Origin of the sequence: Sutcliffiella rhizosphaerae, assembly GCF_917563925.1 — a bacterium.
Taxonomy (GTDB): domain Bacteria; phylum Bacillota; class Bacilli; order Bacillales; family Bacillaceae_I; genus Sutcliffiella_A; species Sutcliffiella_A rhizosphaerae.
Map to the genome: position 1 here is coordinate 1 of NZ_CAKJTJ010000011.1, position 57,278 is coordinate 57,278.

Sequence of the window (57,278 nt, forward strand, 5' to 3'; positions counted from 1 at the left end):
TTGTAGTTTTCCGGGCATATAAAACCCAATTAAGTGCCCGGATATGTCAATTTGCAGTTTTCCGGGCATATAAAACCCAATTAAGTGCCCGGATATGTCAATTTGCAGTTTTCCGGGCATAAAAAACCCGATTAAGTGCCCGGATATGTCAATTTGCAGTTTTCCGGGCATATAAAAGCCAATTAAGTGCCCGGATATGTTAATTTGCAGTTTTCCGGGCATAAAAACCCCAATTAAGTGCCCGGATTTATCAATTTACAGGTTTCCGGGCATTTACGAGTATCAATTGAGGTTTATCAAAATTTCACACACATTCATAAATAATAGGAAGACAAAAGTTCAACTGCTAGAAAAAATGTCTTTATTACCTATTAAGTAGGGGAGTAATAGGTATCACCAAAGCTACAACGCTTTATCTCCCCTTTCAATGATTATCTATCTAATTCTGGCACTTCTTTGACAGGATTTCGTTATGATTTAACAGGAATATAAATATCGATTTCTGTTTCTGCATCATCAAGCGATGAAATATCGTGCCAATATTCTATATCAAATGGTCTCAAGGAATATTCATTGATCGATTCATATGTGTCGCCAATTTTAGATTCTGGTCCCTTATGAATAAAATGTGTATAAAATCCAGCTGGTATCGTGTATTGCACCATATCATTTGGAATGTCAGATAATGAATCAACTTCAAATGCAACGATGTTTTCAAAAGGGGTATCATGAGTCCATTCACCATCATCAGAGTACAACTGAACTAAATATATGCCATTAGTTTTTCTCCCATTTATTTCAGATTTTCTTTTGAATAATGATTCTCTTAAATTTTTCACGATATCGTGATTTAATATGTTGTTTAAACTTTCAGTGACAGAAAAACCTACAATCTTAATTTCTTCTCTTTCAAGTTTTTCAATTACCGGATTGATGGTCATTACTCCCAGCTCCTTCATTTTTATTTTTACCACTAAATATAGATGCCTAAAGGGTTAATAACCTTACATTTTCACCTTGAAAAATTCTAATCATTTCTAACGATAAAATAATTTTCCTCTAAGACCTCGCTTTTTTCTTCTACTAAAAGCTTAGTAAAGGTTTTGTATAATTCGTTAATCTCTTGGTTTTCATTAATTAATACAATCTTTTTGTTATATTCCTCCTCACTTGCATACTTTGTCATTTCCATCCACTTTGTTGGTTCCTCTTTGCATTGTAAATAGGTAGTTTCCGAATCAATGTACTTCCTATAAATGGCAGCTGCTTCTTTTTGTAGAGTTAAGTAAGCTTCGGTATTATCTGATTTGATGTGGTAACAATAAATTTTCACAAACATTCTCATACCTCCATATGAAAGTTTTCTATATGTAATTAATAGCATAAATTACCATTTTTTACATCTTATTATTTATTTCAGGTATGTTTTTCCACTTCATAGAGATATATAATAAATGGGAAACTTAAGAAATTCTTAAGAAAAATAATCAATGAACTTTAAGATTTACTATATATGATGAATACCATAGAGAGCATGGTAAGTGGGAGAAGGGTGAGAAATGGAGAAATACACCATACTAGTCGTAGATGATGAGAAGGAAATACGGGATGCGATTGAAATCTATTTAAAAAATGAAGGTGTTAGAGTTTTAAAGGCGCAAGATGGAATTGAGGCACTAGAATTATTGCATGAGAATGACATACATCTAATTTTGCTAGATGTTATGATGCCTCGTTTAGATGGAATATCTGCAACCTATAGAATTAGGGAAGAAAAAAACATCCCAATTATCATTTTAAGTGCTAAGAGCGAAGACACTGACAAAATTTTAGGCTTACAAGTTGGAGCGGATGATTATGTGACTAAGCCTTTCAATCCTATGGAATTGGTGGCTAGGGTAAAATCACAGCTGCGCAGATATGTAAGACTAGGAACATATGAAGGAGTTAGTAAAGTAATTAATTTGAATGGACTCACATTGAACAAAGAGTCAAAAGAAGTAGCTGTGCAAGGTGAGTTAGTAAAATTAACTCCTTTAGAGTATAAGATAGTCGATCTTTTAATGAGTCATGCAGGTAGAGTTTTTTCAATCAATGACATTTATGAACGAGTATGGAAAGAACCAAGCTACAATGCGGAAAACACAGTGGCTGTACATATTAGAAAAATAAGGGAAAAAATAGAGATTGATCCGAAAAATCCAAGATATCTTAAGGTGGTATGGGGAATTGGGTACAAAATGGAGAAATAGATTAGTCGCATTCATAATGGCGATAATCTTTACCTTTTCAATAAGTGGAATAATAAATTTTACTATTTCAGATAACAGATTTTTAACAGAAAGTTATTTTGATTCGAATGATTTTCAAGAAGAACTATACAGATTTTCCAATTATTTAGCCATAACGGAGCTGAATCCATTAACAAAGGAAAAAGTGATAGCAGAAATTGAAGTTACCAACGATGAAATTAGGGAGCATCGCTATCGATATGGTTATTTAGATGAACAGCTTGATAATATTATGGCTCAATATGAAGAAAGAATTATGTTGGCCGAAGGGGATGAAGCGACAGAAAATGGTGATGCCTTGATTAAAGAACGGGATGACAAGCTGAATGATATTAGAAAAAACTTTGAGAGTGATGACCACATTGCAAATAAAATTAAGAAAGAAAAAGAAAGAGAAGTAGAACAATATTTTTCAACGAATGAAAATTTTAAGCCTTACCTCTCCCGATTTAACGATGAGTTTATTTATTACTTTTCTGATGACCAAAAATTTTATAGCAATGTTGAAATACGCAACACCCAATTTGGTAAAGAATACTTTTCTGATGATGGTATTGTGCTTTATGCTGATAACGTTCAAATAGATGGCAGAGATTTTTTTAACGAACATAATCCGCCCTATGAAGACTGGTTATATCGAGCAATAGTAAAAGCTAAAGGTGAATTTAGTGGACAAATCGGAGTCCCAACAGATCTTGCATATAATAGTGAGATTTTAAAAGCAAAAAGACAATATGATGAGGATCGTCAGTGGTTTTGGGGTCTAGGAATTAGTTCTAGTGTTTTGCTCATTCTATGGTCATTTTCAATGATTAAAATGGTTAGCCTTCCAAATTCGGAAGGAAGATTTCAAGCGTTTTCTAGGAAAACGACAATAGACATAAGATTAGCTGTTTTTCTTCTATTATTCTTTTTTACAATACTAGGATACTCGATAATCCATGATAGTATCTATCTAGCATTTAGAGAACAAAACCATATGTTTATGACAGATTTAATCCTGTCCATTATTATAACTAGCATTCTAACTCTATTCTTGTATGAATTAGTACGCCATCATATATTGGAGCTGCAGCAAGAAGAAGAAAATCCTTGGAAAAAAAGTCTGTTATGGAAGTTTGGTTCTGCTATCCCTAAAAATATTCAAATGTTTTCTCATAGTTTAAAGGCTGCATTCTTAAACAAGTCTGTTGGGTTTCAGACAATTACTTTACTGTCAGTTGTATTTGCATTAGGCGTAGCAGGCATTATCATGTTTATTAATCCATTTTTCTTTATTGTATATATGTTTTTGTTACTTTTCATAGGATTACCTTTCTTTCGTATTCTATTAAAACAAATTGGCAATTTAAATAAAATTTCAATAAAAATAGAAGAAATGGCTGCAGGCAAGCTAGGGGGCAATCTTGAGATTAAAGGAATATCTGTGCTTGCTAAAATGGCAGCAAACGTAAATCAATTAAAGCAAGAGGTAAGGGTTTCTCAAAGTGAGCAGGCGAAAAGTGAACGTTTAAAAACCGAACTAATTACAAACGTTAGCCATGATCTTCGGACTCCACTTACTTCTATTATTACTTATACAGAGCTGTTGAAAAAGAACAACTTATCCCATGAGGATCAGACTGCATACTTGGAGATTATTGATAGAAAATCACAGCGTCTCAAAAGTTTGATTGATGATCTCTTTGAAGTATCTAAAATGGCAAGTGGGAATATTGAAATAATGAAGGAAAGAGTGGATATTAATCAGCTTCTGCAACAGGCATTAGCGGAATATGGAGATACTTTGCAAAATTCGAACTTACACTTCCGTGTTAGCACACCGGATACAGCAACTTATGCGATGGTAGATGGGCAAAAAATCTGGCGAGTATTTGATAACCTCATTGGAAACATTTTGAAATACTCTTTAGAGAATTCTCGTGTCTATATAATTGTAAAACAACATGAAGATAACGTATTAATTTCCTTTAAAAACGTTTCAAAGTATGAACTCAATGATCAGAGTGAAGAGCTTTATGAACGATTTAAACGTGGTGACACCTCTCGTCACACAGATGGCTCAGGTTTAGGCTTAGCAATCGCAAAATCTATCATTGATTTACATGAAGGCTCACTTGATATTGAAACAGACGGGGACTTATTCAAAGTGACTATAAAGTTAAGTGTGGTGATGTAGGGGTGGATTTCACAATCATTTATCAACGATATTATGAACGTGTATATACTGTAAGTTATTCAATAATTCGTGATCGTCAGCTAGCAGAGGATAATGTGCAAGAAACTTTTATAAAAGCATATAAAAAAATAAGTGCATTAGAATCTATTGAGAAGATAGGGGCATGGCTGTCTGTGATTGCAACCAGAACGGCAATTGACTTCTTTCGTAAAGAAAAAAAGACGAAGAGTTATCCAATGGAGATATTTATGCTAGATCAATTAGGATCAAGCTCTGACTGGTATGTGGATGAGGAAATAGAGGCTGGGCTTATGAAAGAACTCATTCAAGAATCTATGGAAATCTTTCAACCTGAAGAAAAAAAGCTGTTACTATTAAAATGGGATAAGGGTTGGAAGGAAAAAGAGATTGCTGAGGCAATGGATATGAATCCATCTACAGTCAAAACAAAAATACACCGGGCAAAGAGAAAGTTAAAAGAAAGACTTATGCAAGATTATAAGGTTGCATAATATTAAGGGGGAAAATGAGTGAAAGGAAACTTTTATATAGTTTCCTTTCACTTTTTTTAATGGGCAAAGGGGGTCATATAGTACTTTTGATCCTTCATTCAAATAATATACATATTTCAGAATAGTAAAAATAGATAAATTTTTGTTATCTTTATAAATAATGTTGCATATTTATTAACCTGTGATAAAATACATTTATGTGAATGAATATACATCTTAATTGTACTTGATTTCAAAGAAAGTTTGTCTCATAATTAGATAATATTCTAATCTTTCAGAAAATTCTTTAGGGGGAAATTATTGTGAAAAAGTGGTTTATTGTTTCATTAATTAGTATTTTAGTAGTAGGTGTCCTATCTGCATGTGGAACATCTGGTAATGACGGAGGCTCAACAGGAGGTTCTGGAGATGGAGACAAGAAAGTGCTTGTAATGGGTACTTCAGCAGATTATCCACCATTTGAGTATATTGATACGGAGGTTGGAGAAGAGATTATTGGCTTTGATGTAGACCTTGCTAAAGCAATTACATCTGAGCTTGGGTATGAATTAGAAGTTCGTGACATGGACTTTGGAAGCTTAATCACTGCTTTGAAGTCAGGAAACATTGATTTAATTTTAGCAGGTATGTCACCGACAGAAGAGCGTGCTAAACAGGTTGACTTTACGGACATTTACTATACAGCGCATCATATGATTGTTTCTTTAAAAGATAGCAATATTACAAGTGTTGATGATTTAGAAGGAAAGACAGTTGGAGCGCAAATGGGATCTATCCAATATGAAATGGCGGAAGAAATCGCTGAAGAAGTGAATATCACTATTGAAAACCGTGACCGTATTCCACAAATTATCCAAGATTTAAAAACTGGTCGTTTTGATGCAGCAATTATTGAGGATACGGTAATGAAAGGGTATATGGAGCAAGATGAAAACTTGACTGGCTTCACTTTAGACGTTGATGGAAACGGAAATTCCATTGCCCTTCCTAAAGATAGTGAATTAACAGAAGAATTTAATCGTGTCTTGAAGGAAATGGAAGAAAACGGCGAAATGGAAAAACTCATCATTAAATGGTTCGGTGGAGAAGAATAAAACACGCTTATGAGAATCAAAAGGGTGAAAATATGCCCTTTTGATTTTCTTGTTAATTTGGTAGAAAGGACTGATAGCGCTTGACGATCGATTTTCTTGATTTCAGTGCCATCTCAGGTTCCATAGATTATATCCTGGCTGGGGTTAAAGTGACATTGCAAGTCGTCTCTTTAGCCGGGATTATGGGGTTTATTATTGGAACACTGCTGGCATTATGCAAAATAGGAAGAATTAAAGTACTCGCTATTATTGCGGATATTTATACATCCATTTTTCGTGGAACACCATTAGTACTTCAATTAATGTTAATTTTCTTCGGGTTGCCACAAGCGACAGGGATTACCCTTGAACCTGTCACTGCAGCTATTCTCGCCTTTGGATTGAATTCTGGTGCATACATATCAGAGGTTATTCGCGCTGGTATTATGGCAGTGGACAAAGGGCAACGTGAAGCAGCAATGGCACTTGGAGTCCCATATCGTCAAATGATGAAAGACATCATTTTGCCACAAGCTTTAAAAAATATTTTGCCTGCACTTATGAATGAATATATTACCCTTACGAAAGAATCTGCCATTGTTACGGTAATCGGAGTAATGGATGTCATGAGACGTTCCTTCATGACAGCATCCAATACGTATGCATATTTGGAAGCATTCATTTTTGCTGGACTAGTTTATTACGTACTTGTTATGATCTTGACTTTCATTGGCAAGCTCATTGAAAGGAGAATGAGACGCAGTGATTAAAATAGAAGATTTGCATAAATCCTTTGGTAAGAATGAAGTTTTAAAAGGAATATCTACCCAAATTAAAGACGGAGAAGTGGTTGCTATTATCGGTCCTTCCGGATCAGGGAAATCCACGCTTCTTCGCTGCATGAACTTATTGGAGGAACCAACTTCTGGTCACATTTGGATCAAGGATCAAGATGTTACAAGTAAAAAGACAAACATAAATAAAGTGCGCCAAAACTTGGGAATGGTGTTCCAACACTTTCATTTATTTCCTCATAAAACCGTTTTAGAGAACTTAACGTATGCACCAGTGTCAGTAAAAGGAGTACCTAGAAAAGAGGCAGAGGAAAATGCTCATGAGCTACTGGCAAAGGTAGGGCTTGCTGAAAAAGCAAAGGAATATCCAAACCGTCTTTCTGGTGGGCAAAAGCAGCGTGTAGCTATTGCCCGAGCTCTTGCGATGGATCCGGAAGTTATGCTGTTTGATGAGCCGACTTCTGCCCTAGATCCTGAAATGGTAAAAGAAGTGCTGGAAGTAATGAAAGCCTTGGCGCAAACTGGTATGACAATGGCGATTGTGACTCATGAAATGGGCTTTGCCCGTGAAGTTGCTGACAGAGTGTTGTTTTTAGATAATGGCATGCTGGTGGAAGATGCAGCTCCAGTCGAATTCTTCACCGCTCCTAAAACAGAACGTGCAAAGGTATTTTTAGAAAAGATGCTTTAATGATTAGCGAGAATCCGTCCTTAATTGTTGGACGGATTTTTTACTTCTACCTGTTAATTGCAATGCATAACTCCCCATAGCGATACAACTTCTCCTCACATCCATGTAAACCCTGTATAGAAAAAGCTGGAAAACAAACACTAACCCTTAGTAGAAATCTAAGGGAGGTATAAATGAATGAGAGTAATGAGACGAATCGTCATAACGGTATTTAGTGTCGTGCTATGTTTGAATGCGATGACGGTCCAATCAGAAAGTCACACCTTCAAATCCAGAGCAGACATACCAGATGAATATAAATGGAACCTACAAAATCTCTATAATAATGAAAAGGAATGGAGGCAGGATGTCCAACAAGTAAAAAAAATGGCAGAGAAATTTTCGAAAAAGGAAGAAAAGCTAACGAATGATAAACAAATCCTCAAACTTCTAAAAGAATATTTCACACTGTCTCAGAAAATAGAAAAGATTTTTGTCTTTTCCCGGATTAATCTAGATGTAGACATTGGCAATACAAAAGCTCAGGCTCTTTCTGAGGAAGGCCAAAATATGATGATGTATGTCGTTGAAAGGACTGCTTGGTTTTCTAATGAAATACAGTCGATGGAAGACAACCATTGGGCAGAAGTAATGCAGAGCCAAATATTAAAGCCATACCAAAGTTTTTTAAAAGAAACATATGATGAAAAAATACATTCCTTATCTCCAGAAATGGAGAAAATGCTTATTAAAACGATGCCAATGGTCAATGCACCGAGTGAACTTTTCACGATGATGTCAAAAGACCTCGTATTGCCTAGTTTTACAATTGAAGAAAAAGAATATGAACTGACTGCTCCACTTTACACGAAGTACATGACCGGAAAAAATCGTAAAGTAAGAGAGGCAGCCTTCAAAACCTATTATGGTACTTTAGAGAAATATCAGGATTCATTTGCATCTATGCTTTCTAATGTAGTAAAAGGAAATAACTTCTTTGCAACTGCAAGACAGTATTCCTCTTCATTAGAAGCTCATTTGGAACGGAATCAGGTCGATCCAAAAGTATATGATCAATTGATTGAGACAGTAGAAGATGGTCTTCCATTACTTCACCGCTATTTAAAACTTAAAGAAAAATATATAGGTATCGATAGTATGCAAATGTACGATCTTTCCGCACCTTCTCCATATACAAAAACGGAGAGAATACCCTATGAAGAAGCAAAGGAGATAGTAGTAAAAGGACTAGCCCCAATCGGCACAAACTATGTCAAAGAACTTTCAAAAGGACTTGATTCCAAATGGGTGGATGTATACCATACTCCTGGAAAGGCAACTGGAGCATATCAGATTGGATCATTTGATTCTCACCCATATGTTTTAATGAACTATCAAGGATTACAAAATGATGTCCTGACGCTTGCCCATGAAATGGGACATGCAATGCATTCCTATTTTTCAAATAAAAACCAACCTTATCACGATGCTCGCTATGTTACTTTTACGGCTGAGGTCGCCTCTACCCTTCAGGAACATCTTCTACACAAGCAGCTTCTAAAAGAGGCAACAACAAAAGAGGAGAAGCTGCATGCCTTGTATCAATATTTGGAAGATTTCAGAGTAACACTTTTCCGCCAAACTCAATTTGCAGAATTTGAAAAAATCATTCATGAGATGGGTCAGAATGAGGAGCCTTTGCATGCGGAGGCACTTAAGAAAGTCTATTTGGACTTAAATAAAAAATATTATGGCAAGGGAATGGAAGTTAATAACGAAATTGCTATGGAATGGGCCAGAGTACCACACTTTTTTCATTCCAGTTTCTATACGTATCAGTACGCGACTAGCTTCGCCGCATCAGCAGCATTGGCAGAACAGTTAGAAGAAGACGGAATAAAAGCACAAAAAAGGATTCAATATGAGTTGTTCTCTTCTGGAGGCAGTCTTCCTCCTTTGGAAATCTTGCAACGTACTGGAGTGGACATGAGCAAAAAGCAACCGATAGTAGAATCCCTGAATCGTTATGAAGAGCTCTTAAATGAATTTGAAAAGCTCCTTAAATCGTAATGTTTAAGGGCGAAGATGCTAGGTTTTCACCGATTTCTTTTCTTTCCCATGCGTTTTTCCTGTATAGTAGTGTTATGTGATAAGTTGAACAAATGAACGTCGGGAGAGTTTGAATCATGAGGAAATTTAAGATCGGTTACCGGACGGCAAAAACCGCACTTGGTACTGGGCTCGCCATAAGTATAGCGCAAATGTTTCAATTGGATTTTTACGCTTCAGCAGGAATTATTGCGATTCTTTGTATCCAAAACACAAAAAAGAAATCATGGAAGGTTGCTACCGCCAGGTTTATTGCCTGCTCCTTGAGTCTTGTATTTGGCTATGTGTTTTTTGAACTATTAGGGTATAATCCAATCTCTATTGCCCTATTACTACTTTTTTTCATTCCTGTTACTGTAATGCTAAGAATTACAGAAGGAATTGCCTCAAGCTCGGTCATATTACTGCATGTTTATTCTGTGGAAGCTTTTTCGATTGGCCTAGTTTTAAATGAAATAAGTCTTATCTCCATAGGAATTGGAGTTGCCCTAATTTTAAACATCTATATGCCGAGTGTCGATAAAGAGTTGAAGAATTACCAGCTGAAAATAGAGGAGAACTTCCATAAGGTATTTTCAGAAATAGCTCATTTTCTTCGTCACGGTGATAATGGCTGGGACGGACGTGAGATCTCGGAAACCTATAAAATATTAATGGAAGCGAAAAGTCTCGCCTTCCGTGACGTAGAAAACCACTTTAAACGCGAAGAAAACCATTATTATTACTATTTTAAAATGCGTGAAAAACAGCTGGATGTAATGGAACGGATGTTGCCAATTGTGGCTACAATTGAAAAGGATGTAGAGCAAGCTCAAATGGTCTCTGAATTCATAGAGGATTTAGAGAATGCCATTCACCCAGGAAACACTGCATACCGATTCCTAAACAGACTCAAAGAGATGCGTGACACATTTCAAGAAATGCCACTACCTGATTCAAGAGAGGAATTTGAAACAAGAGCATCTCTTCGACACCTCTTAAAAGAATTCGAGCAATATTTAATCTTAAAAAGCGAATTTATCGGATTAAAAACTTCAAAGTAGAAGAATGGAAAAGACACCTTTTATCCAAACTAAGAAAAAAAGGCTGGTGGATGAAAGGTGTTTATATTTTCATTAATAATCGCACTTGTAACCTCCCCGTTATGGCCGCTCGGACCAAACCCGCTGCCTGGAGACCCTTATATCATCGTAAACAAAGAAACAAATCAGCTTGCTTATTTCCAGGGAGAGGAACTAAAAGAAGTACATACCGTCTCAACTGGAAAGTCCGTTGAATTAACCCCTGAAGGAGAATTCAACATCATAGTCAAAGCCATTAATCCATATTACAGAAAAAAAAACATTGCCGGTGGTGATCCCAACAATCCACTTGGCTCTCGATGGATGGGATTTGACGCTCAAGATACAGAAGGTCGAACATATGGAGTTCATGGAACAAATAGGCCTGAAACGATTGGGGGCTATGTAACATTAGGCTGTATTCGGCTGGAAAATAAAGTGGTAGAAGAGCTTTTCAATAAGGTGCCAATCGGAACAAAGATTTGGATCATAAGGTCTGGAAAATCCTTTGAGGAGTTAGGAAGAGAAAAAGGTGTTTTACAATAGGAATGGAGTTTTTTCGAGCTACTATTAATGGTAGCTCTTTTTTTGATGGGAAAATTTAGTGGAAGAAATTTAAATTACCTACCATCCTTGACTTACGATATACTTAATAAAAAGGAAAAAATGGATATTGCTAGAAAAAAGGGGTTATTAGCTTGAGTGAAAAAATAACATTGATTAAACCAACTACTGAAAGGCAACAAGATTATATGGCATTCTACGAAGAATGGATAGAAAGCGGAGAAACGATGGTTCCGTGGGTTATTACAAAAGCCCCTACTGATTTCCAAGCGATGGTAAGGGAACTACTTGATGCTGAAAGAGGCATTGGTATTCGTGAAGGCTGGGTACCGGACTCTACCTATTGGTTATTACGGGAGAATGACCAAACGATTCTTGGTGCAGTGAACATTCGCCACTCACTTACTGATTTTCTACGTAATGCCGGTGGTCATATTGGTTATGGAATTCGACCATCTGAAAGAAGAAAGGGATATGCAACAAAAATCTTGGAACTGGCCCTTCAAAAAGCAAAGGTGCTTGGTATTAAAGAAGCACTTGTAGTTTGCGATGAAGAAAACATAGCTTCTTGGAAAACAATCATAAAAAATGGAGGTAACCAAGTAGAAAATTTTGTTGAAGAAAGTGGAAACGTCGTAAAAAGGTTTTGGATTACATGCTAAAGAAAATAATGATAATAGGATTGTTTCTCGCTGCATGTAGTTGGACTGGCAATATTCTGTATTATAATAGCCAAAAGCTCGATAAACCAATAATGCTGGAGCATTATTATGAATTTGCAAAAGAGTATGACACGAACTTTAGGCTTCATTATATCACTGATTTACGTGAAACAAATGATATTGTCATGGTTGATTTTCCAGAGCTTGAGCAAAGAGGCATTTTCATCCACTTTGATCAATTTTTTGAGCAAGGAAATAAATATCGGCATCATCAAATCAAAACATTAAACTTAAATACCTGGGATAACCCATTTAAAGGGATAGATGGAGATATTGTAATAAACGAAATGAGGGCTCATTTAAGAAACGGTGAAACTATTATTTATCCGATTGGTGAAATCGTTTGGCGGGATTCTAGTGAAGTCCCATTTGAATCAACTTCAGGTGAAAGCTCTTCAGATGGTACAGGTTATGCTAGTTTTTCTGTGAAAGAAGGTAGTTTCGAAATTACTGATGTGAATATTAGGGGGGGGGATCGTCTTGGGAATTTTTTAATAAAAATAAATAACCAGCCGTATGAGGTGCGAGGTCGTTCCAATTTACAAGAACAAAAAGGAAATACAAAGCATTTTACTTCTAACCATTTGTATGTCGATTATTCTCTTACTTTTGAAGAAAGTGACCCTAACAGATGGAACTTCTACAATTTAATGCCCACAATTGTAGGAACTAAAGAAAATGGCAACGCCTTCGAACTAGATATATATGTTAGTCAATATGCTTATTTTTCAGAAGATGATTTAAAGAATTACTTGTCAGCCAAAAAGAAGGGAAAAAGATAAATGTACGATACATATAAAGGACTGACAAAAATCCTTTGGGGCTTCCTCTTTGTACTCGTTGATATAAGAATTGAATTTGTGGATATCTTTCCGGATTTTATTGGCTATGGCATGGTTGCTTACGGCTTGATGCAACTTGAATTGGATCGAGAAAGAAATTGGGCAACACTTCTAGCATTAATTTCTTTTCCTTCATTTTTTATTACTGCACCAAACTATTTAAACCTTTTATATGAAGATTACTACATTTCAACTACAATTTATTATACTGTAATCGGCGTTATTCATCTCGTACTTATCGTGTCCATTATTAATAAACTAAGTATTATTGCAGAGAAAAAAGGATTGTTTGAAATTGCAAAGCGAGCTCATACTAGAATAACAATTTATACAGTTCTTCATGTAGTTTCATTAATTGGAACTCCATTTTTAATAAATATTGGAGAAGCAATGGCTTTTACATTTACCCTTCTTTTCATCCTGCTTTTTATTTTTGAGATACTTATACTGGTGCTAATTACAAAGTTTAGAAGGTTATTGTGAGGTGTGTAATGGATGTATTTTATCTTGGCAGTTTTGTTTTTAATAGGATTTTGTATGTTGCTAGATTATCTCTTAAGAAAAATTTTCAAAATTAAACGGGTAAAAATGACAAACCCAATAGGAAAAAAGGTGGACCTTTGGGGGAGGATAATAATTGTTTTAATTTTTTTTGCTTTAACTCCTGTTATATCCATTATGTATGAGGATTACATGCATTATTTTATTATGGGTGCATTCTTAGTCATTATGTTTTTTGAAACTTTTGTGGAATGGAAATACAATAAAGAATCTAAAGGATATATTACTCATCTATTGTTTATTGGACTTTTCATACCCATCTTTTTGAATATTGACCTAATAATTGAATTATTAAATTTATAACGAAAAACGAGCTAGAATCATTTCCCGATTTTAGCTCGTTTTTTACTAATCTATTAAAAGAACATCGAAGCTCCTGCTAATAAGGTGGTAATAAGCATAACACCAATCATTAAATAGACTATTACTTTTTGAAATTTGCGGTTCATGAGTTCGTTTCACTCCCTATTTAATCTTCTTTTCTTATTGTACATGGATTTTTTTGCTTTCTCAAGCGAGGATTCCGAACGAAAAAGGAAGGAATTTTGCACAAATAGTCGAAATATTATAAAGTCATACTATGGGACAAACAACAGGGGGGATGAACGTGATTAAAAATGTGAACCACATTGGGATTGCTGTAAACTCTATTGAGACAGCGCTTCCATTTTATACAGAAACACTAGGTTTAACCTTTGAAGCAGTAGAACATGTAGCTTCACAACGGGTGAGGGTGGCATTTATTAGTGCTGGTAATTGTAAGCTGGAACTATTAGAACCAACATCACCTGACAGCCCCGTAGCCAAATTTATTGAAAAACGCGGAGAAGGGATACATCATATAGCCCTCGGTGTTGATAATATTGAAGAAAGAATTCAACAAATGATAGAAAAAGGCATTCCGATGATCGACAACCAATCAAGAGCTGGCGCTGGTGGTGCCAACATTGCTTTTGTGCACCCGAAAGCAAGCAAAGGTGTTCTGGTTGAATTCTGTGAAAAGGCGGCGACACAACATGACAGTTGATATTTATGAAAAAATAAATGAACTCTATGACAAACGTCGCGAGGTGGAGCTTGGCGGTGGTGATGAGCGTATCGACAAGCAGCATGAAAAAGGAAAATTGACAGCTAGAGAGCGAATTGAATTATTAGTAGACGAAGGAACTTTTGTAGAACTAAATCCATTTATCGAGCACCGCTGCAATGATTTCGGTCTGCAAGGGAAAAAGGGTCCTGGAGACGGGGTAGTGACCGGATACGGTAAGGTAAACGGCAAGCCTATCTATTTATTCTCACAAGATTTCACAGTATTTGGCGGGGCATTAGGAGAAATGCATGCGAAGAAAATTGCCAATGTTATGGATATGGCTGCTAAAAATGGTGCACCTATTGTTGGGCTAAATGATTCTGGTGGAGCCCGTATTCAAGAGGGGGTACTTTCTTTAGACGGTTACGGTCATATTTTCTATCGCAATTCAATCTATTCAGGTGTCATTCCACAAATTTCCGTTATCATGGGTCCATGTGCAGGAGGAGCGGTATATTCTCCAGCAATCACTGATTTTGTATTTATGGTGGAGAAAACAAGTCAGATGTTCATTACAGGTCCAAAGGTGATTGAGACTGTAACAGGGGAAAAAATAAGCTCTGAAGGCTTAGGTGGAGCTAAAGTGCATAATTCCATAAGTGGAAATGCTCATTTCTCCAGTTCTTCAGAAGAGGAAGTATTGGCGCAAGTACGTAATTTGTTAAGTTATTTACCACAAAATAATGAAGAAAAGCCAGATCGCATCTCATGTGAGCAAGGAGACGATTATCGTCCAGACCTTGCCGACGCCATCCCTTTTGATGCTATCCGCCCGTATGACGTTCGCATCGTAATCAATCAAGTAGTGGATGAAGGGTCATTTATGGAAGTTCATAAAGATTTCGCAAGAAATATAGTCGTAGGTTTGGCTAGACTTAAAGGGGAAGTAGTTGGGCTTGTTTGCAATCAACCGAAAGTGATGGCAGGAGGACTTGATATTGATTCCTCCGATAAAGCATCGCGATTCATCCGGTTCTGTGATTCATTTAATATTCCTTTAATAACGTTTGAGGATGTTACAGGATTTTTCCCTGGAGTAAAGCAGGAGCATGGGGGAATTATCCGTCACGGAGCAAAAATCCTATATGCATATTCCGAAGCGACGGTACCTAAGTTAACTGTAATTTTGCGAAAAGCTTATGGTGGAGCCTATGTAGCATTAAACAGTAAATCTATTGGAGCTGATTTAGTATATGCGTGGCCGAATGCAGAAATAGCGGTAATGGGACCTCAAGGAGCGGCAAATATTATTTTTGCACGTGAAATTAATGAAAGTGAAAATCCTGAACAAATGAGGAGCAAAAAGATTGAAGAATACCGCGAAAAATTCGCGAATCCATATGTTGCTGCTAGCCAAGGGATGGTAGATGATGTCATTGATCCAAGAGATACTAGGATAAAATTAATTCAGTCCTTGGAAATGCTACGTAATAAAAAGGAAACAAGACCACGTAAAAAGCATGGCAATATTCCGTTATAATTAACAAGGTGACAGGTGAAGACTTGTCACCTTTTCAATATGAAGGAGCGAAGTAAGGAAAAACTCTCATTATTAGGTTATAATAGGAGTGGATTCTATAAGTAGTAGGAGGAAAAATACATATGATTAACAGAGATAGACTTGTAGAAGAATTTTTAGAACTAGTAAAGGTCGATTCCGAAACAAAATTTGAAGCGGAAATCTGTAAAGTACTTAAGGAGAAATTCTCTGCTTTAGGTGTTCATGTGATGGAAGACGATACAACGGCTGAAACAGGACACGGAGCTGGGAACTTAATTTGTACGTTGGACGGGACAAAAGAAGGTGTTGATACCATTTACTTTACGTCTCACATGGATACAGTAATTCCAGGTAAAGGGATTAAGCCATCTATTAAAGATGGCTATATCGTAACAGATGGTACTACGATTCTTGGAGCTGATGATAAAGCAGGACTTGCTGCGATGTTAGAAGCGATTAAGGTGTTGCAAGAAAACAAAATTGAACACGGCAAAATTGAATTTATCATAACTGCTGGTGAAGAATCAGGACTTGTTGGTGCTAAAGCATTGGATCCAAAATTGGTCACAGCAAAATTTGGTTTCGCTCTTGATAGTGATGGAACAGTTGGAAATATTATCGTTGCTGCTCCAACACAAGCGAAAGTAAAAGCAACTATTTACGGAAAAACAGCACATGCTGGTGTAGCACCAGAAAAAGGTGTTTCCGCAATTACAATAGCTGCTAAAGCAATTGCAAAAATGCCACTTGGCAGAATAGACGAAGAAACAACTGCGAACATTGGACGATTTGAAGGTGGCGGTCCAACCAATATAGTGTGCGACAGGGTGGACATTCTTGCTGAAGCACGTTCATTAGTTTCAGAAAAAATGGAAGCACAAGTGGCAAAAATGAAAGAAGCATACGAAATGGTTGCTGCTGATATGGGTGGCCGTGCAGAGGTGCAAATTGAGATTATGTATCCTGGGTTTAAATTTGCAGATGGAGATCACGTTGTAGAAGTTGCTAAACGTGCAGTCTCATCTATCGGAAGAACTCCTGAACTGCAACGAAGCGGTGGCGGCAGTGATGCCAACGTAATTGCAGGTTTTGGTGTACCAACAGTTAATTTAGCTGTTGGCTACGAAGAAATTCATACTACTAATGAAAGAATGCCAATCGAAGAACTTGTAAAAACTGCAGAACTTGTTGTTAGTATTATGAAAGAAGTTGCAAACTAAAAATGTGGAAAAGCTTGGTGAAAATGCCAAGCTTTTTTTTCATCCTTGATTTATAATAGAAAAAAACAGGAATTGGAGAAAAGACATGGAATCTCAAAAGCTTGTAATCTTTGAAACAAATAATGAAGAGTACGGAATTCCAGTAGAGTTTGTCATCTCTATTGAAAAATTAGGAACGATAACAGCTTTGCCAGAAATGCCTATTTTTCTTAAAGGTATTATGAAGGTTAGGGATCAATTGATTCCGGTTCTTGATACGAAGGAATTGTTGTTTTCGCATTCGTTAGAGGTGTCCGATAAATCAAGATTAATTCTTATTGAGACTCCAGAAGTTACTATTGGTTTACTTGTGGAGGATGCTAAAGAAATACTGGAAACCGATCAAAATAATATTAAGGAACTGAATCTAATGACTCTACAAACATCTGCTTATATTAAAGCGATGGTGAATTTGGAAAACCGATTAATTGCAATGTTAGATCCTCGTTCACTTTTATTAAGTTTAAAGGAATTAGAACAGATTAAAGAAGCAGTTGAAAACCAACAAGTGTTAAACTAATATGCCGAAGCAGGATTCTTCCAAATTAGGAAGTTTTTCTGCTTTTTTCTGTAGTATCTTTTCTGATATTACAAAAGTTGATTCTTTAGTCGAGCGATGTTGTCCAACTGTAAAGCTAATTTAACATGCTATAATAGAAGTATTACTTTATAGGATCTGATGGATATGAATGAAATAATAAAAAAGAATCATCGTATCATATTTCATGTGGATATGAACAGTTTTTATGCTTCGGTGGAAATGGCATACGACTCTTCATTGCAAGGAAAGCCAGTGGCGATTGCCGGAAATGTAGAGGAACGAAAAGGAATTGTCGTCACATGCAGTTATGAAGCAAGGGCATTTGGAGTAAAAACGACCATGCCATTATGGGAAGCTAAGCAAAAGTGTCCACAGTTAATTGTGAGAAAACCGAATTTTGATAGATATCGCAAAAGTTCACAGGCTATGTTTAATGTACTAAGAGAGTACACGGACTTGGTTGAACCGGTTTCGATTGATGAAGGTTATATGGATGTTACCAATTATTCTGGTACATTAACACCTTTTCAAATTGCTGAAGAAATACAGAACCGATTAAAAATAGAATTATTATTGCCTTGTAGTATTGGAATTGCTCCTAATAAGTTTTTAGCAAAAATGGCTTCAGATATGAAAAAACCTATGGGAATAACCATACTAAGAAAAAGGGAGTTAAGTAAAAAGCTTTGGCCAATGAAAGTACAAGAAATGCATGGAATTGGCACTAAAACTGCTGAAAAATTAAATACCATTTCCATCTATACGATAAGGGATTTAGCGAAAGGAAACGACTATCAATTAAAACATCTCCTCGGAATAAATGGGGAACGTTTAAAAAAGCGTGCAAATGGTGAAGATAATCGCCCAGTAGACCCTGATAGTGTATCAGAGTTTAAAAGTATTGGAAATTCCACTACTCTCCCTAAAGATACAGACGATGAACGGATCCTGGAACAAACCATAGAAAAACTTGCCACTTCTGTTAGTGCACGCATGAAACGGAAGTCGGTCGTGAGCCGTAATATTCAATTAATGATTCGGTATGGTATTCACCATACGGTAACAAGAAGCAGAAAATTGGCAAATCCAATTGAAGCAATAGATCAGATTAAGGATGCCGCAATGTTTTTAATGAAAAAACATTGGAATGGAGAACCAGTGCGTCTTCTTGGAATAACTGCCCAGGAACTGGAAGAAAAAGATGACACTTTTAAACAGTTAGACCTCTTTACGTTTCAGGAAGATCTGAAAAAAGAGCCTTTGCAAAAAGCTCTTCAAGATTTGGAAGATAAGTATGGAAAAGGGGTAATTAAAAGGGGAATTAAGAATCAAAATACAACAGATCCAAATTCTTTAGCCAGAATAACGACAAGCTTTCAAAAGGACTTTTTAGAATGATTTGCCCGGTTACCAATCTAGGTAGGCGGGTTTTCTTTTTGTGATAATCTGTTCTATGAAATTTTACATGCTAGAGAAAGATTTGAACAAGAAGAGGGGAATATAAAGGGGTTAAAATCATAAGTTTACGGTATGATTTTAAATAATGAGGCATTAAAAAAGAAAAACGGAATTGTCTAAAATGTGTCGTTAGGAATGGGGCCGGGGATTAATAATACGATAGTACAAAATTATATAAATGTTAGTCTAATCCTGAATAATCCCGTTTGTAGAAAAGCAAATGGAAATTAACAATTCCGTTATAACTGGTGAATTAATTATTTCAGGTGAAATTTCAAAATTACTTCGGTGGTGGAAACGGATCTAGGGGACCACTTCCTGTAATTTTTCCAGAAAAGTAAGAGGATAATAGCGATTAAATTACCTGTGGTCTCTTTCACAGGTTTTTATTTTTTTGCTATTCACATAGTTTAGTACATCTTCTTTACAAACATTTACGACAGAAGATATAACATCTAAGTCATTAGTTATTTTTAGATCAATTAATCTTTTGGCAATTTCGAGTTCAGGTTTGTAGTGGTGATTATGAGCCATGATGTTGTGATTCCTCTTGATGATGTAATACATGTTTCATTCCATGAATGGATAACAGACAGACGGTTGTTAGCATACTGAATGTAAAGATCGGAGCATTGTTAGGAGTATCGTTAATCATAAAGTAGAAAAGTACAGCAAAGCCTGTCACAGCTAGAAGTTTTAATGTAATGTAGAAAGTCTTTTGTAATAGTTTCATAGAATTATCACCTCATCTTGAATTAGAACGTTTGTTCTGTTTTTATTATAACGGAACAAATGTTCGTTTTGCAACTAGTTTTTAAAAAAAGTTTTAGATTCTTTCCTTGAGTAGAGATAGATTATTTAAATCCATAAGAAATAGTGGACGTGTGATAAGTGAGGAACTACTGAAATGGGAAGTTTGAGTGTTAAAAGGCAGGTGTGAACTGGTTAATAAAAATAGAAAAGCTTAGAGCGAGTGCCCTAAGCTTAATGTGTTAAACACGTCTCCATTTAGTTATTAAGTGACAAATGGTATCAAAATAAGGTGAAATCAGAAAGATTCTGATTGATGTTCATTTAATAAATCATTCTCTAGCAACTCAGCCAGTTCTGCTAAATTCTTTACAGTAATATTAGACTCGCTCTCTTCAAATAAATTAAAGGAATCTATACATATTGTATGACAGCCTAGACGGGCAGCAGGGAGTATTTCATTAATATAATTGTCTCCGATACTTAGCATTTCCTCAAAAGAAACATTAAATTTATTAGATATATATGTAAGTTGTTCGGATGTAGATGCAGGTTTATTTGCTTCGAAAATCTTCTCGTGAAAGTATGAGGTAAAGCCAAGTTTCTTCAAAATAACATCACTGTCTGTTTGTGGACTATTCGTCATTAATACTAGTTTGTATTTACCATGCAGTTTTTCTAGAACTTGTGCGAATTCCTTTAGAGGTTCTAAAATAAAGCTATCAGTCATCATATGTTCTCTCGTTTGTAGAAATGCTGAATAGGCATCCTCGCTAGATAATCCATAATGTTTCGCAATTGAAACAGGAATCCACCATAAATCTCCAATACTTAGCATAGTGAAAAGATCAAACTCCAGTGTATTTGGATAAAGAGAATTTAGTTCTTCTTTTGTGACTTTTTCCCCATCCCATTGCCAACCGTCAATGACATTTCCATTTTGGTGAGCAAGTATCAAGTCTTCTTTGGCATCGTATACTCTTCCAATTTTTAATGTGTGCTGATCTGTCTCCACTGCTGAATAATCCTTTTCAAAAGATGCTTGATACTCCTTTGGTAACATCTCTCTTAATAAGTCTGCATAATAGCGGAAGTGATGAGTATCTTCATATAAGGTGCCGTCTAAATCAAAAACAATGGTTCGTATGTTATGCATATTATCCTCTCCTTCGGTTCATTATCTATATTGTACTATATTCCCGAATTTTCTTATGCTTTTTTTGTTATTTGAGTATAATGGAAGGAAGGAGCGATGAATATGAAAATAACTTTTTTAGGGACAGGTTCTGGTGTTCCTGCGAAGCATCGAAATGTATCATCCCTTGCCCTTCACATAGAGGATAAAGAGGGATCTTTATGGTTGTTTGATTGCGGGGAAGCAACACAGCATCAGATTTTACATACATCATTAAAACCAAGGAAAATAAAAAAAATTTTTATTACACATTTACACGGTGATCATATATTTGGTTTACCGGGACTATTAAGCAGCAGATCCTTTCAGGGAGGAGATACGCCCCTTACTGTGTATGGTCCTAAAGGAATAAAATTGTACTTAGAAACTTCATTGCATGTAAGTATGACTCATTTAAATTATCCGTTAGTAATAGAGGAATTTGAGGAGCAAGGCCTTCAAATTGAACTTGATAATTATATAATTGAGAGTAAAAAGTTAGTACATGGTATCCCATCATTTGGCTATCGAATTGTTCAAAAAGATTTACCCGGTGCTTTGTTAATGGATAAAGTAAAAGTACATCGTATTCCCTCAGGTCCACATCTCCAAATGCTTAAAGAAGGAAAAGTAATCACTTTAGCAGATGGCAGAAATTTTGATGGCAAGGAATTTATAGGACCGCCCAAAAGAGGGAAAATCATTACGATTTTAGGTGATACAAGATATACTGACACATCTATTGAGCTTGCGCAATACGCTGATGTTCTTGTACATGAGGCTACTTTTGGAGCAAAAGATGAGCTGCTAGCAAAAGAATATTTTCACTCCACAACCCTTCAAGCAGCTAAAGTTGCAAAATCAGCAAAGGCTACCCAATTACTTCTTACACATATAAGTGCTAGATATCAAGGAGAAGACGTCCAAGTTTTACTTCAAGAAGCGATGGATGTTTTTCCAAATTCAATTGTGATGAAGGACTTTGATGTAGTGGAAATTAAATAGCTGGGGAAACAATCTACAGGTATAGCGGTAGGTTGTTTTTTTATGCGCAGTTGGTAAAAAATGAAACTTTTAACATTTTAAAACGTCTTAGTAATAGGAGGATGATGATGTCTTTACATATTGTAACTCAAGCTATTTTAAAAGGGTATTTTCACAGAAGTAAGAAAAACAGACCTTATATCGTTGCTATTGATGGATTAAGCGGGGCAGGTAAAACTACTTTTTCTAAGATATTAACAAGTGAATTAAATCAACACTGTCTAACCATACTGCTACATATTGATCATTATATCGTTTCGAGAAAAGATCGATATGATACAGGATATGCCCCATGGTATGAATATTATCAATTACAATGGGATGTTCCTAAATTAACAAGTGATTTATTTATTCCGCTACATAATAATTGCACTTCACTTTCTCTCCCTCTATATGACCATCCTTCCGATACAATTTCAGCACAGAGTGTTTGGGTATCAACTGATAGTATCATTCTAATCGAAGGTGTTTTCCTTCAAAGAAAGGAATGGAGAGATTTTTACGATTATCGTATTTTTAAAGATTGCCCTCGAGAAATCAGGTACAAAAGAGTTCTAGACAGGGATCGGTATATAGGCGATTATGAGGAAAGGCTAGAAAAATATAAACAAAGATATTGGCCAGGAGAAGAGCATTACTTAGCAATAGAAAATCCTATTGTGAACGCTACTTTTGTGTATGAGGAGCAAGAAGGAGTTGAGTGATTTGAATATTACTATACACCAAATGAATAAAAATACAGCAATAAATATTCTTCAGTGGATATATGAAAAACCATATGATTTTTATAATAATAGTGTGACACAAGAAAATATCGATGAAATGATGGATGGGTCATACAAATATTTGATAGATGAGAAGCAAGAAATACTAGGTTATTTTTGTACAGGGAAAGCGGCACAAGTTCCAGCTGGCCATAAAACAAATGTTTATAAGCAAGATGCGATCGACATTGGTCTTGGAATGAATCCGAAATTTATTGGACAAGGAAATGGGTATAAATTCTGCACATTCATTATAAATTATTTCTTTGAATCAGCTCCAGAGTCTACATTAAGGTTATCAGTAGCAATATTTAATAAAAGAGCTATCCATTTATACGAAAAATTAGGGTTTAAGAATACAAGTGAATTTTCTACAGGTACAACAGAATTTGTCACAATGGTGTTAAGGAAGTGTAGCATGATTATCAAATTAGAGAAACTCGCAATGACTGATGCGACCCCTTTATTTGAATTTGAAAGTAAGAATAGATCTCATTTTGAAAAGTCAGTTCCATCACGGGGAGAGAAATATTATATTTTGGAACATTTTTTAGAAGGATTAACAGACCTATTAGAAGAGCAAAATCGACAAGACTCATATTTTTATTTAATAAAAGATGAGATGGGGTCAATTTTAGGAAGAATAAATATTATTGATATAAATCGTCAACAAAAGGTCGGTCATTTAGGTTACAGAGTTGGAGAAAATGCTGTTGGTAAAGGGGTTGCAAGTAAAGCGGTAGCACAAATACTTGAACAAACCAAAGACTTAGAAATAGTTTCTATAAAAGCAAAAACTACACTAGATAACATTGCTTCACAAAAAGTTTTAGAAAAAAACGGCTTTATGCGAACAGATCTATTAGCTGAAACTAATGACATAGATTTTGTTTATTATGAATGGAAGATAGATACTTAGAATACTAACTAAACTAAGGCAGAAAGGGGTAGCAGAAGATATGAGATTATTCATTAACTGTATGATCCTCACTGTTTTAATAAGTGCTTGTAGCTCTCTTGAGAAGAAAGAGGTGTTCCCTGAAGTAATGCCGGATGATTTTAGTTTTATATTAAAATATGGTTTTGAGGCACGAGACATCTTAAACACCATTGACCATACATATACAAAGAACATGGTGTTGGATGAGGACATTACAATAGACCTGGAACTATCCAATGAAGAAATAGAAGCAATATACATGAAGATAAAAGAAATCGACTTATTGGCTTCAGCTGATAAGGCAAGTGATGTTTCATGTGTAGATCCATATGAAAGAAATGAAATAACTCTCACTATAAACGGAGAAGTATATGAACGAAAATGGATTACTTCCAAATGTGACAAACGTGCAGACGATAAGCTCAAAGAATTCACAGACTTTATCTCTTATGACATAATCAGAGGAAAAGAGGAGGTAAAACAACTCCCTGCTACTAGAGGTGGTTATGATTGACTTGTATTTCTCGAAAATCTAGAAGCATTGATAATTGAGGAATTGCAATAAGAAAGGCAGGAATAACATATCCCATGCCTTTCTTATTATGTGATTAAGTAAATTTTTACTCTGAACTGTTAAATATAACTAACGCTCGCTATTATTAATTCTGCAAAATAACTTATATCCTGCTTCATCCGCTAGTAAGTGCGAATACTGGCATCCATTTCTTGTTTATTCCCCATAATATTGATCAAGTAATAAAGCTAACCATTTTCCTTGTGGATGCTTCCGAATATTTTCAATTAAGCCCTTTCTTATCGCAGGAGGGAAAGAAGGGGCCGGGAAATCCTTTTCGATTAATTTTAAAGATTCTTTCACTACAGTATCATCTACTTCATTCCATTTTTGCTGAATTAATTTTAATAAATCTTCTTGGCTTTCCGCATTTCGTTCTGAGTTTTTCAAATAGAAAGTGAGATCTTCTGTAATAAATGGCATACTTGTGTGTGCAGCCAAAATATTCGTTTTTTCAACTAGGGAGTCACAAAGTTGATTCAGGTTTAAATCTAAATTATAGAATAAAAAAAGTTCAGAATGAATACGAAGAAACCCTTTTATGCAGTATAGCAAATCGTACTTCGTATCTTTAACTTTTTCCTTATACAGCTTATTGATCATTAGGAGAATTGCTTCATCCATTTTAATATCATAAATTCTCGTCTTAATAAATATTTCCTTATTTAAGGAGTGGGATTGCTCTTTTATTAATACCTTAGCCAAATCTGAATGTTTTTGGAAAGATTGAAACATTTGGTAATAAAAATCATGCAGCAAGGTCGTAAAATCAGAGTTTTTGACTAGTTGGTCAATATCAGTTGTAATCTCTAATAAAAAGTAGTCTATCATAGAAAATATTAGTTCATCTTTAGATTTAAAGGACAAGTAAAAAGCACCTTTAGATATGCCGCAATACTCTGTTATTTGTTGTACAGAAGTAGCTTCAAATCCGTGCTTGGCAAAAAGCTCGGATGCTTTTTCCATTATCAGTTGTTTTTTGGACATATAGTAAATCTCCTAGTGTAAATTGTTGACATGTGACTGAGTAGTCATTAGTATATAAAATGGAACAGGAAAAGTCAATTAAAGGGTAGGTGCAGTTGTGAGAGGTTTAGTCAATTTTGTAATAAGAAACAAATTAGCAGTTTGGTTGCTAACGATTATTATTACTGTATCTGGAATCTATTCAGGTACAAAAATGAAAACAGAAACGATTCCAGATATATCAATTCCATTCCTTATGGTAATGAATGTATATCCTGGCGCGACTCCTGAAGATGTGATGGAGAATGTCTCTATTCCACTAGAGCATGCAGTGGAAGGGTTAGATGATGTAAAATCCATCTATTCCAATTCTTATTCGAACATGGCAAATCTACAAATTGAGTATGAATATGGAACAGATATGGACGAAGCTAAAAGGGCTCTTTCCTCTGCATTAGATGCAGTTGAGTTACCAAATGGAGCTCAAGAGCCAATCATAACAGCAATCAGTATGAATATGATGCCAGTTGTTGCCTTAAGTGTAAGTAGTGAAACAGAAGACATTGTGGAATTATCTTCTACAGTAGAAAATACACTGCTACCTAAAATTGAGAAACTCAATGGCGTTGCTTCTGCAAGCATTGCTGGTCAACATATTGAAGAAGTAGAATTAAGCTATGATGAAGATAGAATGGCGGAGCTTGGCTTAACAGAAGAAAATGTGAAGCAGATGATTCAAGCAAGTAATATGGCTGTTTCCTTAGGTCTTTATGAGTTTGAAGAAGGTGAAGAGGCTGTTTCCATTGACGGTAAGTTCATGACTGCAAGTGAATTAGAAGAAATGTTAATTCCGGTTACTCCTTCGGAAACTGTGCAGGTCCCATTTGTTAAATTGGGTGACATTGCAGACATTGAAGTCGTAGGAAAAGTACAGTCTGTTTCTAGAACTAATGGTTTAGATGCCATCGCTATTCAGGTATTAAAACATCCACAAGCTAACACAGTCGACGTAGTAAATGATGTAAAAGAATTAGTTGAAGATGAACAACAGAGTATCAATGGTTTAGTAGTCGATGTGACGTTAGATCAAGGAGAACCAATCGAGAAGTCTGTAGCGACGATGGTTGAAAAAGCATTATTTGGTGGTGCCATTGCGATCCTAATCATTCTTCTCTTTTTAAGAGATGTGAAATCCACTATCATTTCGATTGTTTCGATACCAGTTTCCATCTTTATGGCACTTCTTTTATTGAACTGGATGGATATTACGTTAAATATAATGACACTTGGAGCCATAACTGTTGCGATTGGTCGTGTTATTGATGATTCCATTGTAGTCGTCGAGAATATATTCCGAAGGCTGCATTTGAAGGAAGAAAAGCTTACTGGTCGTGCGCTTGTAAGGGAAGCAACGATTGAAATGTTTAAACCAATCCTGTCCTCTACATTGGTAACGGTAGCAGTTTTTGCTCCACTTATTTTTGTCGGTGGAATGGTTGGGGAATTATTTATGCCATTTGCTTTAACGATGACATTTGCTCTTGGTGCTTCCCTATTCGTAGCTATCACAATAGTGCCAGCAATGTCTCACTATTTGTTCAAGAAAAAATTGTATAGTGAGAAAACGGAAAGCAATCACAAGGAAGTTGGTAAACTTGCAAACTGGTATAAAGGAATTCTGAAGTGGACGTTGAATCATAAAATCATCACTTCCATTATTTCTATTGTGTTGTTAGTTGGAAGCTTGGCGTTAACTCCACTTATTGGTTTCAGTTTCCTAGGAAGTGAAGAAGAAAAAGTAATGTATGTAACGTATTCACCGGAAGCAGGTGAGCTGAAAGATACAACACTTGCAAACGTAGAAGAAGTAGAAAAAGAACTAATGAAGCGTGATGATATTGATATTGTCCAACTCTCAGTATCAGACGGATCAGATGCCCAAATGGCGATGATGGGTGGAGGCTCTGATGGGGTATTAATGTATTTAATCTTTGACCCAGATATGGAGAATTTCCCAGAAGCCAGGAAACAGGTAGAGGATTACGTATTTAATATTGGTCATTCAGGAGAATGGAAGAGTCAAGACTTTACTTCTGGATCATTTGCAACTAATGAAATTAGCTATACTTTCTATAGTGAGAACCTAACTAATCTTAATTCAGCTGTAAAAATGGTGGAAGAAGCCATGAGTAGCACAGATACTTTAGAGAATGTATCATCAAGTGCCGAAGATGCATTTGTGGAGCATACATTAAAAGTTAGCCAGGATGAGTTAATTCAATATGGATTAACTGCAGGACAAATTGTAATGATGCTTAGTCCCCATTACGAAGAAGTCCTAACAACTGTAGAAAAAGATGGGAAAACCCTTGATGTAATCGTAAAGCAAGAGCAACAAGAGAAAGCAAAAACAATCGATGAATTATTAGAAACCGAAATTCCAACTGCTCTTGGTACTACAATTCCTCTTTCTGAGTTAGTGGAAGTGGAAGAGGGGACCACATTAAATACCCTGTCAAGAAGCCAAGGGGAATACTACGCTTCTGTAAGTGGTACTGTTATTGGTGAAGATATCTCAAAAGCAACAGCCGAAGTGGATAAAGCATTAAAAGAGATAGATTTACCAACAGGTGTGACAATGGATGTAGCCGGTGTTGCAGCTGATATGGAAGAAACGTTCACTCAACTTGGTCTTGCGATGCTTGCTGCAATTGCCATTGTTTACTTTATCTTAGTCGTGACATTTGGAGAGGGTGTTGCTCCATTCTCCATCTTGTTCTCCCTTCCATTTGCTGTTATCGGGGCATTTGTTGGTCTTTTGATTGCAGGAGAAACAATCTCTGTACCAGTAATGATGGGACTCTTAATGCTTATAGGTATTGTTGTTACAAATGCCATTGTATTAGTTGATCGTATCATTCATATGGAACGTGACGGCATGACGATGCGTGAAGCAATTCTAGAGGCAGGAGCAACTCGTTTACGTCCAATTTTAATGACTGCCATTGCTACAATTGGCGCATTAGTTCCACTTGCAATTGGGTCAGGCGGTGGAGGATTAATCTCCAAAGGTTTAGGTATTACAGTTATTGGTGGTTTAACAAGTTCCACTCTTTTAACCTTGATTATTGTTCCAATCGTATACGAAGTATTATCTAAAATATTCAAGAAAAACCGTAAAGAAATGTTAGATAACTAACGATTACTAGCTACTTTTTACTGACAGGTTCAGTGAAAAGTAGTTTTTTTATTGAAAATTTGTTTGCATTAACCTGAAAAAATTTTTTAGGACTTAAAGAATATGATGAAACATATAGACAGGTAATTACGTATGTAGTTGTAAAATACGAGGAGTGTTCTTAATGAAAATAAAAGGTTTAAATCATTTCTTATTCTCTGTTTCCGATCTTGAGAAGTCGATTCAATTCTACCAAGATGTGTTTCATGCAAAACTTCTAGTGAAAGGGAGAACAACTGCTTATTTTGATTTAAATGGAATATGGCTTGCTCTAAATGAAGAAAAAGACATTCCTAGGAATGAAATTCATGATTCTTACACACATATTGCATTTAGTGTTGATGAAACAAATATTCATGAAATATATGAGCATTTAAGAAAACATCAAGTGAATATCCTAAATGGCCGTCCAAGAGATATACAAGACAGGCAGTCCATTTATTTTACCGACCTAGACGGCCATAAATTTGAGTTTCATACGGGTACTCTTCAAGATAGAATGGATTATTACAGAGCAGAAAAGGAGCATATGGAGTTTTATGACTAAAGGGAAAATTTTAATTATAAAATTTATTTTATTATTTGTTATGGTTGCATGTAAAACGGAAGAGATATCTAATGAGAATTTTGTGCACTGGACAGAGAAAACTGATAATCAGCTTCAGCGCTTAGATGAAGCAAGAATTAAATATGAGATAAGAGACATGGAGATTTGGATAAATGAGAAAGACCTTGATAAAGCAGTGGTATGTTGTAGTTAAGATCATTTTTTGCAGTGAGTAGTTTTTTCTAACAGGAAATAAACAAAATAGAATCCAGAATGGTGCCAAAAAGCACTTAGGAAAATGATTTAGAAAAGGGAGCAATAATTTGTATATGAAAATATGACTTTCTAGGAGGAATGAAATTGATATTAGAGTCTGACATTCTCATACTGAGAGAGACAGAACCTACGGATTTAGAATTCGTATGTAGCTTAGAATTAGATGAAGAAAATGAACCATTTATTATTCCTTGGCCAGAAGAAATTCATGAAAAAGCGATCAAAAGTACAGATTCTTTCCATTTAATGATAATCGACAGAAAAAGTATGCGTCCTGTTGGCTATATCATTATTGCAGGGCTAAATAGTGCACACTCTAGTTTAGAACTCGTGCGCATTACCATTAATGACAAAGGGATGGGATACGGGAAGGAAACTTTCAGGCTAATAAAGAATTGGGTATTTATGAAAAACAACTCGAATCGGTTATGGCTAGATGTAAAAGTAAACAATGAGCGTGCGATTAATCTCTATAAAAAACAAGGTTTTGTCGTGGAAGGTACATTGAGAGAATGCATTAAAAATTATGCTGGTTTTGAATCCTTGCATATTATGTCTATACTAAAATCTGAATATATGAACAATAAATAGAATTTCGTTTATTGTCTATAAAAAGGGGTTTTTAAATATGATATACGTAGTAAGACACGGAGAAACTGATTTAAATAAAGAAAAGACGTATGCAAGGAAGAATGGGTGAACCTTTGAACGAAAATGGAAAAGAACAAGCAAGGATATTAAGAAAAGAATTACATAATATTAGTTTTGACTTTGTATTTTCTTCTCCACAAAAAAGAGCAGTTGAAACTGCAGAAATTATTACAGGTAAACAAGCTATTTTAGATGATAGATTAGATGTATATAATTTAGGTGAAGCTGACAGATTACATATTAGAGATGTGAAAATGGTTGGTCCCTTGCCAGATCCCTCTGTCTATAAAGGTGTGGAAAAACCGGAGGAATTCGTTAAAAGAGTATTTAATTTTATGAGTGATATTGAGAACAAGTATGGAAAGCAAGAAAAAAATATCCTAATCTGTGGTCACAGGTGTACAACTGCATGTATAGGTGCGTATAGTAAAAGAGTGCCAGTTGATGAAAACATTTTTAGATTTTCTTCAAAAACTGGTGAGTATAAAAGATTTACGTTTTAGTAAAAATACCATTGATAAAGCGCCAAAAAATAAGCATATGAGAGAAAGCTTAAGCTTTTTCATCATATGCTTATTTTTATGTTCCCCAAATATAAAATACGCCAAAATAAGTAATTAAGCATAAAAGGGAGCCGACAACAAATGGATTAAAACGAAAAGAGCCTTCTTCGAACTTTGGTTTGTAACTTCCCATAGATGTAGTAAAGGCTTTGACTTCTGAAGCTCTGGATAATGCATCTCCTGAGCTACTCATCAATAACGCTATGAAAACAAAAACACACGAACCGAAAAACATGGTATTAAATAAGTTGGTCTCAAAGTATACAGAGATTCCAATAAGTATTGCCATTTCCACAATAAGGACTATGAAAACAAATAGTAAAAATTTTTTCATGATTTTTCCCCCGTATATGTTTTTCTATAATTACGTATATAAAGGGAATAAGTTTCAAATAAAGTAAAAAAATGCATGTAAATTCAATCAATATTGAATTTAATATTCTAATGATATAGAATTTATTTAATGGATGAATATGGAGGTATGAAGATGGATGTGTTAGATCACTCAAGTAGAAAAAGACAAACATATCAAGTGGAAGTGAAGTATTCCATTCTATGGGAATGCGCTTTAGGAATAGCTGCTGTAACCAACTCTTCCTTAATTGATTCTTTAGATCAGTCTTTAGAAAAAGTAAGAAAATCAGTTTCCAACGAGTTAAGCCAGGCACTTCATTTTGTTGAAAAAGAAAATACGTGGAAAGCGTTATTGCAATTGTTGCATGTGAAAGACTTCGAACATATTGAAAACTTTCTTGCCTTTCTTCAAGAGTTACCTCTTACCGACCTTAAGTTCTATTCGCTACCTTTTGTAGGATCCGAACATCAACAAACACGGAAAATGGCTGCAAATGGTAGTGAAAAAGCTATGGATAAACTGAAGATATTAACAGCAGACAATCCATTTTTTCCATCTTATATAGATTTTATATGTAACGTAGACCCTAAAATTTTAAGAGGGCACCTCCAACTAGTGATTTCTAGGTGGTATGAAGAAGTGGTAACGAAGGATATTGACAAACTGCAACAGATTCTAGAAATTGATGCAGAAAGTAAGAAAATAATGAAAGATAAAAAAAGTCCCGAAGCATTTGTTGAATGGGCTACAGGTGGAATCAACTATTTATCCGAACCAACTGTAGAAAAGGTATTATTGATTCCCCAGTATATCTACCGGCCTTGGAATATAAAAGCGGATCTGGAAGGAACGAAAGTTTTCTACTATCCGGTTTCCAATACTAGCATTACACCTGATGACAGGTACACACCTAGCAATCTTTTTGTATTAAAACATAAAGCATTGGCAGATGAAACTAGGCTGAGATTAGTTAAGTTGCTAAACGAGAAAGATAGGACACTTCACGAACTCACTCAAATGCTGCAACTTGGTAAATCTACACTGCATCACCACTTGAAAATATTGCGTGCTGCCCAATTAGTAGGTACAAGTGGAAGTAAATATATATTGAAAAGAGCCAATATCGACAATATGCAATTAGAGATGGAGAATTACCTTACCTAATGGGGTGTGTGTGTGAGGAAAAGTCAAAGTATAATATATAACCGTTCTTTTGCAACTGTTTGGATGGGCAATATTTTTTCTGAAGTTGGAGGGGCTTTTGGGACCTTTTGTAATTCGATATAAATTTATCAGCTTACTGGTTCAAGTGCAGCACTTGGGAGTATGTGGCTACTTTATTTTATTCCATCTATCATATTGCAGCTTTTCATCGGCCCTATTATTGATGTATGGGATAGAAAGTGGACCATGATTGTTTCGCAATGGGTACGGGGAGCCTTTTTTCTTCTTCCATTAGCTGCTTTTGCTACTGGAGATTTACAAGTTTGGCATATCTATGCGGTTCAAGTAGTGATAGGACTGATTACGCCAATTTATACACCAGCAAACCAGGCAATCGTTCCGAGTATTGTTCCAAAAGAGCAATTAAAATCGGCAAATGCCTTATTGGATGGAGCTGTTAGGCTAATGACTTTTATGGCACCGTTACTTGGTGGTGTGGTAATAGAATTGGTTGGAGTGTTTGCCACATTAATTTTTGTTTGTATTTCTCTAATTACTAGTGGTATTTTTCTGTTGTTTATTAAAGAAAACCGGGAGAAAGTGGAACAACGAAGTACATGGTTAGCGCAGTTTATGGAAGGGATTACTTATTTCTTTACCCAACGTGTGATTGTTTGGTTAGGTTTTTTCTTAGCATTCGTTCAGTTCGGTGTCGGGGTTACGATGGTTGTCACACTTCCCTATATTACCGATCTTCTTTCTGGTAGCTATGCCGATTATGGGTTGTTCATGGCGGGGTTTCCATTAGGGTATATAATTGGTGCGATGTTAGTTGGAAAGGTTGCGGTGAAAAGTAGAAGGGGAGTATTGCTAGGTGCCCTCGTCGTTGGAGGTATTACGTTTATTTTGTTGGGAGTTAATCAAAGTATAAGTGTTGCTATAATAATAGAAATAATAGCTGGCATCTCTATGGCTTTTTTTAGCATACATAATATTACACTTGTACAGGAAAGAGTACCGAACCATTTGATGGGAAAAGTAACATCTGTACGACTATTTATTATTCGTTGTGCCATGCCATTAGGTGTTTTGGCAGCCACTGTTTTTAGCGAATGGTGGGGGATAAGAGCGTTGTATTTTTTTATTGGCTTTGTTATTTGTGCGGTCTCATCCCTAGGAATACTTCTCCCATATTTTAGGTTTTTAGACAAGGAAGAAGGGTTAAATAAAATGGCCTCCTAACCCTCCTGAAACCTTTCGTATCAATCCAGCGTATATAGAGATAAAAGGGGCGTTATTATGTTTAAAGATCTAAATAAAGAGTTGTTTTTAATAAAGGAAAACTTGCGAAAAAAAGCAAAATATGAAGAGCATATTGACAGATTGAATACATATTTTTATGAGGAAAAGGGGAAGAAGTATAAGCTGGAAGACATGCTGCTGCAAGAAGAAGAAAATGTTGCTAAACTTGAGGGTTTTTCTCTCTCTAATGTTTTCTACACTTTAACTGGCAAAAAACATGAGAAGCTCGATATGAAGCAACAAGAAGTAATGGCGGCTAAATTAAAATATATTGAAGCAGCGGAAACCATTGCAGATGTAGAGTTGGAATTGCAGGAGTTTCTAGGCTTATTAGCACAGATAGGTAATCCAGAAAAGAGATATCAGGAAATTTTACGTGAAAAAGAAAGATTGATTCACGATTCTGATACGGAATGGAGTGAAAATTTGTTTGAACTCGTTGAGCAGGAAACAGGTCTGGAGTCCAATTTGATTGAATACCAAGAAGCGATTGCTGTAGGGGGAACAGCGGAAGCATCTTTAAAGCAAGCTTTATCTTCATTAGATTCTGCGAAAAATTGGTCAACGTGGGATATGATTGGTGGCGGAATGATTTCGACGCATATGAAACATAGCAGATTAAATGAAGCAAAATCATCTATTCATGATGCCCAACGTAAACTGAGACTTTTTCAAGAAGAGCTGAAGGACATTCAGCATCATTTCAATAGCAACTTGGAAATAGGAGGGATGCTAACTTTTGTAGACTATTTCTTTGACGGAATAATTGTAGATTGGATGGTGCACGGTAAAATTACTAATAGCTATGATCAAACAAGAGAAACATACAGAAGGGTATCTAGTCTAGTAAATTCATTGAGAGATCAACAGAGGGAACTGCTTCGTAAATTAGAGAATGTACAGATAGAGAAGAAAAATTTATTGGAAACTTCTGGGTGAAATATGTAAAAAAGAGAAAAAGAAAGCGTGATGTTTAACTCCGCTTTCTTTTTCTTTCCCCCTGGTCATAGGGATACCTATCTGTTGCCATTTCTTATTCCAAAGGTAAACATTAGCTTCTGTGAGTTTTCCAATGTTGCATTTACAACAACCACTTGCTCTTTAATGTCCGCTGGGAGAACAAACCTATTATTGGTAGCATCTATTTTTACTAGATTATCTTCATAAAGGTAATCTGTTGTTAATTCTATTACTTGCAGAGAACTTTCAAATTTCATCTCTATCGTTACTTCACCTTCTATAAAAAATTCGTCGATACCGTCCCATTCCAATGGTAAGAGATAGGGAATGGTATCAAATTGGCAGCCTTGACTTCCAGCACTACTCCAACATGAACTTGGTTGTATAATAACAGTCTCATTATTTACAGTTAATTCTATATCTGGAGTGCCGTCCTTTGTTACTTGGTTGAAGTTGTGCTCATCCATAATCCTTGGGAACGCTAATACCATGAATAGGATGATAGGAACAATAAGTAGCGATGTTTTGGACAGGATATTCTTTGGAGAGTGGAAGAAAAGTGTATCTACTACAAAGAATATGGAAGCTATTAAGACAGAGAGTCCGTATGGAATCATTTTAAACAAGTAAATATCAATAATGAGGGCTGGTAATATATGTAGAAAAAAATTAATTGTAATTGGAAACTTCCCAATTTGCTTCGTGATGATTCCTGCACATACATTAACGGGAATTCCGATGATGAAAATAACAAAAAGTACAAGGAGATTTATTGTAAATGCAGATAGGAGTGGTACATTTTCTAATAATTGACCGATGCCTAGTAGTAGTAATGTGATAGTTACAGATATTAGTGTGACTATGCCTTTCTTTTTTATAAACGTTTCATTCATGACAATTTCACTCTTTCGTAATAGGATGGTTATTAATATCTAATCAAGCTGTAGAAGAAAATAACGTATTCTCTTTTTAAGCTATTTCTTTAATTATACTATAGTTTTTTATCAAAATATTTATTAAAAAACGTACACATATAAAGCTTCATTTGTACTAATTATTTTTCCAAAGTAAATTTCTGCTGATGAGGCAAATTGGAAACCCCCAATGGAGAATACAAAGTCTATTTGGGAGAATGTGAATCGTGAAATGTTTTGTCCACGATTGATGTAAGATTTTTTCATGTGTAACACCCCTATAATACAATACGTAAAAAGTTCCCATTTCAATAACAAAAGCCTAACAAATTGTTTATCATAATTGTTAGGCTTCGATATCTATTCTTTTATACACGTATGAGGGGCGGGGGTATTTTACCAAGCACGATCATATTGCTTTGGTGATTCAATCTCCACCCCGAGTTCCTTTGCAGCCGTTCGTGCCCAATAAGGGTTTCGGAGTAATTCTCTCGCAACAAAGATCAAATCGGCACGATTATTTCGTAGTATTTCTTCTGCTTGTAAGCCTGAGGTAATTAAGCCAACAGCACCTGTATCAATTTCTGCACCAGATTTAATCGTTTCGGAAAAACCTACTTGATAGCCAGGATAAACATCGATTGCAGCAGGGACCACTGCGCCAGAGCTAACATCTATTAAATCGACACCCTGATCCTTCATCCATTTGGCGTATGTCACATAATCCGTATCTGTTAATCCTTCAGGATGATAATCATTTGCGGAAACGCGGACAAATAAGGGGCCCTCCCATACATCTTTAACCGCCTCAATAATTTCACGTAAAAAGCGATAACGATTTTCTGTGCTGCCACCGAATTCATCTTCACGTTTGTTTGTTAGTGGAGATAAAAATTCATTAATTAGATAACCATGTGCACCATGAAGTTCAATAATGTCAAACCCTGCATCCTTAGCACGTTTTGAACCATCTGCAAAAGCTGTAATAGTTTCATTTATATCAGCTTTAGTCATTTCTAACGGTGTTTTCATTTTCTCATTAAATGGAAGGGCGGATGGAGCAAAAATGTCACCATCTAGCATTGCTTTTCTACCTGCATGTGCAAGTTGAATCGATGATTTGGCTCCATGTGCTTTTATTTGTTTATTTAACTCCGCAAACCCCTTTACATGATTATCACTCCAGATACCGAGGTCTTGAGGAGAAATTCTTCCCTGTGGTTGTACAGCGGTTGCTTCCACCATAATGAGTCCAACCTGACCAACAGCTCGTGATACATAATGGGTCATATGCCAATCCTGCAAGTGTCCATCCTCATTATGACTAGAGTACATGCACATCGGAGACATAACGATGCGATTTTTTAATGTAACACCTTTTACGGTATAAGGGGAAAATAATGCTGTTTTCATCTTCCATTCCTCCTAAATATTTCGATTACCTAAAATATTATATCAAATGTTTTTTTCGCTTCCAAAAGATGTGTATTCAATTTTTGATATTAGTAGTATGATAGGAGAAAAAAGGAAAATAAAGAGAGGGTGGATAGGAGATGCATTGGCAGACAAAAGAACAGCTGACAAACCTTTTGGTGTCCCTTGTCCAACACGGTAGTGTGACGCTTTCAGGTGAAGAGAAGCGCCTTGCTTCTTTTATTTATTATCAGCTTAATCATTTGAATTATTTTCAGAATAATCCCTCTAATCTAGAGATGCATCGAATGGAGGATGGTCGTTCATTTGTCACTGCTTTGGTTAAGCAGTCGGAAAAGGCTGAAACGATTGTACTTGTTAATCATTTTGATGTAGTCGGAGTGGAGGATTATGGAGTTTTAAAGGATCTAGCCTTCCAACCAATTGAATTGACTAGAGAGCTGGAAAACCATAAAGAGACGTTGCCAGATGAAGCCAGGATACATTTAGAGTCAGGTGATTGGATATTTGGTCGCGGGGTTATGGATATGAAAGCAGGACTTGCTCTTCAGATGTCATTATTGGAAAAAGCCATCTTTGAAGAATGGGATGCAAATCTACTGTTATTAGCTGTTCCAGACGAAGAGGTAAACTCACAAGGGATGCTGCAGGCTTTACCAGCTTTGAGGGAGCTTGCTGCTAGCCATTCTCTAACTTATAAAGCATGTGTAAATTCGGAGCCGATGTTTCAAAAGTATCCTGGAGACGATCAGCTCTATTTATACACTGGTGCCATTGGAAAGCTTCTCCCAGGCTTCTTTTGCTATGGAAAAGAGACGCATGTTGGTGAACCTTTGGCAGGCTTAAATGCAAATTTAATGGTTTCCGAAATTCAGAAATTGATGGAATGGAACACAGAATTATGTGAGCAGGTGGGTGCTGAGGTCACGCCACCGCCGACAAGCTTAGTTCAAAAAGATTTGAAAGAGGAATATTCAGTGCAGATTCCTCATACTGCTGTCACTTTATATAATGTACTTTTTATGGAAAAGTCATTATTAGAATGGGAAAAGGATTTTCTACAGATCGCTAGAAAAGCTGCTGATAATATTGAATCCTTCTATAAAGAAAGAAGCGAGCGCTTTCGAGAGTTTACGGACTTTCAGGAATCTTCGGTGAAAATTTCAGTTTTTACGTATGAAGAGCTATTGCAAAAAGCTAAATCCATTTATGGAGTTCAAGAGGTGGATCTACGCATTTCTTCTGTGATTGCAGCGTATTCTCAGCTCGATGTGAGGGAGCAATCTATTAAGGTTATCGAAGAGGTATCATCTCTTTGCAAGAAATTTGGACCAATGATCATCCTGTTTTTTGCGCCACCGTATTATCCTTCGGTTGCGACAGAGGAAGGGGAGCTGCTGGAATCTGTACGTGCATTTTTAAAAAGAATGAATATAGAAACAGGGCTAGAATTTAAGGAACAACGCTATTTTTCAGGCCTGTGCGATTTAAGCTTTATCGGAAAAGGAGATTTTACAGCGAGTGAAAGACTTCCTTTTAATATTCCTGTGTATGGGGTTAGCTATTCCTTGCCATTTGCAGACATGGAAGCTTTACAAATGCCTGTTTTCAATCTTGGTCCAGTCGGAAAGGATCCTCATCAGTGGACGGAACGATTGAATGTGGCATTTTCGTTTGAAATACTCCCTCCACTATTGGCGAATTTTGTTAAAAGCTTATAAATACAATAGGAGGTATCTACCATGAACATTCAACCAATATATAAAGTTTCTAAAGTAAACCTTATAAAATTTTTCACATCACACTGGGGAAGCCCCGAAATGGTTATTTCAAGTGGTACGTATGATTGCAGTACTCTTGATGGGTTTGTGTTTTTCGACGAAACTGGCAATCTTTTAGGTGTTGTTACCTACATTCTAAAGAATAAAGAATGTGAAATTATTTCCCTCGATAGTCTTCAGGAAAGAAGAGGGATAGGGGCCGCTCTCATGAATGCTGTAGAAGAACTAGCAAAGCAGCATAAGTGTACGTATATCAAACTAATCACAACCAATGACAATCTTGTAGCATTAAAGTTTTATCAAAAAAGAGGTTACAAGCTTTCAAGATTGCTTAGAAATGCGGTGGCAGAAGCTAGAAAAATTAAGCCGGAAATTCCTCTGAAAGGTAATGACGGCATACCAATCAGAGATGAATTGGAGTTGGTCAAAGATCTATAGCTGGCAGTTACTTATAGAAATGAAAGAAAGATGAAATGTATAGGGACCTGCCGTTATTTTTTGCCTTTGAAGGGTATTTTGACAGGTGATGGAAGCAAAATGGAGCGAAACTTTAAAGAAAGAGTTAGAAAAACATGATAAATCAGAGTTGACTCCAATTAATCTCAAAAGAATTGTCCAAACGGTCAAGATAAAAATTATGAATGACAATGAGCAAGCTACTTTTCATATAAAAGTAGAGTAGAAACCTTCTAGATGGTATTTTTATGATTTTATTATAAAATATGGATGGTAGTGAAGGGGAGAAACATATGAAATTAGCGGAAGCATTAATATTGCGAGCGGATTATCAAAAAAAAATAGAGCAGTTAAAATATCGTTTGCTCCAAAATGTAAGGGTTCAAGAAGGAGAAGCGCCAAATGAGGAACCAGAGGTATTACTAGAAGATTTAACTAGTAATCTCGTAGATTTAAAGCGTTTGATTCAACAGATAAATATCACTAATTTACATACTAAATTTACCGGTGAGCAGTCTCTTGCGGATGTACTGATTAGCCGGGAATTAATAGGTCAGGAACGAAAGATTTATAGTGAATTGTTGGAGAGAGCTACAGAAAGACATGATCGTTATTCAAGGACTGAAATTAAGTCAGTTACAACCATAAGTGTAAAAGACGCTCAAAAGCATGTTGATGATTTGTCACAAAAATATCGATTGCTTGATGTGAAAATTCAAGAGTTGAATTGGAGAACAGATCTATTAAAGAAATAAATATTAAAAGCAAGTTGGTAGCGATATGAAAAGGCGAATACCAAACCTAGCAACTAGGGTAAGTTGTATTCATGGTAGGGGTTTCGGGGTGACTCTTGAGGTTCGAGTCCTCATTTTACAATTAATACCCATTACTTTTACAACGTGACAAGTTACTCAAACACTTAACAACCAGGTATTGATTATCATTTCGTGAGGGCGGATAGGGGAAAATATTATAAGGTGGGATACTCGATGGAGAGAATCTTAGAAAATAGACGTGAAGAAAAAGAATGGATACTAATATTTGTAACGATTTGTTCCTTTTTAACGTGTAAAAGAATGAAAAGCCTCGAGCGCTTTAAAAGAAAATTAAGAGGTGAATTGTACATAGAATAGACTTGTGAATAAACAGTTATACACAAGTCTTTTTTAATTTTATACATCAGTTCGAGTGGATGTTTTTTCCTTCAGTTTATCTGCTATTTCTTTCCCCATTTCACGTGAACGTTTCGTTGCCCCGTCGATACAGGATACAAAGGCTTCGGAAACTTTTAAATCATGTAATACGCTAATGCCACGTTGTGTGGTGCCTCCTGGACTTGTTACTTCTTTTCTTAAAACATCAGGACTTTTATCTGTTTCCTGAAGCATTTGGGCTGCGCCAATTAAGGTTTGGTTAACAAGTTTTTTTGCGACCGTTGTATCTAATCCTTGTGCAAGTGCAGCTTTTTCCATCGCCTCCGCAATAAAGTAGATGTATGCAGGTCCACTACCTGAAACACCTGTTACGGCATGGAGCTGCTCTTCTTCCACAATTGTACAAAGACCGATTGCTGAAAATAGAGATTGGGCAAGTTGCAGATCTTCTTCTTGTGCATAGGTTCCCTTAGCAATGGCAGTTGCGGAAAGACCAATGGCTGCAGATGTATTAGGCATTGATCGGATCACTCGAAGCTTTTGCTTAAATAGGTCCTCTATTACTTCGCTAGAGATACCCGCTAGTATGGAAATTACGAGTTGTTTTTTTGTTACATAATTTTTAATTGCTTGTATACCCTCTTTTGCATCTTTTGGCTTCATCGCCAAAAAAATAACATTAGCGTCCGTAACTGCTTCTTGTTTATCTTCTGTAGCTTTAACACCATACTTTATTGCAAGGTTCTGTAATCGTGTTAGATCCTGCTTATTTGTCACTATGATATTGCCGTTTTCACATATTCCTTTTTTGAGAAGTCCTCCTATAATAGCTTCAGTCATTGATCCTGCCCCAATAAATGCGATTTTCACTTTATTGACACCCTCCTTTTTTGGAATATAAAAAGACCTATCTGTCCTATATGTAAGGACGGATAGGTCTATATCCGCGGTACCACCTTGATTGGTTGGTTTAACCCAGCTTTCATTCCCGTATCGTGGGAGGCCGATTAGGTTTGCCTAATTGTTCCTGGGTAGGTTCGAAAGTGCAGGGGATGTGGAAGCCTTTCAGCCGGTGAGCCTCCATCTCTTTCATCTTTTCACTTTCTACTAGTCCCATTCTTCACGTTATCTATTTTAATTTTTATCATTATGCAACGGATGGAGCAGGTAAGTCAAGGGGAGATTTGTCATGTTTTTAAAAAATGGGCACACCATTTTCGAGTGAAGATTTCTGGTATATAGATTTTTGCAAGGACGCGAACTGATAAAACTCTATACCAAAATAGATACTATAAGTAAGTAATTAAAATATGTTGGATCTCAGCACAGACACCAGCAAAAAATAACATTATATGCTACACCGCGGAGAGTAACAGAGATCTAAAAGGGTCAATAGCTGTGAGGTAAACACTAATTATTCTACTAAAACTCAACGGGATAATTATTTTAGTTATCAAGGAATAATGCTTTCTTTTTTTCTATAATTAGTGCATTCTATAATTGAATAGCTATTCATGTATATAAAAAAGGCTATTATTTCGTTATAATTTTTCTACATGTAACTTATATACTATTTACTAAAGGGGATTATGATGAACGAGGTTTTTTGTAAGCAAGAGATAAAGAAGATTACAATTCCGACTCCTTTTGCAGTTGGGGACGTACATACATATGTAATCATATCAGAAAAAGTGACGTTAGTGGATGCTGGAGTAAAGACTCATCAAGCATGGGGGATATTTCAAGATGAATTGCTAAAGCACGGGTTAAAAGTTATGGATATTGATCAAGTGATCGTGACGCATCATCATCCTGATCATGTTGGTTTGCTGGATTATTTGCCCTCCAATATCCCAGTCTTTGGACATAAACGGGCACATCCTTGGATGACTCAGGACCTACGCTATTTTTCCAGCCATGAACAATATTATAAGAAGCTTTTTAAAGAGATGGGAGTAGAGGAACGTTTTTATCCTGTTTTAGCTACAGTGGATAAGCCTCTTCGTTTTTCCTGTCGACGTGGCCTTACTTCTTTCGTAAGTGATGGTGATAAATTAGATGGTCTTCCTGGTTGGAGAATTATTGAAACACCGGGACATGCAAGCAGCCACATTGTTCTTTTCGATGAAAAAAGTGGAACGCTGATTGGGGGAGACCTAATTTTAGCTGATATTTCACCAAATCCTTTAGTTGAACCTCCATACCTTGGGGAAGTGGATCGGAAAAAAGCGATGCTTGATTATGTACAATCCATTGAAAAAATGAATCTTCTTGCTATTAAACGAGTACTTCCAGGTCACGGAAAGGTAGTGGAGGATGTTTCAGCCCTTCTTGCTACCCGTTTGAAGCAACAGGAAAAACGGGCAAAAAAAGTGGTGGATTTTGTAACGAAACAGCCTTCATCAGCTTACGAAATATGTCAGTATCTTTTTAGTTCTGTATACGAAAAACAACTCTTATTAACCTTGTCGGAAACTTTAGGGCAAATTGACTATCTTTTGGACAAAGACTTGATAATAGAAAATAATGATACAACCCCTTTTACTTATCAAGTAGGAGTGATAAAAGAATGACAAATATAAAAAGCAAAAATGTTGTGATAACAGGAGCCTCAGGTGGTATCGGAAAAGCACTTGCGGTGGAAGTTGCGAAGCGTGGTGGGATTCCAATAATGATGGCACGCTCTATTGATAAATTGGAGCAGATTGCTACACAAATTCAAGCAGAATTTCAAGTGGAAGCGAAAGTCTACCAACTGGACGTCAGAAACAAGGTGGACATTAAACGCACCTTCCAACAGGTAATGGCTGAAGTTTCAACCATTGATGTTCTCGTAAATAATGCTGGATACGGAAAATTTGATGATGTGGTCGATTTGTCTTTAGATGATATGAGTGGCATGTTCGAGGTTAATGTTTACGGAGTGATAGCATGCACAAAAATGGTATTGCCTCCCATGTTAAAGCAAAATAGCGGTCATATTATTAACGTTGCCTCCCAGGCTGGAAAAATTGCAACACCAAAATCAAGTGTATATGCTGCGACTAAGCATGCAGTCTTAGGGTTTACAAATAGTATGCGCATGGAACTTCATGATACAAAGATATTTGTAACGGCTGTAAATCCTGGCCCTATTCGGACGGACTTTTTTGATATTGCAGATTCAACTGGAAGTTATAAACAAAAAGTAGATAAATGGATGCTGGACCCTGATATGGTAGCCTCTCGAATTGCGGATGTAATGTTTACGAAGACCCGAGAAATTAATTTGCCAGTCTGGATGAATATGGCTAGCAGAATGTATCAATTGTTTCCGGGAATTATCGAAAAGTTCGGTGGGAATGCATTTCGACAAAAATAATTCGGATTCTGTAACTTTTCTTGGGTCTTCTCGTCAAATATGACAAGAGGTGAGATCATGAAAAACATAAAATTTGTAAGCTTGTTAGCATGCTTCCTTCTATTAGTCGGCTGTGGAACGGCTGGGGGAAATAATAACAATGGAAGCACAGGTTCAAATGAGACAAATAATGAAGTTCCGGATGAAGAACCGATTGTAGAAGAAGAAGCGGTAGAGGACTTGACTGGATATATCGTATCGATTGCGAATGATGGCAATGTGAGAATTCTAGTCACTGGACAACCTGCTGGGGGATCGGGTGAATCTGCAACCATGTATACGTTAGAGGACAGTACTGTCGTAGAAAACTCTAATGAAGATGTGATGGAGTCTGGGGACCTTGCAGTAGGAATGAAAGTGACTGTCTGGAATAATGGCATCACAGCTCATTCTTTTCCTGGTCAGTCAGGTGCTGTAAGAGTTGTGGTAGATGCAGACCAAGATGAACATGAACAACATGCAGTAGCTAAAGCCTTAGAGGAAGTGGAAAGTGGTCAGCCGTGGCATGTGGACGAGGTAGTCTCAGAGGATGAGCAACATTACAACATTACCCTTCGCAATTTGTTGGATGGTAGTGATCCTGTTGAGGTGAACGTGGAATTATAGATAGAATGATAACGCGCTCAGGACAAAGGTTCTGGGCGTTTCTTTAAGGGGATTGGTTATGAATAAGATACAACGATTTTGGAATGATTTTTGTGACACACAAGACTCTATAGAAATGGTGTATAGCGAGGCTTTTCAGTTTGGAACTGATGCAAACAGGCTTGCTTCTCTAGTTGTTGAGGGGAAAAAAACAGCGACTTGTTCCGCATATTTAGCATATGAAAGAGAGAATGAAGCACTTCCAATCATTGGGGAATTCAGTATTGTTTTAGATGCAAATGAAGACCCAGTGGCAGTTATTAAAACCGAATCTGTCGAGGTGGTTCCAATGAATATGGTTTCCGAAGACTTTGCCGTTGCAGAAGGTGAAGGAGATTACCAATATTGGTGGAATGCTCATGAATACTTTTTTCGACATGTGTTAAAAGAATACGGTTTAGAATATTCACCAGAAATGCTGCTTGTATGTGAACGGTTTAAAAAAGTATACCCGAGGTGATGGATGTGACAAATCGAATTGTAATAGGGGCAGGAGAATATAACAATAATCCTGGTTGTATACATACACAGGAAGAGGAATTAAGTCTATTACGACCGGAAGATTGGGATCGGAAGTTTGAAGTTAATTCCTTATCTGCTATTTTAGCTGAGCATGTATGGGAGCACTTGACTTTTGAGGAAGGGATTATAGCAGCAAAGCTTTGTCATACATATTTAAAGACTTCTGGTTACATCCGGTGTGCGGTGCCTGATGGTTATTTTCCTAACGAAGCTTATCAACATATAGTCAAAATTGGTGGGTCAGGGCCAAAGGATCACCCTGCTGCCAGTCATAAAATAGTATATACCTATACCTCATTACAGCAAATGTTTGTATTAGCAGGTTTTGAGGTGAGACTGCTTGAATATTGTGATGAAGAAGGGCATTTTCATCATACGAATTGGAATAGGGAAGATGGCATCATCTTTCGTTCCAAACAATTTGATCCTAGAAATCAGGGGGAGCAATTAGTATCCCCTTCTTTAATTGTGGACGCAGTAAAGTGTGGTTAAGGAATGGGACTTTGTAAGGTAATTTCATCTTCTTCCTTTTTCTTTTTCATAAGGTTTTCCCATAACCACTGGAACCCATACATCAAGACTGCTTCCGCTACACATAGTACATAGAGTTGGTGACGATTCATTTTCTTCATTTTGAGTATTCCGATATGTTCAAAGAAATAGTTCATCGGATACACCAACACAGCATCCGTCACAGCGTTCAAGACGAAATATAAGAAGAAACGCCCGTATGTGAGGCGTAATATCCACAGTGGTCCCGCGAAAAAAGGCCCAGCCATAAACGCAAATTCATTAATAAAATACGGAGGGATTTTCTTGAAGATTTTCCACCAATTAAACTTTACTGCCAGCAAGCTTTCAATCATCATTATCCCAGCTGTAAATAAAGTTCCAGGCAAAAATCTTTTAAAAGCCTTCCAACCTAAAAAGGGGAGCGTCAATAACGAAGTAATGAACATCAACCACAAAAATAAAACAGGCCTTTTCTTCACAATATATCCTCCTATCAACCTTACGTCCTGCTTTTACTTTGTGTAATTTGATGGAAAATATGTTTTGGGAAAGGTTGTGTTTGGAGGGAATTTTTATGTAAAGGACTTTGTTATTAAAGTGTTCTTTATGTGAATGATATTCCTAAATGCACTCATATGGCAGATGAAAGCCCGAAATTCCACCATTCCTGAAAAAGGGATACTTATCACCTACTCAAGTACTCAGACTTCAAACAAGTCAGAAGCATTTTCTTCACTCATAATTCGCACTATATCCTCTATTAGTTTTTCATATTCTAATTCATTCAACGGTATGGATTCCAAGTCGTGTTGATATTGAATAAAACAATTTCTTATCATTTTTTTAGCAAGCTTTTTTCCATATCCGTCACCTCGTTTATTCCTTTATTATAATGCTTTTCACCTGTGCAGAAAGGGAAATGTCGATAAATGTAGAGGAAATTACCATTGAAACCGAACGTATATTCGCTTATTATTGGGTATATACTACTAAAGCGAACATATATTCGTTTTTGGAGAGGTGCAATGGTTGTGAACATAAATTACAGCAAGATGCCTAACAACAAGATTTTATGTGTAGATATGAAAAGTTTTTATGCCAGCTGTTCGGCTGTCATAAAGGGACTTAACCCCCTTACCTGTTATTTGGCGGTAGTAGGAGATACGGAAAGGCAAGGAAGCGTAGTGCTGGCAGCTTCTCCGATGTTAAAAAAAGAATTTGGTATTAAGACGGGGTCCCGCCGATTTGAAATTCCTGATGGCAAAGGAATTCATATTGTGAATCCCCAGATGGCAAGCTATTTGCGTATCTCAACAGAAATAACCCGGCTTTTTAATCGCTACGTACCGAAGAGTGCTATCCATACCTATAGTGTGGATGAGAGCTTTTTACAAATAGATGGAGCGGAAGGGATTTGGGGAGATGCCACCACCATTGCTCATAAAATAAGAGAGGCTATGGATCGCGAAATTCAGCTTCCATGTGCAATTGGAATTGGCCCAAACATGCTCATGTCAAAGCTTTGCCTTGATCTAGAAGCAAAGAAAGAAGGAGTGGCTGAATGGACTTATGAAGATGTAAAAGAAAAGCTTTGGCGACTTTCACCCTTGCGAGAAATGTGGGGAATTGGATCTAGAGTGGAAAAAACGTTAAATAGCATGGGGATTTTTAATGTTGGTCAGCTTGCCAACTACCCGCTCGAGCTACTCGAAAAGAAATTCGGAGTGATGGGCAATCAGCTTTATCATCATGCCTGGGGGATAGACTTATCCGAGCTAGGTGCTCCCATTGTTCAAGGGCAGATTAGCTTTGGGAAAAGCCAAATTTTAATGCGTGACTACACCAATCCAAAAGAGGTTAAACATGTCATCCTAGAGATTTGTGAAGAGGTCGCCAGAAGAACCCGCCATCATCGCAAAGCTGGTCGCACCATCAGTCTAGGTATTGGTTATAGCCGCGATGAGCTTGGCGGGGGATTCTATCGCTCACGGACGATGGAGCGTGCTAGCAATATTACGATGGATTTATACCGCACATGTCTGGAGCTATTTGAAGAAAATTATCAATCAAAAACGGTCCGGAAAATTGCCATATCTCTTTCCAACATTGTTGATGACAACGAAATGCAACTAAGTCTCTTCGAATTGGAGCAACCAAAAAAAAGGGAGCTCGGCTATGTAATGGATACCATTCGTGGGAAGTATGGTTCCAAGGCATTATTACGTGCAGTATCTTATACGAACGCAGGTACTGCGGTGCATAGAAGCAGGCTTATAGGCGGACACAAGTCATAAGGGATATAAGGGAAAGAGGTGCTATAACGGAATGATAAGAGATCGAGGAACGATTAAATGGACGTCCATGATGTTACCAGAGCATGTTAAAATGCTGCGCGATTGGGTAAAAGAAGATACGTATGAAACAAGGCCAGAACTTGATGAACAGCGCCTGGAAGAACTAAATGAACGATTTTGCGAAGCGCTGGAAACGGGTCGGGAAGTTACGATTACCTATTATGAAAAAAGAAGGTATCAACTGTTTGTAGGATCCGTTCACCACTTAGATCCCTACAAATGTCGCCTGCATGTAGTCGACAAATTTGGCGAGGCAGGCTGGTTAAACATGAAGGATATTTTAGATATTTCTTAGTAGAATTTCTTGGACGGGTGATTCCCCGTCCAGTGTATTATTGACTTAAATATTCCCGATAAAGCAATTTCAAGGTTTCATAAATCTTTATATCTGCCTCTTGATTGTCAGAACGATTTGGCAACTCAATAGCTCCTAAAGCGAAAAGAATAGGGTCATTATCAAAACCTCCCAGTATTCCAAAATCCAAGATGACGTTTTCTAAACCGCCAGTCATATGATTTAAAAGATAGGAAGGAATTTCATCGACCATTCCCTGTTGCCTCACAAGCCCATTGATAAGTGGAACCCAAATGAGCGGATTTTCCTTATATTTTTGAAAAATTTCCAGCATTACATCGAATAGCTGACCAAGTTGTCCTTTATTTTTATTAGCTCTTGGATTTTCTGTAACATATAAGGTCGGAGAATAAGACTGGATAGTTTTATTTACTTTTTCCCACCCTCCGCAAAAATTTACTAACCCATTGGCAACATAGCTATCATGACATGCAATCATAACCTCCACTGCTTCCCGTAAAGCTAATGAGCGTCGATGTTGAAAATGAGGATATAATTCCTTGCTGTCTTCATTCGGATTAAAGCAGATATGTGGAACAATATCATCCCATTGAAATAACCCTTCCTCCACCCAACAGGCGACACTGAACCCGATGGCTACTTTAGCCGCTGAAGCAAGTGGGACTAACATATCACTATTCCATGAAAAAAATGTATCATCCTTAGTTGAGAAAATTTTGATACCGACGTTTCCTTTTTCTATTTCTAGCAGTTTTTCTATTGCCCTATTCAACATGTTCACCTACATTTAATATTTTTTTATAAAAAAGTGCAAGTTGCTGACCTCGAGTGAAACTATTACAAAATAGCAAGGCGCCTGGCACTGTTATAATTGTCAAAAATCATTCTTTAAGAAAATTCTACATAGAGAGAAAATAGTCCTCTTTACTCCTAATTCTTTAAATTAATCAGAAGAGATAAATAAATCAGAAGAAAAAGGGAAAATATGCTAAAATTAAATTGAACGAATTATTTTACAATTAGCTTAACAGAGGAAATGGTTAAAGATGCAGAAAGGAAGTTAGGTGTCACATTACCAAATTCTTATATTGGATTATGTAAAATTCAAAACGGAGGTTATATCATTCATAAAGCTCACCCGACAACCGTTCCAACAAACTGGGCAGTAGATCATGTTAGTGTCGACAATATCAATGGCATATCAGATGAAGGAATTTTATCAAGTAACTATTACATAGAAGAATGGGACTTACCTAAAGAACTTGTTTTGTTATGCGGTGATGGAAATACATGGATAGCGATGGATTATCAAAGCACAAAAGAGAATCATCTAATTATTTACATAGATTTAGAGTGGACAGAAGAAACGTTTATTTTGGAGTTGGCACCTAATTTTGATACGTTTTTTAAGAATTTATATACCATGAAAATTAATTGGAAGGATGGAGGTTAAAGAATGATTGCTCCTATAGAAGGCTTAACTGAATTTACTAAAATGCATGATAGCTTTATGACAGATTGGAACGTAGCAATGAGTTCGGGTGACACCTCCTTATTAGAGAGAATGACAGAAGATTATTATGTAGCTTATTTTACAAGCAACCAAGAAAAGCCTCTATTTTTCAACAGACAGGAGGCAGTGGATGGAATGCGCCAATCAGTTAAGCAACTATTAGGTGCAAAAAAGAAATTTGAAAATAGAGTTATACGATTAAGGAACAATGAAAATGCAGTAGTTTTCTATGAATTACTAATAATAAAAAATGATGACGTATTAGCAAAGATGTTTACGATCGAAAATTGGAAGCTTGTTAATGAGGAATGGATGATTGTAAGAGAAACAGTGGAAGCAATATAGTGGGCGAACCAAATGTAGCCTAACGGAAGGGGAGTATATGAATGGAAAAGGAAGCCATTAAAGCAGTAGAAGAGTACCGTTCCATTCTCAATGAAGGAGAAGTGGAAGAAGTAAATAAATGGATATCAGATGATTTTATTGGCTATTTTGGTTATTACAATTATAGAGATTATGAAGTTTATAATGGAGAATCGTATAAAGAATCTAATATTGAAACCTTAAACTCATATAAAGGGAAAAATCCTTATTGGGAATATCAAGACTTAACAAGAAACCTTAGATCAGAAAATGAAATGATTCTTTCATCAATAATAGATTTCTATATATCAGGAGAAAAAGTTGCAACGGCCTTAGCAATGGAAATATTTAAAAAAGAACGTGATGGGTGGAAATTATACAGACAGCATATGGAGAGATACTCGCAATAAATATTTATCTTGAAGTCTATTATTTATTACTATCATACATTCAATCCGTGCTCTTAAGAAGAAGAAATAAGTATTTTTAAAGAGGGGTGTTACTATGACAGAATGGAAAAAAGTAGTGATAAGACTAATGGAAATAATGATAATCTTTGCGGGAGGTCTACTCCTTACCATATATATTTTAAAACCAATCTATACAGCATTTGGGATACTATTAATAGGGAATATATGGGTAAACTGGTTTGGGGTATCATATTTTCTTTTTACCGTATATACAATAATGGTTGGTTTGTTTCTATGGAAAGAAAATATATTGTTTCAAAAACGAATAAGCTCAAAATTATTCTGGGTGATGTTTCTCATTGCAAATTATGTAATATTTATTCCTTTTATTAAAGGAGAAAACCCTTTTTAATAAGTAGCGTAAAAACATACTTTAATAGGAAATTAACCAAACTAATAGTACTTCCAAATCATTGTATTGCATCAAGGAAGGAGGAGGAGCATCGGTGGAGGCGATATTATGGTTTATATTAATAATTCCTTTATACGGTGTTCTAATCTGGACATATTTCTATCCGGAGGAAAGTATGATATTTGGGCATAGATGGAAGTATAGAGAGGAACCAGAGTTTTCTGATGTAGCAGTTAGTTTTACCCGATTTGGGGCAATAGTAGGGATTTTTTTCTTAACAATTGTATTCGTAGGAGTTAACTTTGGTCAACCAATCACTTTACTATTTGTTCTAGCTTTTATCATATTAGTAATTTATAGACTATTAAAGCTGAGGAAGCATTTATTAGAAGACGAGTAATAATTGCTTCATAGTGTTTTAGTAAAAAAGAATGGGTGATAATTTATGAAAAATGTTTTCATAATAGCTTTGTTGTTCATAGTGATGTGCAGTCCAAGTAACAATAAAACGGTGCAAACTATTCAAACGATGGAACAAGATCTTATGTTAATTGTCCATTCTCATCAAGTGAACCTTTCATCGAATCAACATGATTACATCTCCTCACATGCCAAAGAATTCAATAGGTTAGTTTCAAGCAAAGAACTAGGATTATCATATTTATTAAAACAGTTTGAATCAAAAGAACAAAATAGCCTTAAAGAATATATAATGGCAACTGTATGTGTAGAAATACTAGGAAACGAAAATAAAGGTAAGGAATGGTCCACTGGACGTGAGTGGTATATGGACTATAAAAAAACTACAACATAGAATGTAAAAATAAGAGTTAGGTAAAATTAGATGAAATTCATTTTATTAGACCCTTGCTAAGGAGGAGTTTCTATTGAAATTTTTATATTATTTTCTATCCACCATAATAGTTGGAATTATTTTTTATGTAGGACTGAATCACCAAACAAGGTTTCATGAAATTGCAAATACGACATATAATTTGATGCCTTTACTAATTTATACGACGGTGTTTCCTATTGTAATAGGGATGTTATTTCGAGTACCTAAACTAATAATGGAAATGGTAGCAAAGCAAAAATGGACTTTTAACTGGAAGAAAGTAGTCGCAATTGGAGTGCCAAGTCTATACTTAGCATGTATTCCATTACTCGGTATGGTATTTGGTTTGAATGTATGGTTAGCGAAACAGGTTTTGCATCTAGGCGATCCTATATTACCAACAACAGCAGGAATTGTGTTTGGCTATATATTATTAGATAGTTTACATGACTAGAATAATAATAATGGATATAAAAAAGATCCAGCCAAGCCAACTATATATAAACCAATCAAAATTAGAAAACTTGGAGAGACAATTTAATCCAGATGAAATAACTAGCAATCACCCCTTGCCGATAAAAAAACAAAAGGAACAGATTTTCTTTACGGATGGCCACACAAGGGCATTTATGTACTATAAAGCAGGTAAAAAAGAAATCCCCGTCTACTGGGATGAAGATGAATTGGATATGGAGCTATATATGACTTGCTTAGGTTGGTGTAAAGAAAACAAGATACATTTTATAGGTGATTTGAAAGATCGCATTTTACCTAATGAAATCTATAAGGAACTTTGGATTAATAGGTGTAAAAAATATACATCAAAAAGAAAGGAAGAATAAAATGTCTATTATACTTGAAAAAGTAAGAGAAGATGAAAAGACAATATTAAGAAACTTATATTCTTTATATCTTCATGATCTTTCAGCATTCACAACTAAACTTGACATTGGAGCAGACGGATTATTTGAGTACGAGGAATTAGAGTTGTTTTGGAGAACAGAGGGTCTTTCCCCGTATTTCATTAAAAATAATGAAAATATAGTAGGTTTCCTACTTTTAATAGAACGGCCTTTTCTTACAAAAGAATATGACTTCGGAATAAATGATCTCTTTATTCTTAATAAATACAGAGGTAAAGGGCTAGCAAAGATTGCAGTAGAGAAAGTATTTCAAGAGAAACAAGGGAAATATTTTATTATCGAGCTTAAAAATAATAGACCTGCAGTAGCCTTTTGGAAAAAGTTATTTAACACTTTAAATATACGGTATAAAGAGCGTGAGAAACTTATTGATGATGAGGTATGTTATGTTCAATCGTTTCAAATAGAGAAAAGCAATAATCGAATTGACTATGCTTCAAAAGTTATAAAAGCTTCACCGGAAAAAATCTATAAGGCATTCTTAGACCCAGAGGCTGTAGTATTGTGGCTTCCGCCAAATGATATGCGAGGCCATATGTTTGAATTTGAGGCAAAGGCTGGCGGAAACTATCGAATGTCATTATCTTATATAGGTGAGGAGTATGCAAATAAAGGTAAAACTTCGGAAAATACAGATGTCATTAAAGGTGCATTCAAGGAGTTTGTCCTTAATGAACGTATTATACAGTTAGTGGAGTTCGAATCTGAAGATCCAATTTTCGCTGGAGAGATGCAAATGACTTGGAAGTTGGAGCAGGACCCTAAAGGTACGCTCGTTTCCATAGCGTGTGAGCATGTACCAGAAGGTATAAAAAAAGAGGACCATGAGATTGGTCTAAGGTCTACCTTAGAGAATCTTGCAAATTATGTAGAAACATCCAGAGAAATGGTTTAAGAGGTAAGAAAAGGAGTCTAGGTCAGTGAAGAATTTCATCATAACTTCGGGTGCAGTCGTCTTGAATAGTGAGCGCCACATATTATTGAAGAAAGATCCTATAAGAGGGTGGGAGCTACTTGGTGGGAAGGTAGAAAATAATGAATCCATTCAAGATGCGTCATTAGAGAAGTGAAAGAAGAAACGGAAATTAATATAGAAGTTATTGATTTTTGTGGTGTCTCACAAGAATTAAGTAAAAATATCTGTAACTTTTGGTGGCGGGGCAGACCAGTAGACGGAAGGTTAATGACTACTGCTGAGAGTTTAGTAGTAGAATATTTTAGTCTTGAGGAAGCATTACAGTTGATCTCCAACAAGGAATATCGGGAAGAGCTCTTGAAAATATGGCGTAATGTAGGTCATCCATTTTTCATCACATTTGATTGAGTACATAAAAAGTTAAACGTTCTGGCTGCGATAAACCTTGAAGGATTATCGCTTCTTTAGGTTAAACAGATGCGATTGGAAGGGAAAAGGGATGAGGGAAAATGAAAAGAGCGGGAGTAATTTTCGGGATTATACTAATAGTCATGATAATAGTTAGTTTTGTAAATAAATTATATTATCCACCACTTCCGATTAATGGAATAACAGGAAAGGAAGCAATTGCTAAACTACAGAATTCAAATAGTGGGATGGTTGAAATTGCTACAGAAGGTGATTATGTCTGGTATATCACAAGCACTGAAAATCAAGGAGTTTACAAAGAGGATCTACTTACAAAAAAATTGATGGTTTCATATGGATGGGAGTTTGAAGAAAAGCTTGGAAGTGGATTGATTTTTGTACAAGATGGTGAAACAATGGTCGTCACTACTGAAATGTGGACGGGAAAATATGTGCTTATAAAAATTCCTAGTAACTACCGTGACAATTAAGAAGTGGAAAATTATACCGATATAAAAAAATAGTTAGTGTTAAACAAGAAGGGGAGATAAATGGAAAAATTCATCATGCAAAAGTGGATGGAGTATTCTTCAGATTTACATTTTGTTGCTGGACAAATTACTAGAGATGGAAAATTGCTCTTTATCGAAACGGAACTAACAGAATTGGACTTTTTTGAACGGCCAGTCCCTAAAAGTAACTGGACTGTTCGTATTATGGATGGAGATAAGATAGAAACTATTGAATTGAAGAATGTTCCTCTTATACCAACGGAAATAGACTTATTTACAGATGGTACATTGCTCATTGTACAAGGACGCTGTTTAAAGGATGGCAACTTCATTGAACGCAATGCAAGAAGGTACAACCCCAATGGCCAACTAATGGAAGCATTTGCGCTTGGAGATGGAATCAGTAAAGTACAAATTGATGAATCAAATACGATATGGGTAAGTTATTTTGATGAAGGGATATTCGGTAACTGTGGTTGGGATGAACCGATGGGAAGCAGTGGCCTTGTCGCATATTCCAGCAGTGGGGAAAAGTTATGGGGTGCAGACGAATACGGAATTTGTGATACCTATGCATTAAATGTGCAAAGTTCTAAAGAAGTTTATTTTTATTATTATGATGATTTTTATCTTGTCAAATTGGCGGACAGAGTAGAAGAAAGTCGTCATCGGATAGAAGGTGAAAATACTCTAGATCAGTTTATTGTTGCTGAAGAAGAGTTAATTGCACAAGTAGATATAAATACATTAATGCGGTACCAAAAAAGAAAGTACACGTATAAACCAAAAGAGAAACTAATATTGCTAGATGAAAAGGGTCAAAGAATATTAGGGGATATATTCATGCGTGGAAGGTATATTTATGCAATCGGAAAAAATGCCATATATAGAAGAGAGTTTTAAAGAAGAAGGGATAATATGTGGAATCTATCAAAAGAAGTAAAAGAACGATTTACAAAGAGTAATTTACTTCCAATTCATGAAACAGATGAAGAGTGGGAGTATGTAATAAACGAAGCGGAAGTAGAAGGGGAAGACCTTGCAGCAAAATTGCGAGAAGAACTGGAAAATTTAAAAGGGCAGCTACTAAACAACCTTCCAAAAAAATTCATTCCATATGTAGAAGATGGCACATTGAATCAGCCGATATTGCCAAAAAAGATACGTGAAGACTATTTAAGATGGGTGAAGAAGGGACTAGAACGTTTCAAGAGGTATTAGATAAAGCCCAAGAACAAACAAATCAAACTCTATCGCACTTGCCAACGGAAGTACAAGAAGTTTTCGTAGATAGTCTACATGATTCTACTATTGAGCGAATAGAGAGAGAAGAAGATACACTTCATATCTATGTAAATACAGATGGTGGTTTTTCATCAAAAGCATTTATACATTTTACTTTTAGCGATATCCTATCAGAAAAGACAGACGTACCGCTACAAGTAGACCAATGGTTCATCTATTATGAACTTCAAAAGACAAATGAAGGCTTTGCTTTCCGTGTCCTATTTGAGTGTCCAGAATCAGAATGGACGATTGATTTTAAGAAGATGGAGGCAAAGTATTATTATCGACCAGTTGTCTTCGAGAGATTAAAAGATAACAATGAATTAGATGGAATGTCTCTGAATGAATATATTAAAGAGCTGAATCCAGCATATAATTATTACTTGAATACACCAGATGTTAGTTGTACCATCAAATCACTTAAAGAATCTATGCTTTTTCAAGAAGGAGAGATAGAAATAACTAACAATCAAATGAATGTCACAGTTGACAATAAGCAATTTAACTATGACCTAGATCAGTATAATCCAATACATTTTATTTACACAAATGTGTATGAAGATCCCTATGCACATTTGCAAATTCCGGTAGCAATTGAAGAGCTAGAGGCAGCAGCTACTAGCGACGATATAGAGCTACAGGTTCGTGCTTGGAATACGATGTATAGCAATCCTAACGAGTTAGCAAAGATAATAAATCGTGTGTTATTGTCGATAGAAAAAACAGAAGAAAATGAAATGATGATTAGTGTATATGTCAATCACTTTTATGCAGAAGGTATATTGAGTGATATGGTTATAGAAAAATATCAAAATGAAATGATGAAATAATATTGCGAAGTGAGGGGGAAGTTTTGAAGAAAGTCATCTATATTGCATTGATTGTAACGCTAATTTTTACAGTGTACAAATTTGTGGAAATGAAAATGTCGATGGAAGACATGGATAATCCTACGGGAATGTGTGATGAGAAAACAATGGAAGGGAAAGTTATCCAAATAAGAAATAACTTAATTATCCTTGAATTAACGGAGGATGATTGGAACATTGATGTGATACGTGTAGGTGTGGAAGATGATAGTATGCTGGAATATATTAAGGAAGGTGACAACGTACGTATATGATATGACTATATAAAAGAATCACATCCTCCATAGACAACAACATATAAGTTAGAACAGTATGAATAAAATATTGTAAAAGAACCCGTGAATACTTGCGTATCCATGGGTTCTAATAATCTTCTTATAACTCTATTTGCTTTAAAACTCTTGCTGGATTACCCCCAACGACAACGTTTTCAGGTATATCCTTCGTTACTACCGCTCCAGAAGCAACTACCACATTATCTCCAATGTTAACCCCAGGATTAATGATTGCCCCTCCACCGATCCAAACGTTATTTCCGATTGTAATTGGTTTTGCGTATTCTCTTCCAGAATTTCGTTCCGTTGGATGTAGTGGGTGCGTTGCCGTGTAAATTTGAACATTTGGTGCAAGCATGCAGTTATCTCCAAAGCGCACTTCACAAACATCTAAAATAGTACAATCGAAGTTGGCATAGAAATTCTCGCCAACATGTGTGTTATATCCATAATCAAAGCGAATATTAGGCTCCATTTTTATATTTTTTCCAAATGAACCTAATAACTGGTTTAAAATATGACGCCTATGATCTGCTTCGGCATCTGACGTTTGGTTATACTCTCTGACTAG

At 36.1% G+C, this 57,278-nt stretch carries 67 protein-coding genes and 6 pseudogenes (1 of these 73 running past the window's edge); 57 read left to right on the forward strand and 16 right to left on the reverse strand.

The window, feature by feature from the left end:
- From LRP81_RS11205 to LRP81_RS11215, 3 genes are all read right to left on the reverse strand, one after another.
- The coding region (locus LRP81_RS11205) for a hypothetical protein (protein WP_230501368.1) at positions 1–222 on the reverse strand (222 nt) is incomplete at its 3' end.
- Positions 223–470: 248 nt separating this feature from the next.
- On the reverse strand, positions 471–941 hold the full coding sequence (locus LRP81_RS11210; protein WP_230501369.1) for a GyrI-like domain-containing protein: 471 nt from the start codon (positions 939–941) through the stop codon (positions 471–473).
- 86 nt (positions 942–1,027) lie between these two features.
- Positions 1,028–1,339: a hypothetical protein gene (locus LRP81_RS11215; protein WP_230501370.1), complete on the reverse strand. Its 312-nt coding sequence runs from the start codon at positions 1,337–1,339 to the stop codon at positions 1,028–1,030.
- A 220-nt stretch (positions 1,340–1,559) separates the two neighbouring features.
- Between LRP81_RS11215 and LRP81_RS11220 the strand changes: the two genes are divergently transcribed.
- The 13 genes from LRP81_RS11220 (at position 1,560) to LRP81_RS11280 (ending at position 13,681) form a co-directional block, all read left to right on the forward strand.
- On the forward strand, positions 1,560–2,252 hold the full coding sequence (locus LRP81_RS11220) for a response regulator transcription factor (RefSeq protein ID WP_230501371.1): 693 nt from the start codon (positions 1,560–1,562) through the stop codon (positions 2,250–2,252).
- A complete protein-coding gene (locus LRP81_RS11225) occupies positions 2,230–4,470 on the forward strand; it encodes a sensor histidine kinase (RefSeq protein ID WP_230501372.1) in 2,241 nt (746 codons plus the stop codon). Before LRP81_RS11220 ends, LRP81_RS11225 begins: the two co-directional genes overlap by 23 nt.
- Positions 4,471–4,472: 2 nt before the next feature.
- Complete coding sequence (locus LRP81_RS11230) at positions 4,473–4,982, forward strand: RNA polymerase sigma factor (RefSeq protein ID WP_230501373.1); 510 nt, start codon at positions 4,473–4,475, stop codon at positions 4,980–4,982.
- Positions 4,983–5,284: 302 nt separating this feature from the next.
- Positions 5,285–6,076 carry a transporter substrate-binding domain-containing protein gene (locus tag LRP81_RS11235; protein ID WP_230501374.1) on the forward strand — a complete coding sequence of 264 codons (792 nt, stop codon included), beginning with the start codon at positions 5,285–5,287 and terminating at the stop codon, positions 6,074–6,076.
- An 80-nt stretch (positions 6,077–6,156) separates the two neighbouring features.
- A complete protein-coding gene (locus LRP81_RS11240) occupies positions 6,157–6,825 on the forward strand; it encodes an amino acid ABC transporter permease (protein ID WP_317987066.1) in 669 nt (222 codons plus the stop codon).
- Positions 6,818–7,540, forward strand: coding sequence for an amino acid ABC transporter ATP-binding protein (locus tag LRP81_RS11245; protein ID WP_230501375.1), 723 nt, complete (start codon positions 6,818–6,820; stop codon positions 7,538–7,540). Before LRP81_RS11240 ends, LRP81_RS11245 begins: the two co-directional genes overlap by 8 nt.
- Positions 7,541–7,717: 177 nt before the next feature.
- Complete coding sequence (pepF, locus tag LRP81_RS11250) at positions 7,718–9,589, forward strand: oligoendopeptidase F (protein WP_230501376.1); 1,872 nt, start codon at positions 7,718–7,720, stop codon at positions 9,587–9,589.
- 116 nt (positions 9,590–9,705) lie between these two features.
- On the forward strand, positions 9,706–10,671 hold the full coding sequence (locus LRP81_RS11255) for an aromatic acid exporter family protein (protein ID WP_230501377.1): 966 nt from the start codon (positions 9,706–9,708) through the stop codon (positions 10,669–10,671).
- 57 nt (positions 10,672–10,728) lie between these two features.
- Positions 10,729–11,235 (forward strand): L,D-transpeptidase, encoded by a 507-nt coding sequence (locus LRP81_RS11260; RefSeq protein ID WP_230501378.1) that lies wholly within the window; start codon positions 10,729–10,731, stop codon positions 11,233–11,235.
- A 152-nt stretch (positions 11,236–11,387) separates the two neighbouring features.
- Positions 11,388–11,915: a GNAT family N-acetyltransferase gene (locus tag LRP81_RS11265; protein ID WP_263458237.1), complete on the forward strand. Its 528-nt coding sequence runs from the start codon at positions 11,388–11,390 to the stop codon at positions 11,913–11,915.
- Positions 11,909–12,757, forward strand: a complete 849-nt coding sequence (locus LRP81_RS11270; protein WP_230501379.1) for a hypothetical protein — start codon at positions 11,909–11,911, stop codon at positions 12,755–12,757. Before LRP81_RS11265 ends, LRP81_RS11270 begins: the two co-directional genes overlap by 7 nt.
- The gene (locus tag LRP81_RS11275; RefSeq protein WP_230501380.1) at positions 12,758–13,300 is read left to right on the forward strand and encodes a hypothetical protein; all 543 of its coding nucleotides are present in this window, start codon (positions 12,758–12,760) and stop codon (positions 13,298–13,300) included.
- A 54-nt stretch (positions 13,301–13,354) separates the two neighbouring features.
- On the forward strand, positions 13,355–13,681 hold the full coding sequence (locus tag LRP81_RS11280) for a DUF4181 domain-containing protein (protein ID WP_263458239.1): 327 nt from the start codon (positions 13,355–13,357) through the stop codon (positions 13,679–13,681).
- 53 nt (positions 13,682–13,734) lie between these two features.
- On the opposite strand, the gene prli42 is transcribed toward LRP81_RS11280, so the two are convergent.
- Positions 13,735–13,827, reverse strand: a complete 93-nt coding sequence (prli42, locus tag LRP81_RS11285; RefSeq protein WP_230501382.1) for a stressosome-associated protein Prli42 — start codon at positions 13,825–13,827, stop codon at positions 13,735–13,737.
- A gap of 152 nt (positions 13,828–13,979) precedes the next feature.
- On the opposite strand from prli42, the gene mce reads away from it, so the two are divergent.
- From mce to LRP81_RS11310, 5 genes are all read left to right on the forward strand, one after another.
- Positions 13,980–14,405, forward strand: a complete 426-nt coding sequence (mce, locus tag LRP81_RS11290; RefSeq protein WP_230501383.1) for a methylmalonyl-CoA epimerase — start codon at positions 13,980–13,982, stop codon at positions 14,403–14,405.
- Positions 14,395–15,948, forward strand: a complete 1,554-nt coding sequence (locus LRP81_RS11295) for an acyl-CoA carboxylase subunit beta (protein ID WP_230501384.1) — start codon at positions 14,395–14,397, stop codon at positions 15,946–15,948. Before mce ends, LRP81_RS11295 begins: the two co-directional genes overlap by 11 nt.
- A 122-nt stretch (positions 15,949–16,070) precedes the next feature.
- Complete coding sequence (locus LRP81_RS11300) at positions 16,071–17,189, forward strand: M20/M25/M40 family metallo-hydrolase (protein WP_230501385.1); 1,119 nt, start codon at positions 16,071–16,073, stop codon at positions 17,187–17,189.
- 85 nt (positions 17,190–17,274) lie between these two features.
- Entirely contained in the window at positions 17,275–17,748 is a 474-nt protein-coding gene (locus LRP81_RS11305) for a chemotaxis protein CheW (RefSeq protein ID WP_230501386.1), read from the forward strand.
- A 165-nt stretch (positions 17,749–17,913) separates the two neighbouring features.
- Positions 17,914–19,167 carry a DNA polymerase IV gene (locus LRP81_RS11310; protein WP_230501387.1) on the forward strand — a complete coding sequence of 418 codons (1,254 nt, stop codon included), beginning with the start codon at positions 17,914–17,916 and terminating at the stop codon, positions 19,165–19,167.
- Between the two features lie 583 nt (positions 19,168–19,750).
- Here LRP81_RS11310 and LRP81_RS11315 read toward each other — a convergent pair.
- Complete coding sequence (locus tag LRP81_RS11315; RefSeq protein WP_230501388.1) at positions 19,751–19,960, reverse strand: hypothetical protein; 210 nt, start codon at positions 19,958–19,960, stop codon at positions 19,751–19,753.
- Positions 19,961–20,275: 315 nt separating this feature from the next.
- Positions 20,276–21,133: an HAD family hydrolase gene (locus LRP81_RS11320; protein WP_230501389.1), complete on the reverse strand. Its 858-nt coding sequence runs from the start codon at positions 21,131–21,133 to the stop codon at positions 20,276–20,278.
- Between the two features lie 102 nt (positions 21,134–21,235).
- On the opposite strand from LRP81_RS11320, the gene rnz reads away from it, so the two are divergent.
- The 4 genes from rnz (at position 21,236) to LRP81_RS11345 (ending at position 24,413) form a co-directional block, all read left to right on the forward strand.
- On the forward strand, positions 21,236–22,156 hold the full coding sequence (gene rnz / locus LRP81_RS11325) for a ribonuclease Z (RefSeq protein ID WP_230501390.1): 921 nt from the start codon (positions 21,236–21,238) through the stop codon (positions 22,154–22,156).
- 107 nt (positions 22,157–22,263) lie between these two features.
- Entirely contained in the window at positions 22,264–22,899 is a 636-nt protein-coding gene (locus LRP81_RS11330; RefSeq protein WP_230501391.1) for a kinase, read from the forward strand.
- Between the two features lie 22 nt (positions 22,900–22,921).
- Positions 22,922–23,878, forward strand: a complete 957-nt coding sequence (locus tag LRP81_RS23355; protein WP_317987067.1) for a GNAT family N-acetyltransferase — start codon at positions 22,922–22,924, stop codon at positions 23,876–23,878.
- 40 nt (positions 23,879–23,918) lie between these two features.
- Complete coding sequence (locus tag LRP81_RS11345; protein ID WP_230501392.1) at positions 23,919–24,413, forward strand: hypothetical protein; 495 nt, start codon at positions 23,919–23,921, stop codon at positions 24,411–24,413.
- A 216-nt stretch (positions 24,414–24,629) separates the two neighbouring features.
- Here LRP81_RS11345 and LRP81_RS11350 read toward each other — a convergent pair whose 3' ends face one another.
- The gene (locus LRP81_RS11350) at positions 24,630–25,460 is read right to left on the reverse strand and encodes a TetR/AcrR family transcriptional regulator (RefSeq protein WP_230501393.1); all 831 of its coding nucleotides are present in this window, start codon (positions 25,458–25,460) and stop codon (positions 24,630–24,632) included.
- 97 nt (positions 25,461–25,557) lie between these two features.
- Here LRP81_RS11350 and LRP81_RS11355 point away from each other — a divergent pair, with 97 nt between their 5' ends.
- The 5 genes from LRP81_RS11355 (at position 25,558) to LRP81_RS11375 (ending at position 30,654) form a co-directional block, all read left to right on the forward strand.
- Positions 25,558–28,638, forward strand: coding sequence for an efflux RND transporter permease subunit (locus LRP81_RS11355; RefSeq protein ID WP_230501394.1), 3,081 nt, complete (start codon positions 25,558–25,560; stop codon positions 28,636–28,638).
- Positions 28,639–28,801: 163 nt separating this feature from the next.
- On the forward strand, positions 28,802–29,224 hold the full coding sequence (gene fosB, locus LRP81_RS11360) for a metallothiol transferase FosB (RefSeq protein ID WP_230501395.1): 423 nt from the start codon (positions 28,802–28,804) through the stop codon (positions 29,222–29,224).
- A 40-nt stretch (positions 29,225–29,264) separates the two neighbouring features.
- Positions 29,265–29,438, forward strand: coding sequence for a hypothetical protein (locus LRP81_RS11365; protein WP_230501396.1), 174 nt, complete (start codon positions 29,265–29,267; stop codon positions 29,436–29,438).
- A gap of 140 nt (positions 29,439–29,578) precedes the next feature.
- Positions 29,579–30,091 carry a GNAT family N-acetyltransferase gene (locus tag LRP81_RS11370; RefSeq protein ID WP_230501397.1) on the forward strand — a complete coding sequence of 171 codons (513 nt, stop codon included), beginning with the start codon at positions 29,579–29,581 and terminating at the stop codon, positions 30,089–30,091.
- Between the two features lie 113 nt (positions 30,092–30,204).
- Positions 30,205–30,654 carry a histidine phosphatase family protein gene (locus tag LRP81_RS11375; protein WP_230501398.1) on the forward strand — a complete coding sequence of 150 codons (450 nt, stop codon included), beginning with the start codon at positions 30,205–30,207 and terminating at the stop codon, positions 30,652–30,654.
- 76 nt (positions 30,655–30,730) lie between these two features.
- Here LRP81_RS11375 and LRP81_RS11380 read toward each other — a convergent pair whose 3' ends face one another.
- Positions 30,731–31,048: a hypothetical protein gene (locus tag LRP81_RS11380; protein ID WP_230501399.1), complete on the reverse strand. Its 318-nt coding sequence runs from the start codon at positions 31,046–31,048 to the stop codon at positions 30,731–30,733.
- A gap of 153 nt (positions 31,049–31,201) precedes the next feature.
- Here LRP81_RS11380 and LRP81_RS11385 point away from each other — a divergent pair, with 153 nt between their 5' ends.
- The 3 genes and pseudogenes from LRP81_RS11385 to LRP81_RS11395 all read left to right on the forward strand — a co-directional run bounded on the left by LRP81_RS11385 (position 31,202) and on the right by LRP81_RS11395 (position 34,474).
- The gene (locus tag LRP81_RS11385) at positions 31,202–32,233 is read left to right on the forward strand and encodes an ArsR/SmtB family transcription factor (protein WP_230501400.1); all 1,032 of its coding nucleotides are present in this window, start codon (positions 31,202–31,204) and stop codon (positions 32,231–32,233) included.
- Between the two features lie 63 nt (positions 32,234–32,296).
- Positions 32,297–33,475, forward strand: a pseudogene (locus LRP81_RS11390) (MFS transporter).
- Between the two features lie 57 nt (positions 33,476–33,532).
- Positions 33,533–34,474: a hypothetical protein gene (locus tag LRP81_RS11395; RefSeq protein ID WP_230501401.1), complete on the forward strand. Its 942-nt coding sequence runs from the start codon at positions 33,533–33,535 to the stop codon at positions 34,472–34,474.
- 77 nt (positions 34,475–34,551) lie between these two features.
- Here the strand turns inward: LRP81_RS11395 and LRP81_RS11400 are convergent, their stop codons facing one another.
- The 3 genes from LRP81_RS11400 to namA form a co-directional block, all read right to left on the reverse strand.
- The gene (locus tag LRP81_RS11400; RefSeq protein ID WP_230501402.1) at positions 34,552–35,388 is read right to left on the reverse strand and encodes a hypothetical protein; all 837 of its coding nucleotides are present in this window, start codon (positions 35,386–35,388) and stop codon (positions 34,552–34,554) included.
- Between the two features lie 123 nt (positions 35,389–35,511).
- On the reverse strand, positions 35,512–35,676 hold the full coding sequence (locus LRP81_RS11405; RefSeq protein WP_230501403.1) for a hypothetical protein: 165 nt from the start codon (positions 35,674–35,676) through the stop codon (positions 35,512–35,514).
- Positions 35,677–35,805: 129 nt separating this feature from the next.
- Complete coding sequence (gene namA, locus LRP81_RS11410; RefSeq protein WP_230501404.1) at positions 35,806–36,822, reverse strand: NADPH dehydrogenase NamA; 1,017 nt, start codon at positions 36,820–36,822, stop codon at positions 35,806–35,808.
- A 140-nt stretch (positions 36,823–36,962) separates the two neighbouring features.
- On the opposite strand from namA, the gene LRP81_RS11415 reads away from it, so the two are divergent.
- From LRP81_RS11415 to LRP81_RS11435, 5 genes are all read left to right on the forward strand, one after another.
- On the forward strand, positions 36,963–38,564 hold the full coding sequence (locus tag LRP81_RS11415) for a M20/M25/M40 family metallo-hydrolase (RefSeq protein ID WP_230501405.1): 1,602 nt from the start codon (positions 36,963–36,965) through the stop codon (positions 38,562–38,564).
- Positions 38,565–38,585: 21 nt separating this feature from the next.
- Positions 38,586–39,062, forward strand: coding sequence for a GNAT family N-acetyltransferase (locus LRP81_RS11420; RefSeq protein WP_230501406.1), 477 nt, complete (start codon positions 38,586–38,588; stop codon positions 39,060–39,062).
- 85 nt (positions 39,063–39,147) lie between these two features.
- Positions 39,148–39,306 (forward strand): hypothetical protein, encoded by a 159-nt coding sequence (locus tag LRP81_RS11425; RefSeq protein ID WP_230501407.1) that lies wholly within the window; start codon positions 39,148–39,150, stop codon positions 39,304–39,306.
- A 67-nt stretch (positions 39,307–39,373) separates the two neighbouring features.
- On the forward strand, positions 39,374–39,835 hold the full coding sequence (locus tag LRP81_RS11430) for a DIP1984 family protein (RefSeq protein ID WP_230501408.1): 462 nt from the start codon (positions 39,374–39,376) through the stop codon (positions 39,833–39,835).
- Between the two features lie 234 nt (positions 39,836–40,069).
- Positions 40,070–40,213 carry a hypothetical protein gene (locus tag LRP81_RS11435; protein WP_230501409.1) on the forward strand — a complete coding sequence of 48 codons (144 nt, stop codon included), beginning with the start codon at positions 40,070–40,072 and terminating at the stop codon, positions 40,211–40,213.
- Between the two features lie 39 nt (positions 40,214–40,252).
- Here the strand turns inward: LRP81_RS11435 and proC are convergent, their stop codons facing one another.
- Positions 40,253–41,104 (reverse strand): pyrroline-5-carboxylate reductase, encoded by an 852-nt coding sequence (gene proC / locus LRP81_RS11440; RefSeq protein ID WP_399207567.1) that lies wholly within the window; start codon positions 41,102–41,104, stop codon positions 40,253–40,255.
- A 722-nt stretch (positions 41,105–41,826) separates the two neighbouring features.
- Here proC and LRP81_RS11445 point away from each other — a divergent pair.
- From LRP81_RS11445 to LRP81_RS11465, 5 genes are read left to right on the forward strand one after another with little or no spacing between them, the layout of a single operon-like run.
- Positions 41,827–42,807 carry an MBL fold metallo-hydrolase gene (locus LRP81_RS11445; protein WP_230501410.1) on the forward strand — a complete coding sequence of 327 codons (981 nt, stop codon included), beginning with the start codon at positions 41,827–41,829 and terminating at the stop codon, positions 42,805–42,807.
- Positions 42,804–43,595, forward strand: a complete 792-nt coding sequence (locus LRP81_RS11450; protein ID WP_230501411.1) for an SDR family NAD(P)-dependent oxidoreductase — start codon at positions 42,804–42,806, stop codon at positions 43,593–43,595. The genes LRP81_RS11445 and LRP81_RS11450 overlap by 4 nt, the downstream gene beginning before the upstream one ends.
- Before the next feature lie 57 nt (positions 43,596–43,652).
- Positions 43,653–44,240: a YobA family protein gene (locus LRP81_RS11455; RefSeq protein ID WP_230501412.1), complete on the forward strand. Its 588-nt coding sequence runs from the start codon at positions 43,653–43,655 to the stop codon at positions 44,238–44,240.
- A gap of 58 nt (positions 44,241–44,298) precedes the next feature.
- A complete protein-coding gene (locus LRP81_RS11460) occupies positions 44,299–44,739 on the forward strand; it encodes an ASCH domain-containing protein (RefSeq protein WP_230501413.1) in 441 nt (146 codons plus the stop codon).
- A gap of 5 nt (positions 44,740–44,744) precedes the next feature.
- Positions 44,745–45,293, forward strand: coding sequence for a class I SAM-dependent methyltransferase (locus LRP81_RS11465; protein WP_399207570.1), 549 nt, complete (start codon positions 44,745–44,747; stop codon positions 45,291–45,293).
- Here the strand turns inward: LRP81_RS11465 and LRP81_RS11470 are convergent.
- A complete protein-coding gene (locus tag LRP81_RS11470) occupies positions 45,290–45,793 on the reverse strand; it encodes a hypothetical protein (RefSeq protein WP_230501414.1) in 504 nt (167 codons plus the stop codon). The two genes, LRP81_RS11465 and LRP81_RS11470, sit on opposite strands and share 4 nt — an antisense overlap.
- 222 nt (positions 45,794–46,015) lie before the next feature.
- Positions 46,016–46,159, reverse strand: a pseudogene (locus tag LRP81_RS11475) (YqzH family protein); the annotation flags it as partial.
- A 180-nt stretch (positions 46,160–46,339) separates the two neighbouring features.
- Between LRP81_RS11475 and LRP81_RS11480 the strand changes: the two are divergent.
- Together LRP81_RS11480 and LRP81_RS11485 are read left to right on the forward strand one after the other, a co-directional pair.
- The gene (locus LRP81_RS11480) at positions 46,340–47,608 is read left to right on the forward strand and encodes a Y-family DNA polymerase (protein ID WP_230501493.1); all 1,269 of its coding nucleotides are present in this window, start codon (positions 46,340–46,342) and stop codon (positions 47,606–47,608) included.
- Positions 47,609–47,639: 31 nt separating this feature from the next.
- On the forward strand, positions 47,640–47,963 hold the full coding sequence (locus tag LRP81_RS11485; protein WP_230501416.1) for a YolD-like family protein: 324 nt from the start codon (positions 47,640–47,642) through the stop codon (positions 47,961–47,963).
- A gap of 37 nt (positions 47,964–48,000) precedes the next feature.
- On the opposite strand, the gene LRP81_RS11490 is transcribed toward LRP81_RS11485, so the two are convergent.
- Complete coding sequence (locus tag LRP81_RS11490) at positions 48,001–48,756, reverse strand: serine hydrolase (RefSeq protein WP_399207573.1); 756 nt, start codon at positions 48,754–48,756, stop codon at positions 48,001–48,003.
- A gap of 264 nt (positions 48,757–49,020) precedes the next feature.
- On the opposite strand from LRP81_RS11490, the gene LRP81_RS11495 reads away from it, so the two are divergent.
- The 15 genes and pseudogenes from LRP81_RS11495 to LRP81_RS11565 all read left to right on the forward strand — a co-directional run bounded on the left by LRP81_RS11495 (position 49,021) and on the right by LRP81_RS11565 (position 56,686).
- Complete coding sequence (locus LRP81_RS11495; RefSeq protein WP_230501417.1) at positions 49,021–49,437, forward strand: SMI1/KNR4 family protein; 417 nt, start codon at positions 49,021–49,023, stop codon at positions 49,435–49,437.
- 3 nt (positions 49,438–49,440) lie between these two features.
- On the forward strand, positions 49,441–49,842 hold the full coding sequence (locus tag LRP81_RS11500) for a hypothetical protein (protein ID WP_230501418.1): 402 nt from the start codon (positions 49,441–49,443) through the stop codon (positions 49,840–49,842).
- Positions 49,843–49,883: 41 nt separating this feature from the next.
- Positions 49,884–50,270, forward strand: a complete 387-nt coding sequence (locus LRP81_RS11505; RefSeq protein WP_230501419.1) for a DUF4440 domain-containing protein — start codon at positions 49,884–49,886, stop codon at positions 50,268–50,270.
- Positions 50,271–50,364: 94 nt separating this feature from the next.
- Positions 50,365–50,682: a hypothetical protein gene (locus LRP81_RS11510; protein WP_230501420.1), complete on the forward strand. Its 318-nt coding sequence runs from the start codon at positions 50,365–50,367 to the stop codon at positions 50,680–50,682.
- A gap of 94 nt (positions 50,683–50,776) precedes the next feature.
- Positions 50,777–51,082, forward strand: coding sequence for a hypothetical protein (locus LRP81_RS11515; RefSeq protein WP_230501421.1), 306 nt, complete (start codon positions 50,777–50,779; stop codon positions 51,080–51,082).
- 45 nt (positions 51,083–51,127) lie between these two features.
- Positions 51,128–51,496, forward strand: coding sequence for a hypothetical protein (locus tag LRP81_RS11520; protein ID WP_230501422.1), 369 nt, complete (start codon positions 51,128–51,130; stop codon positions 51,494–51,496).
- Positions 51,497–51,569: 73 nt separating this feature from the next.
- Positions 51,570–51,971: a hypothetical protein gene (locus tag LRP81_RS11525; protein WP_230501423.1), complete on the forward strand. Its 402-nt coding sequence runs from the start codon at positions 51,570–51,572 to the stop codon at positions 51,969–51,971.
- Positions 51,964–52,359 (forward strand): hypothetical protein, encoded by a 396-nt coding sequence (locus LRP81_RS11530; protein WP_230501424.1) that lies wholly within the window; start codon positions 51,964–51,966, stop codon positions 52,357–52,359. The genes LRP81_RS11525 and LRP81_RS11530 overlap by 8 nt, the downstream gene beginning before the upstream one ends.
- A gap of 1 nt (position 52,360) precedes the next feature.
- Positions 52,361–52,846: pseudogene (locus LRP81_RS11535) on the forward strand (GNAT family N-acetyltransferase); the annotation flags it as partial.
- A gap of 54 nt (positions 52,847–52,900) precedes the next feature.
- Positions 52,901–53,335: pseudogene (locus tag LRP81_RS11540) on the forward strand (SRPBCC domain-containing protein); the annotation flags it as partial.
- Between the two features lie 25 nt (positions 53,336–53,360).
- Positions 53,361–53,764, forward strand: a pseudogene (locus LRP81_RS11545) (NUDIX hydrolase).
- A gap of 101 nt (positions 53,765–53,865) precedes the next feature.
- On the forward strand, positions 53,866–54,255 hold the full coding sequence (locus LRP81_RS11550) for a hypothetical protein (RefSeq protein WP_230501425.1): 390 nt from the start codon (positions 53,866–53,868) through the stop codon (positions 54,253–54,255).
- Positions 54,256–54,315: 60 nt separating this feature from the next.
- Positions 54,316–55,179 (forward strand): hypothetical protein, encoded by an 864-nt coding sequence (locus LRP81_RS11555; protein WP_230501426.1) that lies wholly within the window; start codon positions 54,316–54,318, stop codon positions 55,177–55,179.
- Between the two features lie 15 nt (positions 55,180–55,194).
- Positions 55,195–56,393 (forward strand): annotated as a pseudogene (locus LRP81_RS11560) (DUF4085 family protein).
- 23 nt (positions 56,394–56,416) lie between these two features.
- Entirely contained in the window at positions 56,417–56,686 is a 270-nt protein-coding gene (locus tag LRP81_RS11565) for a hypothetical protein (protein ID WP_230501427.1), read from the forward strand.
- 121 nt (positions 56,687–56,807) lie between these two features.
- Here LRP81_RS11565 and LRP81_RS11570 read toward each other — a convergent pair whose 3' ends face one another.
- Positions 56,808–57,278 carry the 3' portion of a sugar O-acetyltransferase gene (locus LRP81_RS11570; protein WP_230501428.1) on the reverse strand. It continues 90 nt past the right edge of the window, so the window shows 471 of its 561 coding nt (coding positions 91–561); its start codon lies beyond the right edge, outside the window; its stop codon occupies positions 56,808–56,810.

Coding starts and splice junctions, on each gene's coding strand:
- LRP81_RS11210 (WP_230501369.1), bottom strand. CDS start 941: ATGACCATCAATCCGGTAATTGAAAAACTTGAAAGAGAAGAAATTAAG.
- LRP81_RS11215 (WP_230501370.1), bottom strand. CDS start 1,339: ATGTTTGTGAAAATTTATTGTTACCACATCAAATCAGATAATACCGAA.
- LRP81_RS11220 (WP_230501371.1), top strand. CDS start 1,560: ATGGAGAAATACACCATACTAGTCGTAGATGATGAGAAGGAAATACGG.
- pepF (WP_230501376.1), top strand. CDS start 7,718: ATGAGAGTAATGAGACGAATCGTCATAACGGTATTTAGTGTCGTGCTA.
- LRP81_RS11255 (WP_230501377.1), top strand. CDS start 9,706: ATGAGGAAATTTAAGATCGGTTACCGGACGGCAAAAACCGCACTTGGT.
- LRP81_RS11270 (WP_230501379.1), top strand. CDS start 11,909: ATGCTAAAGAAAATAATGATAATAGGATTGTTTCTCGCTGCATGTAGT.
- LRP81_RS11275 (WP_230501380.1), top strand. CDS start 12,758: ATGTACGATACATATAAAGGACTGACAAAAATCCTTTGGGGCTTCCTC.
- LRP81_RS11280 (WP_263458239.1), top strand. CDS start 13,355: ATGTTGCTAGATTATCTCTTAAGAAAAATTTTCAAAATTAAACGGGTA.
- prli42 (WP_230501382.1), bottom strand. CDS start 13,827: ATGAACCGCAAATTTCAAAAAGTAATAGTCTATTTAATGATTGGTGTT.
- mce (WP_230501383.1), top strand. CDS start 13,980: ATGAACGTGATTAAAAATGTGAACCACATTGGGATTGCTGTAAACTCT.
- LRP81_RS11295 (WP_230501384.1), top strand. CDS start 14,395: ATGACAGTTGATATTTATGAAAAAATAAATGAACTCTATGACAAACGT.
- LRP81_RS11300 (WP_230501385.1), top strand. CDS start 16,071: ATGATTAACAGAGATAGACTTGTAGAAGAATTTTTAGAACTAGTAAAG.
- LRP81_RS11305 (WP_230501386.1), top strand. CDS start 17,275: ATGGAATCTCAAAAGCTTGTAATCTTTGAAACAAATAATGAAGAGTAC.
- LRP81_RS11310 (WP_230501387.1), top strand. CDS start 17,914: ATGAATGAAATAATAAAAAAGAATCATCGTATCATATTTCATGTGGAT.
- LRP81_RS11315 (WP_230501388.1), bottom strand. CDS start 19,960: ATGAAACTATTACAAAAGACTTTCTACATTACATTAAAACTTCTAGCT.
- LRP81_RS11320 (WP_230501389.1), bottom strand. CDS start 21,133: ATGCATAACATACGAACCATTGTTTTTGATTTAGACGGCACCTTATAT.
- rnz (WP_230501390.1), top strand. CDS start 21,236: ATGAAAATAACTTTTTTAGGGACAGGTTCTGGTGTTCCTGCGAAGCAT.
- LRP81_RS11330 (WP_230501391.1), top strand. CDS start 22,264: ATGTCTTTACATATTGTAACTCAAGCTATTTTAAAAGGGTATTTTCAC.
- LRP81_RS23355 (WP_317987067.1), top strand. CDS start 22,922: ATGAATAAAAATACAGCAATAAATATTCTTCAGTGGATATATGAAAAA.
- LRP81_RS11345 (WP_230501392.1), top strand. CDS start 23,919: ATGAGATTATTCATTAACTGTATGATCCTCACTGTTTTAATAAGTGCT.
- LRP81_RS11350 (WP_230501393.1), bottom strand. CDS start 25,460: ATGTCCAAAAAACAACTGATAATGGAAAAAGCATCCGAGCTTTTTGCC.
- fosB (WP_230501395.1), top strand. CDS start 28,802: ATGAAAATAAAAGGTTTAAATCATTTCTTATTCTCTGTTTCCGATCTT.
- LRP81_RS11365 (WP_230501396.1), top strand. CDS start 29,265: ATGGTTGCATGTAAAACGGAAGAGATATCTAATGAGAATTTTGTGCAC.
- LRP81_RS11370 (WP_230501397.1), top strand. CDS start 29,579: ATGAAATTGATATTAGAGTCTGACATTCTCATACTGAGAGAGACAGAA.
- LRP81_RS11380 (WP_230501399.1), bottom strand. CDS start 31,048: ATGAAAAAATTTTTACTATTTGTTTTCATAGTCCTTATTGTGGAAATG.
- LRP81_RS11385 (WP_230501400.1), top strand. CDS start 31,202: ATGGATGTGTTAGATCACTCAAGTAGAAAAAGACAAACATATCAAGTG.
- LRP81_RS11395 (WP_230501401.1), top strand. CDS start 33,533: ATGTTTAAAGATCTAAATAAAGAGTTGTTTTTAATAAAGGAAAACTTG.
- LRP81_RS11400 (WP_230501402.1), bottom strand. CDS start 35,388: ATGAATGAAACGTTTATAAAAAAGAAAGGCATAGTCACACTAATATCT.
- LRP81_RS11405 (WP_230501403.1), bottom strand. CDS start 35,676: ATGAAAAAATCTTACATCAATCGTGGACAAAACATTTCACGATTCACA.
- namA (WP_230501404.1), bottom strand. CDS start 36,822: ATGAAAACAGCATTATTTTCCCCTTATACCGTAAAAGGTGTTACATTA.
- LRP81_RS11415 (WP_230501405.1), top strand. CDS start 36,963: ATGCATTGGCAGACAAAAGAACAGCTGACAAACCTTTTGGTGTCCCTT.
- LRP81_RS11420 (WP_230501406.1), top strand. CDS start 38,586: ATGAACATTCAACCAATATATAAAGTTTCTAAAGTAAACCTTATAAAA.
- LRP81_RS11430 (WP_230501408.1), top strand. CDS start 39,374: ATGAAATTAGCGGAAGCATTAATATTGCGAGCGGATTATCAAAAAAAA.
- LRP81_RS11435 (WP_230501409.1), top strand. CDS start 40,070: ATGGAGAGAATCTTAGAAAATAGACGTGAAGAAAAAGAATGGATACTA.
- LRP81_RS11445 (WP_230501410.1), top strand. CDS start 41,827: ATGAACGAGGTTTTTTGTAAGCAAGAGATAAAGAAGATTACAATTCCG.
- LRP81_RS11450 (WP_230501411.1), top strand. CDS start 42,804: ATGACAAATATAAAAAGCAAAAATGTTGTGATAACAGGAGCCTCAGGT.
- LRP81_RS11455 (WP_230501412.1), top strand. CDS start 43,653: ATGAAAAACATAAAATTTGTAAGCTTGTTAGCATGCTTCCTTCTATTA.
- LRP81_RS11460 (WP_230501413.1), top strand. CDS start 44,299: ATGAATAAGATACAACGATTTTGGAATGATTTTTGTGACACACAAGAC.
- LRP81_RS11480 (WP_230501493.1), top strand. CDS start 46,340: ATGGTTGTGAACATAAATTACAGCAAGATGCCTAACAACAAGATTTTA.
- LRP81_RS11485 (WP_230501416.1), top strand. CDS start 47,640: ATGATAAGAGATCGAGGAACGATTAAATGGACGTCCATGATGTTACCA.
- LRP81_RS11495 (WP_230501417.1), top strand. CDS start 49,021: ATGGTTAAAGATGCAGAAAGGAAGTTAGGTGTCACATTACCAAATTCT.
- LRP81_RS11500 (WP_230501418.1), top strand. CDS start 49,441: ATGATTGCTCCTATAGAAGGCTTAACTGAATTTACTAAAATGCATGAT.
- LRP81_RS11505 (WP_230501419.1), top strand. CDS start 49,884: ATGGAAAAGGAAGCCATTAAAGCAGTAGAAGAGTACCGTTCCATTCTC.
- LRP81_RS11510 (WP_230501420.1), top strand. CDS start 50,365: ATGACAGAATGGAAAAAAGTAGTGATAAGACTAATGGAAATAATGATA.
- LRP81_RS11520 (WP_230501422.1), top strand. CDS start 51,128: ATGAAAAATGTTTTCATAATAGCTTTGTTGTTCATAGTGATGTGCAGT.
- LRP81_RS11530 (WP_230501424.1), top strand. CDS start 51,964: ATGACTAGAATAATAATAATGGATATAAAAAAGATCCAGCCAAGCCAA.
- LRP81_RS11550 (WP_230501425.1), top strand. CDS start 53,866: ATGAAAAGAGCGGGAGTAATTTTCGGGATTATACTAATAGTCATGATA.
- LRP81_RS11555 (WP_230501426.1), top strand. CDS start 54,316: ATGGAAAAATTCATCATGCAAAAGTGGATGGAGTATTCTTCAGATTTA.